Annotated in this window: 69 protein-coding genes, 1 pseudogene and 1 riboswitch (1 of these 71 running past the window's edge); of the genes and pseudogenes, 28 read left to right on the top strand and 42 right to left on the bottom strand. The window is 42.1% G+C overall.

What is annotated here, in order from left to right; genetic code table 11:
* Positions 1-233: 233 nt before the first annotated feature.
* Complete coding sequence (locus TV75_RS17820; RefSeq protein WP_044340164.1) at positions 234-1076, bottom strand: lipoate--protein ligase family protein; 843 nt, start codon at positions 1074-1076, stop codon at positions 234-236.
* A gap of 198 nt (positions 1077-1274) precedes the next feature.
* Positions 1275-2246, bottom strand: coding sequence for a phosphate acetyltransferase (gene pta / locus TV75_RS17825; protein WP_044340165.1), 972 nt, complete (start codon positions 2244-2246; stop codon positions 1275-1277).
* A 308-nt stretch (positions 2247-2554) separates the two neighbouring features.
* On the opposite strand from pta, the gene hemQ reads away from it, so the two are divergent.
* The 3 genes from hemQ (at position 2555) to gerQ (ending at position 4387) form a co-directional block, all read left to right on the top strand.
* On the top strand, positions 2555-3301 hold the full coding sequence (hemQ, locus tag TV75_RS17830; RefSeq protein ID WP_044340166.1) for a hydrogen peroxide-dependent heme synthase: 747 nt from the start codon (positions 2555-2557) through the stop codon (positions 3299-3301).
* A gap of 162 nt (positions 3302-3463) precedes the next feature.
* Entirely contained in the window at positions 3464-3886 is a 423-nt protein-coding gene (locus TV75_RS17835; protein WP_044340167.1) for a cell wall hydrolase, read from the top strand.
* A gap of 51 nt (positions 3887-3937) precedes the next feature.
* Positions 3938-4387 carry a spore coat protein GerQ gene (gene gerQ / locus TV75_RS17840; protein ID WP_044340284.1) on the top strand — a complete coding sequence of 150 codons (450 nt, stop codon included), beginning with the start codon at positions 3938-3940 and terminating at the stop codon, positions 4385-4387.
* Between the two features lie 47 nt (positions 4388-4434).
* On the opposite strand, the gene TV75_RS17845 is transcribed toward gerQ, so the two are convergent.
* The 4 genes from TV75_RS17845 to TV75_RS17865 all read right to left on the bottom strand — a co-directional run bounded on the left by TV75_RS17845 (position 4435) and on the right by TV75_RS17865 (position 6961).
* The gene (locus tag TV75_RS17845) at positions 4435-4806 is read right to left on the bottom strand and encodes a DUF423 domain-containing protein (protein WP_044340168.1); all 372 of its coding nucleotides are present in this window, start codon (positions 4804-4806) and stop codon (positions 4435-4437) included.
* Positions 4807-4839: 33 nt separating this feature from the next.
* Entirely contained in the window at positions 4840-5133 is a 294-nt protein-coding gene (locus tag TV75_RS17850; protein ID WP_044340169.1) for a YwdI family protein, read from the bottom strand.
* 373 nt (positions 5134-5506) lie between these two features.
* On the bottom strand, positions 5507-6178 hold the full coding sequence (locus tag TV75_RS17860) for a uracil-DNA glycosylase (protein ID WP_044340171.1): 672 nt from the start codon (positions 6176-6178) through the stop codon (positions 5507-5509).
* 15 nt (positions 6179-6193) lie between these two features.
* Positions 6194-6961 carry a DUF4230 domain-containing protein gene (locus TV75_RS17865; protein ID WP_052504610.1) on the bottom strand — a complete coding sequence of 256 codons (768 nt, stop codon included), beginning with the start codon at positions 6959-6961 and terminating at the stop codon, positions 6194-6196.
* A 147-nt stretch (positions 6962-7108) separates the two neighbouring features.
* Here TV75_RS17865 and TV75_RS17870 point away from each other — a divergent pair, with 147 nt between their 5' ends.
* The 15 genes and pseudogenes from TV75_RS17870 (at position 7109) to TV75_RS22410 (ending at position 16543) form a co-directional block, all read left to right on the top strand.
* On the top strand, positions 7109-7459 hold the full coding sequence (locus tag TV75_RS17870; RefSeq protein WP_044340173.1) for a general stress protein: 351 nt from the start codon (positions 7109-7111) through the stop codon (positions 7457-7459).
* 163 nt (positions 7460-7622) lie between these two features.
* Positions 7623-8432: a pyridoxine/pyridoxal/pyridoxamine kinase gene (pdxK, locus tag TV75_RS17875; protein WP_044340174.1), complete on the top strand. Its 810-nt coding sequence runs from the start codon at positions 7623-7625 to the stop codon at positions 8430-8432.
* 180 nt (positions 8433-8612) lie between these two features.
* Positions 8613-8960 (top strand): YojF family protein, encoded by a 348-nt coding sequence (locus TV75_RS17880; protein WP_044340175.1) that lies wholly within the window; start codon positions 8613-8615, stop codon positions 8958-8960.
* A gap of 34 nt (positions 8961-8994) precedes the next feature.
* Positions 8995-9678 carry a bacillithiol biosynthesis deacetylase BshB2 gene (gene bshB2, locus TV75_RS17885; RefSeq protein ID WP_044340176.1) on the top strand — a complete coding sequence of 228 codons (684 nt, stop codon included), beginning with the start codon at positions 8995-8997 and terminating at the stop codon, positions 9676-9678.
* Positions 9679-9861: 183 nt separating this feature from the next.
* Positions 9862-10590, top strand: a complete 729-nt coding sequence (locus TV75_RS17890) for an ABC transporter ATP-binding protein (protein WP_044340177.1) — start codon at positions 9862-9864, stop codon at positions 10588-10590.
* Entirely contained in the window at positions 10580-11596 is a 1017-nt protein-coding gene (locus tag TV75_RS17895) for an ABC transporter permease (RefSeq protein ID WP_044340178.1), read from the top strand. The genes TV75_RS17890 and TV75_RS17895 overlap by 11 nt, the downstream gene beginning before the upstream one ends.
* Positions 11597-11626: 30 nt before the next feature.
* Positions 11627-12274: a TetR/AcrR family transcriptional regulator gene (locus tag TV75_RS17900; protein WP_044340179.1), complete on the top strand. Its 648-nt coding sequence runs from the start codon at positions 11627-11629 to the stop codon at positions 12272-12274.
* Positions 12275-12575: 301 nt separating this feature from the next.
* Positions 12576-13370: an SDR family NAD(P)-dependent oxidoreductase gene (locus tag TV75_RS17905; RefSeq protein ID WP_044340180.1), complete on the top strand. Its 795-nt coding sequence runs from the start codon at positions 12576-12578 to the stop codon at positions 13368-13370.
* A 260-nt stretch (positions 13371-13630) separates the two neighbouring features.
* On the top strand, positions 13631-14206 hold the full coding sequence (locus TV75_RS17910; RefSeq protein WP_044340181.1) for a sigma-70 family RNA polymerase sigma factor: 576 nt from the start codon (positions 13631-13633) through the stop codon (positions 14204-14206).
* A 3-nt stretch (positions 14207-14209) separates the two neighbouring features.
* A complete protein-coding gene (locus TV75_RS17915) occupies positions 14210-14431 on the top strand; it encodes a hypothetical protein (protein WP_044340182.1) in 222 nt (73 codons plus the stop codon).
* Positions 14432-14717: 286 nt separating this feature from the next.
* Positions 14718-15350 carry a D-Ala-D-Ala carboxypeptidase family metallohydrolase gene (locus TV75_RS17920; RefSeq protein WP_052504611.1) on the top strand — a complete coding sequence of 211 codons (633 nt, stop codon included), beginning with the start codon at positions 14718-14720 and terminating at the stop codon, positions 15348-15350.
* Between the two features lie 19 nt (positions 15351-15369).
* Positions 15370-15918, top strand: coding sequence for an N-acetylmuramoyl-L-alanine amidase family protein (locus TV75_RS17925; RefSeq protein ID WP_044340183.1), 549 nt, complete (start codon positions 15370-15372; stop codon positions 15916-15918).
* An 84-nt stretch (positions 15919-16002) separates the two neighbouring features.
* A pseudogene (locus TV75_RS21630) lies at positions 16003-16119 on the top strand (YvrJ family protein); the annotation flags it as partial.
* Between the two features lie 22 nt (positions 16120-16141).
* The gene (locus tag TV75_RS21955) at positions 16142-16294 is read left to right on the top strand and encodes a hypothetical protein (RefSeq protein WP_156142515.1); all 153 of its coding nucleotides are present in this window, start codon (positions 16142-16144) and stop codon (positions 16292-16294) included.
* 150 nt (positions 16295-16444) lie between these two features.
* A complete protein-coding gene (locus TV75_RS22410) occupies positions 16445-16543 on the top strand; it encodes a putative holin-like toxin (RefSeq protein ID WP_220154059.1) in 99 nt (32 codons plus the stop codon).
* A gap of 76 nt (positions 16544-16619) precedes the next feature.
* Here the strand turns inward: TV75_RS22410 and TV75_RS17930 are convergent, their stop codons facing one another.
* Positions 16620-17717, bottom strand: a complete 1098-nt coding sequence (locus tag TV75_RS17930) for a PQQ-dependent sugar dehydrogenase (RefSeq protein WP_253275561.1) — start codon at positions 17715-17717, stop codon at positions 16620-16622.
* A 56-nt stretch (positions 17718-17773) separates the two neighbouring features.
* On the bottom strand, positions 17774-18643 hold the full coding sequence (locus TV75_RS17935; protein ID WP_044340184.1) for a Cof-type HAD-IIB family hydrolase: 870 nt from the start codon (positions 18641-18643) through the stop codon (positions 17774-17776).
* 203 nt (positions 18644-18846) lie between these two features.
* Between TV75_RS17935 and TV75_RS17940 the strand changes: the two genes are divergently transcribed.
* Positions 18847-20160, top strand: coding sequence for a short-chain fatty acid transporter (locus TV75_RS17940; protein WP_044340185.1), 1314 nt, complete (start codon positions 18847-18849; stop codon positions 20158-20160).
* Positions 20161-20305: 145 nt separating this feature from the next.
* On the opposite strand, the gene sda is transcribed toward TV75_RS17940, so the two are convergent.
* Positions 20306-20437 (bottom strand): sporulation histidine kinase inhibitor Sda, encoded by a 132-nt coding sequence (sda, locus tag TV75_RS21635; RefSeq protein ID WP_082051344.1) that lies wholly within the window; start codon positions 20435-20437, stop codon positions 20306-20308.
* A 397-nt stretch (positions 20438-20834) separates the two neighbouring features.
* Here sda and TV75_RS17945 point away from each other — a divergent pair, with 397 nt between their 5' ends.
* Positions 20835-22196 (top strand): YjiH family protein, encoded by a 1362-nt coding sequence (locus TV75_RS17945; RefSeq protein ID WP_044340186.1) that lies wholly within the window; start codon positions 20835-20837, stop codon positions 22194-22196.
* A gap of 387 nt (positions 22197-22583) precedes the next feature.
* Here the strand turns inward: TV75_RS17945 and TV75_RS17950 are convergent, their stop codons facing one another.
* The 5 genes from TV75_RS17950 to TV75_RS17970 form a co-directional block, all read right to left on the bottom strand.
* Positions 22584-23921 (bottom strand): cytochrome P450, encoded by a 1338-nt coding sequence (locus TV75_RS17950; RefSeq protein WP_044340187.1) that lies wholly within the window; start codon positions 23919-23921, stop codon positions 22584-22586.
* A 253-nt stretch (positions 23922-24174) separates the two neighbouring features.
* Complete coding sequence (locus TV75_RS17955) at positions 24175-25440, bottom strand: ATP-binding protein (protein WP_253275562.1); 1266 nt, start codon at positions 25438-25440, stop codon at positions 24175-24177.
* Between the two features lie 32 nt (positions 25441-25472).
* Positions 25473-27023 carry a hypothetical protein gene (locus TV75_RS17960; protein ID WP_044340188.1) on the bottom strand — a complete coding sequence of 517 codons (1551 nt, stop codon included), beginning with the start codon at positions 27021-27023 and terminating at the stop codon, positions 25473-25475.
* A gap of 298 nt (positions 27024-27321) precedes the next feature.
* Positions 27322-28263 carry an L-threonine 3-dehydrogenase gene (locus tag TV75_RS17965; RefSeq protein ID WP_044340189.1) on the bottom strand — a complete coding sequence of 314 codons (942 nt, stop codon included), beginning with the start codon at positions 28261-28263 and terminating at the stop codon, positions 27322-27324.
* Between the two features lie 102 nt (positions 28264-28365).
* Positions 28366-29556 carry a glycine C-acetyltransferase gene (locus TV75_RS17970; RefSeq protein ID WP_044340190.1) on the bottom strand — a complete coding sequence of 397 codons (1191 nt, stop codon included), beginning with the start codon at positions 29554-29556 and terminating at the stop codon, positions 28366-28368.
* Positions 29557-30126: 570 nt separating this feature from the next.
* Here TV75_RS17970 and TV75_RS17975 point away from each other — a divergent pair.
* Complete coding sequence (locus TV75_RS17975) at positions 30127-31776, top strand: L-lactate permease (RefSeq protein ID WP_052504612.1); 1650 nt, start codon at positions 30127-30129, stop codon at positions 31774-31776.
* Between the two features lie 45 nt (positions 31777-31821).
* On the opposite strand, the gene TV75_RS17980 is transcribed toward TV75_RS17975, so the two are convergent.
* From TV75_RS17980 to TV75_RS18005, 7 genes are all read right to left on the bottom strand, one after another.
* Positions 31822-33000 (bottom strand): MalY/PatB family protein, encoded by a 1179-nt coding sequence (locus TV75_RS17980; protein WP_044340191.1) that lies wholly within the window; start codon positions 32998-33000, stop codon positions 31822-31824.
* 135 nt (positions 33001-33135) lie between these two features.
* Entirely contained in the window at positions 33136-33891 is a 756-nt protein-coding gene (locus tag TV75_RS17985) for a DNA alkylation repair protein (RefSeq protein ID WP_253275563.1), read from the bottom strand.
* 252 nt (positions 33892-34143) lie between these two features.
* Positions 34144-34788: a YczE/YyaS/YitT family protein gene (locus TV75_RS17990; RefSeq protein ID WP_044340193.1), complete on the bottom strand. Its 645-nt coding sequence runs from the start codon at positions 34786-34788 to the stop codon at positions 34144-34146.
* A 157-nt stretch (positions 34789-34945) separates the two neighbouring features.
* Entirely contained in the window at positions 34946-35098 is a 153-nt protein-coding gene (locus TV75_RS21960) for a hypothetical protein (protein ID WP_156142517.1), read from the bottom strand.
* Between the two features lie 86 nt (positions 35099-35184).
* Positions 35185-35541: a VOC family protein gene (locus TV75_RS17995; RefSeq protein WP_044340194.1), complete on the bottom strand. Its 357-nt coding sequence runs from the start codon at positions 35539-35541 to the stop codon at positions 35185-35187.
* 11 nt (positions 35542-35552) lie between these two features.
* Entirely contained in the window at positions 35553-36572 is a 1020-nt protein-coding gene (locus TV75_RS18000) for an S-adenosylmethionine:tRNA ribosyltransferase-isomerase (protein ID WP_044340195.1), read from the bottom strand.
* Positions 36569-37300, bottom strand: a complete 732-nt coding sequence (locus TV75_RS18005; protein WP_044340196.1) for an SDR family NAD(P)-dependent oxidoreductase — start codon at positions 37298-37300, stop codon at positions 36569-36571. Before TV75_RS18005 ends, TV75_RS18000 begins: the two co-directional genes overlap by 4 nt.
* 196 nt (positions 37301-37496) lie before the next feature.
* Positions 37497-37593, top strand: a riboswitch (ZMP/ZTP riboswitch).
* A gap of 46 nt (positions 37594-37639) precedes the next feature.
* On the opposite strand from TV75_RS18005, the gene TV75_RS18010 reads away from it, so the two are divergent.
* The 4 genes from TV75_RS18010 to TV75_RS18020 all read left to right on the top strand — a co-directional run bounded on the left by TV75_RS18010 (position 37640) and on the right by TV75_RS18020 (position 41133).
* Positions 37640-38494: a bifunctional 5,10-methylenetetrahydrofolate dehydrogenase/5,10-methenyltetrahydrofolate cyclohydrolase gene (locus TV75_RS18010; RefSeq protein WP_437176721.1), complete on the top strand. Its 855-nt coding sequence runs from the start codon at positions 37640-37642 to the stop codon at positions 38492-38494.
* A gap of 122 nt (positions 38495-38616) precedes the next feature.
* Complete coding sequence (locus TV75_RS18015; protein WP_044340198.1) at positions 38617-40158, top strand: FAD-dependent oxidoreductase; 1542 nt, start codon at positions 38617-38619, stop codon at positions 40156-40158.
* A gap of 168 nt (positions 40159-40326) precedes the next feature.
* Entirely contained in the window at positions 40327-40458 is a 132-nt protein-coding gene (locus TV75_RS22575) for a hypothetical protein (RefSeq protein ID WP_301280444.1), read from the top strand.
* A 153-nt stretch (positions 40459-40611) separates the two neighbouring features.
* Positions 40612-41133 (top strand): DinB family protein, encoded by a 522-nt coding sequence (locus tag TV75_RS18020; RefSeq protein WP_044340199.1) that lies wholly within the window; start codon positions 40612-40614, stop codon positions 41131-41133.
* A 34-nt stretch (positions 41134-41167) separates the two neighbouring features.
* On the opposite strand, the gene msrB is transcribed toward TV75_RS18020, so the two are convergent.
* The 3 genes from msrB to TV75_RS18035 form a co-directional block, all read right to left on the bottom strand.
* A complete protein-coding gene (msrB, locus tag TV75_RS18025; protein WP_044340200.1) occupies positions 41168-42112 on the bottom strand; it encodes a peptide-methionine (R)-S-oxide reductase MsrB in 945 nt (314 codons plus the stop codon).
* 59 nt (positions 42113-42171) lie between these two features.
* Complete coding sequence (locus TV75_RS18030) at positions 42172-42501, bottom strand: CHY zinc finger protein (protein ID WP_044340201.1); 330 nt, start codon at positions 42499-42501, stop codon at positions 42172-42174.
* Between the two features lie 258 nt (positions 42502-42759).
* Positions 42760-43431, bottom strand: coding sequence for a haloacid dehalogenase type II (locus tag TV75_RS18035; RefSeq protein WP_044340202.1), 672 nt, complete (start codon positions 43429-43431; stop codon positions 42760-42762).
* Positions 43432-43587: 156 nt separating this feature from the next.
* Between TV75_RS18035 and TV75_RS18040 the strand changes: the two genes are divergently transcribed.
* From TV75_RS18040 to TV75_RS18050, 3 genes are all read left to right on the top strand, one after another.
* Entirely contained in the window at positions 43588-44928 is a 1341-nt protein-coding gene (locus tag TV75_RS18040; protein ID WP_253275564.1) for an MFS transporter, read from the top strand.
* Between the two features lie 146 nt (positions 44929-45074).
* On the top strand, positions 45075-46544 hold the full coding sequence (locus TV75_RS18045) for a phospholipase D family protein (RefSeq protein WP_052504613.1): 1470 nt from the start codon (positions 45075-45077) through the stop codon (positions 46542-46544).
* A gap of 76 nt (positions 46545-46620) precedes the next feature.
* Positions 46621-46878 (top strand): GlsB/YeaQ/YmgE family stress response membrane protein, encoded by a 258-nt coding sequence (locus tag TV75_RS18050; RefSeq protein WP_034764945.1) that lies wholly within the window; start codon positions 46621-46623, stop codon positions 46876-46878.
* A 549-nt stretch (positions 46879-47427) separates the two neighbouring features.
* Here TV75_RS18050 and gvpU read toward each other — a convergent pair.
* The 18 genes from gvpU to TV75_RS18140 all read right to left on the bottom strand — a co-directional run.
* Positions 47428-47829, bottom strand: a complete 402-nt coding sequence (gene gvpU / locus TV75_RS18055) for a gas vesicle accessory protein GvpU (RefSeq protein ID WP_044340204.1) — start codon at positions 47827-47829, stop codon at positions 47428-47430.
* Positions 47830-47848: 19 nt separating this feature from the next.
* Positions 47849-48580: a GvpT/GvpP family gas vesicle accessory protein gene (gene gvpT / locus TV75_RS22160; protein WP_044340205.1), complete on the bottom strand. Its 732-nt coding sequence runs from the start codon at positions 48578-48580 to the stop codon at positions 47849-47851.
* A gap of 15 nt (positions 48581-48595) precedes the next feature.
* Entirely contained in the window at positions 48596-48925 is a 330-nt protein-coding gene (gvpJ, locus tag TV75_RS18065) for a gas vesicle protein (protein ID WP_044340206.1), read from the bottom strand.
* 22 nt (positions 48926-48947) lie between these two features.
* A complete protein-coding gene (locus TV75_RS18070) occupies positions 48948-49232 on the bottom strand; it encodes a gas vesicle protein K (RefSeq protein ID WP_044340207.1) in 285 nt (94 codons plus the stop codon).
* Complete coding sequence (locus TV75_RS18075) at positions 49198-49473, bottom strand: gas vesicle protein (RefSeq protein ID WP_044340208.1); 276 nt, start codon at positions 49471-49473, stop codon at positions 49198-49200. Before TV75_RS18075 ends, TV75_RS18070 begins: the two co-directional genes overlap by 35 nt.
* Before the next feature lie 23 nt (positions 49474-49496).
* Positions 49497-50303, bottom strand: a complete 807-nt coding sequence (locus tag TV75_RS18080) for a GvpL/GvpF family gas vesicle protein (RefSeq protein ID WP_044340209.1) — start codon at positions 50301-50303, stop codon at positions 49497-49499.
* Between the two features lie 10 nt (positions 50304-50313).
* Positions 50314-50568 (bottom strand): gas vesicle protein GvpG, encoded by a 255-nt coding sequence (locus tag TV75_RS18085; RefSeq protein ID WP_044340210.1) that lies wholly within the window; start codon positions 50566-50568, stop codon positions 50314-50316.
* On the bottom strand, positions 50568-51332 hold the full coding sequence (locus TV75_RS18090) for a GvpL/GvpF family gas vesicle protein (RefSeq protein ID WP_044340211.1): 765 nt from the start codon (positions 51330-51332) through the stop codon (positions 50568-50570). The genes TV75_RS18085 and TV75_RS18090 overlap by 1 nt, the downstream gene beginning before the upstream one ends.
* Positions 51333-51345: 13 nt before the next feature.
* Entirely contained in the window at positions 51346-52269 is a 924-nt protein-coding gene (gene gvpN, locus TV75_RS18095) for a gas vesicle protein GvpN (protein ID WP_044340212.1), read from the bottom strand.
* A gap of 28 nt (positions 52270-52297) precedes the next feature.
* Positions 52298-52564, bottom strand: coding sequence for a gas vesicle protein GvpO (gene gvpO, locus TV75_RS18100; RefSeq protein WP_044340213.1), 267 nt, complete (start codon positions 52562-52564; stop codon positions 52298-52300).
* 86 nt (positions 52565-52650) lie between these two features.
* Positions 52651-52911 carry a gas vesicle protein GvpJ gene (gvpJ, locus tag TV75_RS18105; protein WP_044340214.1) on the bottom strand — a complete coding sequence of 87 codons (261 nt, stop codon included), beginning with the start codon at positions 52909-52911 and terminating at the stop codon, positions 52651-52653.
* Positions 52912-52931: 20 nt separating this feature from the next.
* A complete protein-coding gene (gvpQ, locus tag TV75_RS18110; protein ID WP_044340215.1) occupies positions 52932-53387 on the bottom strand; it encodes a gas vesicle protein GvpQ in 456 nt (151 codons plus the stop codon).
* A gap of 24 nt (positions 53388-53411) precedes the next feature.
* Positions 53412-53903: a GvpT/GvpP family gas vesicle accessory protein gene (gene gvpT, locus TV75_RS18115; protein WP_044340216.1), complete on the bottom strand. Its 492-nt coding sequence runs from the start codon at positions 53901-53903 to the stop codon at positions 53412-53414.
* A gap of 50 nt (positions 53904-53953) precedes the next feature.
* Positions 53954-54214, bottom strand: coding sequence for a gas vesicle structural protein GvpA (gvpA, locus tag TV75_RS18120; protein ID WP_044340217.1), 261 nt, complete (start codon positions 54212-54214; stop codon positions 53954-53956).
* Between the two features lie 389 nt (positions 54215-54603).
* On the bottom strand, positions 54604-55194 hold the full coding sequence (locus TV75_RS18125; protein WP_044340218.1) for a hypothetical protein: 591 nt from the start codon (positions 55192-55194) through the stop codon (positions 54604-54606).
* Positions 55195-55203: 9 nt separating this feature from the next.
* Positions 55204-56379, bottom strand: coding sequence for a ParM/StbA family protein (locus TV75_RS18130; protein ID WP_044340219.1), 1176 nt, complete (start codon positions 56377-56379; stop codon positions 55204-55206).
* A 452-nt stretch (positions 56380-56831) separates the two neighbouring features.
* A complete protein-coding gene (locus TV75_RS18135) occupies positions 56832-57533 on the bottom strand; it encodes a hypothetical protein (protein WP_044340220.1) in 702 nt (233 codons plus the stop codon).
* A gap of 12 nt (positions 57534-57545) precedes the next feature.
* Positions 57546-57671, bottom strand: the 3' portion of a protein-coding gene (locus TV75_RS18140) for a mandelate racemase/muconate lactonizing enzyme family protein (protein WP_044340221.1). 984 nt of this gene lie beyond the right edge of the window; 126 of the gene's 1110 nt are visible here — the last part of the coding sequence; its start codon lies beyond the right edge, outside the window — the gene reads right to left on this strand; it ends in the stop codon at positions 57546-57548.

The raw sequence follows: 57671 nt of genomic DNA on the forward strand, positions 1-57671 counted from the left end.
TACACAATTATATGGACTTAATCTAGAGTAGCAGCCCGATTGCGTCGTTTGTGGATTAATTGCGTCAAAATCATTGATGATTGCGTCGTTTTTCAGGTTTTTGCGTCAAAAAGGACCTTAATTGCGTCGCTTTCGGATTTATTGCGTCTTTCACCAATAAAATCCAGCTAACCAGATCTAATTCACACATCCAATCTAAAAAGCTGGGCCCCATACGGAGTCCAGCCTATCTTTTATCCCAAAAACTTCTCATTCCGATCAACGACCCTCTGATAATACATTTCATACATTCCATACTCTTCCCCTTGAAGGGCACTGCTGTAAAATTCGCCGCTGAACCCTTTCAACGACTGCAGGAACCTGAGCATCACATCTTGAATCGATAACTCGACGCCAAGCAGCTCCGATAAAGAAGCCATCACTTCAGGATCAATAACAGGAAATGTGAACTTCGTCTTTCCATTCTTCAACCCGGTTTCATAAAAACGCTGGATCAGCCTCGCCCGTTCAGAACCGCTTCCATTGACGCAGAGGTACACCTGTACGGCTACTCCATTCCTGATTCTGCGCTGGGAAATACCCGCAAACTTCTGATCATTGATACTTAAATCATAGCTGCCGGGACAGTACGATTGGGTGATCTCCTTCGCTTCGATTTCTACGTCAAAGTCCTTGAACATATCCTCAACCAGTAACCACATTGCATCGTAGCCACGATTAATATCAATCCCTTTTTCAGAATCGGGGAAAACCAATGATAGATTCAATACTCCTTCATCCAATACAACCGCAAGGCCTCCGGAATTTCTTACAATATATTGATAGCCTTCTTCTTCCAAGACCTTCAAGGCATCTGAAAGAAACGGCAGCTTTGTATCCTGAATGCCCAGTACGACCGTTTGATGGTGAACCCATGAGCGTGCCGTTGGGTCGGACTGTCCCGCTCCAATCACCGTGCACAACGTATCATCCATGGCAAACGACTGCAGGGCTCCAAACAACGGTCCTAAACTTGATTGATCAATCACTCTCCATCTATCTTGACGAAGCAGTGCATATGCTTTTTCCTTATCCATAACGCTTCTCCTTCACTCACAACATGCGAGCTCATTATATCATATAATGAGGGGGTTGCTGAAAAGGGGTTGGACAATCCAAGGGGCTATTCATTTCTTACTCTACTGGTGCCTGGCACCGATTGAAGGCACCCCTGAACCACAGACCCACAAAAAAACCGAACCCCCTTAAGGATCCGGCTCAAATCATCTATATCATTACAGCGCCTGAGCAGCAGTAATCAAAGCCAATTTATATACGTCTTCCTCGTTACACCCACGGGATAAGTCGTTCACGGGTGCGTTCAGTCCTTGAAGGATCGGTCCGACTGCTTCGAAGTTTCCTAGGCGTTGGGCGATTTTGTACCCGATGTTTCCTGCTTCGAGGCTTGGGAATACAAATACGTTGGCATTACCCTGGATATCTGCACCAGGTGCTTTTTTCTCTGCTACAGATGGGACAAAGGCAGCGTCGAATTGGAATTCACCATCGACCGTCAGTTCCGGTGCTTTTTCTTTTGCTACAGAAACGGCTTCAACCACTTTTTCTGTTTCCGGTGATTTAGCCGAACCTTTTGTAGAGAAGCTTAGCATTGCTACGCGTGGGTCGATGTCAAACATTTCAGCTGTTTTCGCACTTTCAATCGCGATTTCAGCAAGATCCTGGCTGTCAGGAGAAATGTTGATCGCACAGTCAGCGAATACATATTTCTCCTCTTCACGAACCATGATGAACACACCGGAAGTTTTGCGGACGCCTTCTTTTGTTTTGATGATCTGAAGAGCAGGGCGAACCGTATCAGCTGTTGAATGAGCTGCTCCACTTACTAGGCCGTGCGCCTGGCCTGTGTAAACAAGCATCGTTCCGAAATAGTTTCCGTCTAATAGGATTTTCTTCGCATCTTCTTCTGATGCCTTTCCTTTACGACGCTCTACGAATGCCTTCACAAGCTCGTCCATTCCAGGGAATGATGCCGGGTCGACAACGTCACAACCGTCAAGCTTCACACCCAGTTGATCCGCTTTGGCATTTACTTCATCCACGTTTCCGACTACGATAGGTGTTAAAATGCCGTCAGCCGCTAAACGGGACGCTGCTGCCAGAATGCGTTCATCTGTACCTTCAGGGAAAACGATTTTTAACTCTTTGCCTTTTACTTTATCTGTTAGTGTTGTAAATAAGTTGCTCAATAGAGGAACCTCCTTGATTTATACATATCCAATCTTAGAATACTCTTCTCATATAGGAATTCAAGGAAAAGGAGAAATGATATCGGTTTCACCATAAAAGTCTTTGTTTTCTAACAATTCCCGTTCTCCTTTACCCATTCCTCATCAACGTTAAGCCTATGTAACAATCTACGAAGATAGTGTGTTCCAGAAATCCCTCGCCTATCCAACATTTGTGCCATTTTATCGACATTGGGTTTTGTATTCTTACTCTAAGGTCAAACTATGATATAGTAAAGTTGGAAAAAGTACTTTAAGGAGTGATTACGTTGGCAGAACCGGCACAAACATTAGATGGTTGGTATTCCCTGCATGATTTTCGCGCGATGGATTGGACTACCTGGAAGATGCTTCCGAGTGAAGAAAGAGCCTCGGCGATTGCAGAATTCCACCGTTTCTTAGATAAGTTAAACAGCACTCAAGACGCGAAAGAAGGAAGTCATGCTCTTTACACCATCGTTGGTCAAAAAGCAGACTTCATGTTCATGATCCTTCGTCCTACTATGGAAGAATTAAATGAGCTGGAAAATGAATTCAACAAGCTGAAAATCGCTGAATTCACGATCCCGACATTCTCTTATGTTTCTGTTGTGGAACTTGGTAACTACATGCCTTCTGAAGGCGACCCTTATGAGAACCCATATGTACAGGAACGTATCTATCCGATCCTCCCGAAAGCGAACCATATCTGCTTCTACCCGATGGACAAGCGTCGCCAAGGGAACGATAACTGGTATATGCTGCCTATGGAGGAGCGTCGTGACATGATGAGAAGTCATGGAATGATCGGTCGTCAATACGCAGGAAAAGTAAAACAGATCATTACGGGTTCTGTTGGTTTTGATGATTATGAGTGGGGTGTTACCTTATTTGCTGATGACGTGCTTCAATTCAAAAAGCTTGTATACGAAATGCGTTTTGATGAAGTAAGCGCACGCTACGGCGAATTCGGTACCTTCTACGTAGGAAATCTATTAAAAGAAGAAGCGATTTCAAAATTCCTTCACGTGAACTAAATACACTCTAAACGACAAGCTCCTGAGGCTTGTCGTTTTTTTATAACATTATGTCCCCTCATATCCCTATCCACTTTCCAAAAACAAACGAATATATTTTTCTCCCCCCACATAGACATGAAATAGTGAGACATATAGCATCTCCTAAAGTGAGGTGGGAATATGGGAGTTATTCCTTATAACGAAAAGGAAGTGAAACTTCTGGCTCGATTGATGAGGGCTGAAGCAGAAGGAGAAGGACAGCTAGGCATGTTGATGGTAGGGAATGTCGGGGTGAACCGGGTACGATCCGATTGCCTTGACTTCAAGAAATTAGCTTCTCTTCAAGACATGGTGTTTCAGAGTCCCGGTGGATTCGAGGCCACCCAAAAAGGTTACTTCTATCAACGGGCACGACAAAAGGAAATCGATTTAGCAAGAAAGACCATTAAAGGAAGCAGATATCACCCTGCCCAATTCTCTCTATGGTTCTTCAAACCGGGAGGCGACTGTCCTCCTCAATGGTATAACCAGGCAAACTCAGGGCGATTCAAGTCCCACTGCTTCTATCAACCCACTAAAGGTGATTGTCCAAAAGTATTTTAACTTTATTTTAAGGAGGTATTCGGTTTGGCGAATCAACAATCAAACCCGTATATGCAAGGGTATAATCAATCAGCATATAATCCATATGGTCAGTATTACGGTGGAGGGCAAGGGCAAGGGCAGGGTCAATATTATCCCCAGCAGCAAGGTGGCGGCGGTCTACAGGTACCTCAACCGATGAATACACAGGCTCCCTCTCAAAATGTTCAAGGGATGCTTCCGATAGAAGAATCGTATATCGAGAATATTCTCAGGTTGAATAAAGGAAAAGTAGCGACTGTGTATACTACATTCGAAAACAATACGGAATGGAATGCAAAGATTTTCAAAGGAATCATTGAAGCAGCTGGCCGGGATCATCTTATCCTGAGTGATCCACAAACCGGGACCCGGTACCTCATTCCAATGATTTATTTAGACTATATTACATTTGATGAAGAAATTGAATATGAATATCCGTTTGGGGCAGGAGGCTCTATGCAAGGCTATTCACAACGATAAAAAAATACCCTGTAAGGAAATCACTTTCCTTACAGGGTATTTCCATTTTATAATGTTTTCGCTGCAAACATGATCAGAAGCACCCATGCAACCAAGAAGCTTACGCCACCAAGAGGCGTGATCGCTCCAAGTACCTTAATTCCGGAAAGGCTAAGTACATACAGGCTTCCTGAGAATAAAATCGTTCCGATCAGCATCAACCATCCAGACCAGGACAGTAACGATGTTGGTGTCACATTCCCCATCAGGACCCCGACGATGATGATTCCGATGGCGTGGAACATTTGATACAGGACTCCGGTATTCCATGTGTCGATATACTTCTGGGAGATCTTCCCTTCCAATGCATGGGCACCGAATGCTCCTAAAGCGACAGATAAAAAGGCGTTGATTGCTCCAATGATAATGAATGTTTTCATAATGGCCCTCCTGCTCCTTCTTTTACTTAATGATTAAAAATCGAATAAAGAATTCCCATTCGCTCCGTCATCCGTTTCCAAAGGCTCTTCTTTCTGAATGGAAACAGGCTTCTGACTCGGCTGGGATTCTTGAAAATAAGGCATCGTTTGCTGGGTCTGAAACGGAGTTGGTGCAGAAACCGCCCCATGGTTTTCCTCCAATAATACCTCGCATAAAGCCTTTATTGAATACACATGTTCACGAATTTGCTGTGACTTTTCCGCTGATTTCGCCTTTCCGAGTTCATGTTCTATTTTCTTTATTAATGATTGATGTGGGATATTCACGATTGATGACTCCTTTCACAAGTCTTCCCGTATATATTATCTCTTTGCATACAGTATGTACTCCCTCTTTAGAACCTACATCATTATCCTAATTCTAAATGAAGGATTTCGCAAATGTCTTCATCCCTGTTTAGGCTTGAATTTCATACAGGGACTCCCCGAGGATTGAAAGACCACCATGGAAGGCATGGCTTTCGTTTTGAACCCGTAGCCTCTGCAACCCCGGGGATGTGCCTGCTCCCAGGTTGTATAGAAATAATGACATTGAAAACAGTTGATCCGCTTCTCATTTTTCACTTGGCGTCCCCTCCCTCTATAAAATAAACCCCTCCATTTACGAGGGGCTGTCCATTGTTTCACGTGAAACATCCGGTTACTCGATACACCAGTCAATCTCTTTTATCCCTTGTTCCCGCAGGAACCCGTTTGTTTTTGAATATGGTTTACTTCCAAAGAAACCCCGGTGTGCAGATAATGGACTCGGATGAGGAGCCGTCACAATATGGTGCTTAGAAGAATCAATGAATGACTGCTTCGCTTGGGCGGGTTTCCCCCATAAAATAAACACCATCGGCTTCTCCCTTTCATTCAGGATCGAGATGACGTGATCCGTGAATCGTTCCCATCCTTTCCCGCGGTGGGAGTGCGCCTTCCCATCCTGTACGGTTAAGACGGTATTTAATAAGAGGACGCCTTGCTCTGCCCATTTCACCAGGGATCCGTGGGCAGGAATCGGACATCCGATATCATCCTGAAGCTCTTTATACATATTTCGTAATGACGGAGGAATCTTGACTCCTTTTTTGACAGAAAAACTTAAACCTTCTGCCTGATTGGGCCCATGATATGGATCTTGCCCAAGCAATACCACCTTTACATCTTCGTAAGGTGTGTAGTGAAAAGCATTGAAGATATCATGCATAGAAGGATATGTCGTGTTCGCCTCATATTCCCCTTTCAGCCATCCTCTCAAGGTCTGATAGTATTCCATCTGAAGCTCATCTTCCAGAATGTCTGCCCAATCGTTGTGAAAAATCGTCTTCATTGTTAGACATCCTTTCTAGTCTTGATACTGAATCGTAATGTCATAGCCCAATTGTTCAAAGAAACCCTTCAGTGATTTCTCAGCGTTTTTCTCTGCGGCTTGAAGCAATCCCTGCTCAACCGCTTCCTGACTGATTTGATCCTTTGCCACTTCCGCCAGGGCAAACCCTTCATTCCAGTCCACATCATTCCTGAAAATCCCTTCTACCGAAAAGGTCTTGATGTTCTCGGAATCAATAGACGGATCTTGCAGAATCTCAGCCCGGGGCAGGGTTAACTGTATTTCCTTCTTCTCTTCATCGACTACTATATCGTCTTTATCGATTCCCTGTAAATCAACACCTGCCAGCACGGTTCCAGGAACAACCATCAGAAGCTTTCGTTTTGTCCCCGGAAGATCTGTATTGATGTCTTTCCCGAATAATTGATTATCCTCCTGCTCGATCACTGCCTTTACAAACCCTTGAGCCGTCGCCAATGAACTCATCTCTTGGATCCGCTCTACAAACGACCCCTTCTCTTCTGTAAAGGTGGAGCCGGATAACCACGAATAGACCCCAATGGATACACCTCCTACTAGTAGGATGAAAAGAAGGAGAATCAACAACACTCTATTCTTCCAAAAGGACAGAACGGATGTTGTTAATTTCAAAGCCGGCATATGTCTACTGCTTCTATTTTCAATCGCCAATGAGGCACTGGATTCTCTCTCATTCGCTTTCAAATCTGCTAAAATCGCTTCAATTTCTTGTATCTTCTTATATTTATTTGTCAAATGCTTCACCTTCCTCTCTTCTATTATAGGAAATAATGTAGAATCTTGGAAACAATTATTCTCTCAAAATCATTTCTATATTATGGAAAGTTTGATTTTGCCACAACCGGGAAAAGAAGGAACAAGACATTAAATTAATACACGGAGGTATCGATCATGTATAAAGTTCAAACTGCTGAAAATGTTGTAGAAGCGAAAAGAGAAATTGAAATGTTTACAAGTGAAGGTTACTCTAAAGATGAAATCTATGTGTTCGCACATGACAAGCATCGTTCTGAACACATTACCGAGGCGACCCATACGGAATCCACCGGTATTAAAGAACAAGGAATCATTGAGTCCATGGGTAATCTATTCAATAGCCGCGGAGATGAATTACGTTCGAAAATGAAGTCCGTGGGGATGAACCAGGCAGAAGCAGATGCCTATGAAGAAGAACTGGATAAAGGAAAACTTGTCATCGTCGCTTCCAAAGAAGCAACAAATAATAATGCGAAACCATTCTAAGTTTTAACCATCCACTCAATTCCAAAAGACGCCAGGGGAAATCATTCCCGGCGTCTTTTTTTGTAATAGCCAAAAGGATTTGTATTTAGCTGCAGGTTATTATATTCTTTAGTCAGACTTTTACATTTATAGCGAAGTTACATTTCATAGGAGGAATGCAACCATGACATTGAAAAAAACCCTTACGATCGCCGGATCCGATACAAGCGGTGGAGCCGGGATCCAAGCAGATCTTAAAACATTCCAGGAGCATGGCGTGTATGGCATGACAGCCCTTACAACGGTTGTGACGATGGATCCGAACAACCATTGGCACCACCAAGTTCACCCATTATCCATCGATACACTGGAAGCACAATTGGAAACCGTCCTTTCTGTCGGAATTGATGCAATGAAAACAGGAATGCTCGGTACTGTCGAAATCATCGAGCTTGCAGCGAAGAAAATGGATGCATTCGGTTTAGATAAAGTCGTCATCGATCCTGTAATGGTATGTAAGGGGGAAGATGAAGTATTAAACCCTGAAACAACAGATGCCATGAGAGAGCATTTGCTCAAGCGTGCCACTGTGGTAACCCCAAACCTATTCGAAGCAGGTCAGCTTGCCGGGTCAGGGCCGATCAAAACCATTGATGAAATGAAGGAAGCAGCCAAGAAAATTCACGACCTTGGAGCGAAAAATGTTGTCATCAAGGGTGGAAAACAATTACAACACGACAAAGCTCTTGATCTATTCTATGACGGGAACGAATTCACTCTGCTAGAAGAAGAAAAAGTAGAAACGACGTATAACCACGGAGCAGGCTGTACATTCGCAGCAGCCATCACATCAAACCTTGCAAATGGACAAGACGTGAAAGAAGCAGTACAAAACGCGAAAACCTTCGTTACAGCAGCCATCAAACACGGATTCAAACTCAATGAATACGTAGGTCCAGTCATGCATGGGGCTTACAATCGATTTGAAAAATAATATGTATCGGTGCCAGGCACGAAAGAAAGATTTCGTGCCTGGCATTTTTTTAGAGGGACGGACCTCTACTGTTAATTCCCCTCTCTCCTCCTCAATCATACTTTTCGCAATCACTCATGAATTTTAGTAAGATAGTACATAATGGTTAAGAGTCTTTTCTGTATCTAAGGAGGAAAAAGAATGGAACCGATCAGGATTGCCGATGTCCAGGGGATCATTACTCAACTTGCCCGTCAGGACGTTTATATACATTTAGAAACCACCAACGGAGCTTATGCTTCTCACTTTAATGAGGGCTTCTTTTCCGCTGGAGCCTATATCCGCAACGCGAAAGTCAACTATGAACACGGGAAAATCATTGGGGACGGACCTTACCGTGTCGGTTTAAAAATCGAAATCGGCTGGATCTATGCTGAAGGACTGACTCATTATGAGTTGGATGAACAAGGTCGCCTGTTACTTGCAGGACACGGTGCCGACGGGAAACTGGCCGTTGCCCTTGAAATCAGCCCGACACCTTTCAAATAAACGATATGAACCAAATTTAAAAGGAGAGGTCAAAATGGAAAAAGAAAGACAAGTACTTGTCATCTTTCCACATCCCGATGATGAAGCATTTGGCGTATCAGGTACCATTTCCACCCATGTGAAAAACGAAACGCCCGTTACTTATGCCTGCCTTACGTTAGGGGAAATGGGAAGAAACTTAGGAAACCCACCTTTCGCAACAAGAGAATCGCTTCCAGAGATTCGCAAAAAAGAGTTACAAAAAGCGGCCGATGTGATGGGGATTCAGGATTTACGCATGATGGGATACCGGGATAAAACCCTGGAATTTGAAAATGATGAGAAACTTTCAAACATGGTGACAGAGTTAATTGAAGAATTAAATCCATCTCTTATCATCACGTTCTATCCGGACTATTCTGTTCATCCCGATCATGAAGCAACAGCAAGAGCGGTGGTCCGTGCCGTTCGACGCTTGCCAAAAGAATCAAGACCTAAGCTTCACTGCCTTGCTTTCTCAAAGGATTGTGAACAAGAATTAGGGAAGCCTGATATCCTTGTAGATATCACACCTGTTAAAGATCAAAAAATCGGTGCCATGAAGGCTCATATCTCTCAAACAGCGTGGATGCTGAAGGATTTGGAGAAGGGCATTCAACAAAATGACCCTGAAGCCTTAAAATGGGTGACAGTGGAACGATTCTGGAGTTACCAATGGGAAAATGACACAGTAAAATAATGATGATGAAAAGAGTTTGGGCTTTGCTCAAGCTCTTTTTTTGTTGTTCTCTTCTATGGAGTAATTTTTACGAATAGAATAGTTATAACTAATTAGTGAGTGATTACTCACTTTACATTTCCTCCAACATACTTTATATTAAGAGTGAGTAATCACTCATTATTTCTGAAAGGTGTGATTCAATTGAATTCCATCATCCAATTGAACGGGCTGTCTAAATCATTCGGCTCCCAAGAAGTATTAAAAAACGTATCTCTCAACATCCAAAGTGGGGATATCTATGGTTTGTTAGGACCCTCTGGTTCAGGGAAAACAACTTTGATCAAACTTATGATCGGTCTCGAAACACCGTCAACCGGGAGTGTAACCTTCAAAGGGAACAAGCTGAAAGCAAAAGAGCTGTACCCAACCATCGGATATATGGCCCAATCAGATGCCCTCTATGATGAGCTGACAGCGAAGGAAAATTTATCTTTCATGGCATCTCTTTATGGATTAAAAAAAGCGAAACGGAACGAGCAAATTGAAAAAGTGATGACTACCGTCGATCTGCTGGCTCACCTTCATAAGCCTGTACACCAGTATTCTGGAGGCATGAAAAGAAGGTTGTCCCTTGCCATTGCCCTCTTACATGATCCCGAGGTTTTATTTTTGGATGAGCCGACCGTCGGGATTGATCCCGTTTTAAGAAAGGAAATATGGGATAGCTTTCACCGTCTTAAGGAAGAAGGCAGAACCCTTATCATTACAACACATGTGATGGATGAAGCAGAACGATGTGACCGATTGGGCCTCCTGCAGCATGGAGAAATCATTTCAAGTGATACGCCTGATGCCATTAAAGAAACGTATGGGGTGTCTTCGATTGAAGATGTATTCTTGAAAAACGGAGGTGTTTCCATTGAGAATTAGAGGTTTTGTCATTCGGATTCTTCAACAACTACTAAGGGATAAACGAACATTGGCCTTGATGTTTCTAGCTCCTCTGTTGATTCTGAGTATGTTGTCCCTCGTATTTAACTCTGATGATTACGATGCCAAGGTGGCGATACTGGATCTGCCGCAGCAGCTTGAAGCAAAGGTCGATACGAGTGATTTTGAAACCTATTCAGGTACGGATAAAGCGTTAAGCGATATTAAAAATGGCAAGTTGGACGGCTATATTTCATTCGATGATCCATCCAGTCCTTCCATTGTCATTGAAGGAAGTGACCCCACTGTCAACGGGGCTGTGATGAAGAAGGTTCAAACGTTGTTTCCCTCCGACTCTCAAAAACTATCAGATCAGATAGAGTTTGTGTACGGAAGCAAGGACATGGAGATGTTTGACTCCTTTGGACCTGTTCTACTTGGATTTTTCGTTTTCTTCTTTGTGTTTTTGATCAGCGGGGTATCTTTCTTGAGAGAAAGAACCACTGGTACACTCGAAAGGTTGCTTGCTTCACCGATCAAGATTTGGGAGATGGTCGCAAGCTACGTGATTGGATTTGGCATCGTCACCCTTTTACAGGCATCCTTGATTTCCTGGTATTCGATTTACGTATTGGACATGATGATGAAAGGGAGCTTTTTCAATCTGTTAATCATCATTGTCTCCCTATCGTTTACCGCTCTTACATTAGGAATATTGCTATCTGCTTTTGCCAAGAATGAATTACAGATGATGCAGTTCATTCCCATAGTTGTCGTACCGCAAATCTTCTTCTCAGGACTGTTTAACCTGGATACGATTTCTGAATGGCTAAGCTGGATTGGACCGATCACCCCTCTTTATTACGCAGCGGACGCATTGAGAGATGTGATGATACGGGGCTTTGGCTTCGAAGACCTGCTCCTTAACCTATCCGTGCTTATTGGATTTTCTTTACTCTTTATTGTTCTTAATGTTGCAGCCCTCAGAAAATACCGTAAAATATAGGGTGAGAAACGACAAGTTAGGGGTTTAAGCATGTTAGAAGATAATAATCTATTCAAGCATCTATTTGACCAAGAGGAAACACTGACGGAGAAACAGCAGAAAATAGTAGAAGCAGCCATTGAAATGTTTGCTGAAAAAGGCTATGCCTCCACCTCTACCAGCCAAATTGCCAAAAAAGCCGGCGTCGCAGAAGGAACCATCTTCAGGCACTATAAAACGAAGAAGGACCTGCTTCTTTCCATCGTATCTCCCACGATGGCGAAACTGATTGCTCCTTTTGTGATCCGGGATATTAATAAAGTGTTAGATGCGAAGTATGATCGGTACGAGGATTTCCTTAAAGCCATGATCCTTAACCGACAGGAATTTTTAAAAGAGAACATGACGGCATTCAAGATTTTAATACAGGAAATCCCTTTTCATCCGGAATTAAAAGAACAATTCAAAGAGCATATCGCTGATAAAGTGTTCGGGAAATTTGTCCGGCTCGTCGATCATTATAAGGAAAAAGGACAAATAATAGACTTGCCTTCTCCGGCTGTCGTTCGCTTTTCAGCCACCAGTATCTTCGGATTGCTCCTGGTCCGCTACCTCTTCCTTCCCGAAGAAGATTGGGATGATGAGAAGGAAATCGAGATGACGGTGCAGATGATTGTGAATGGGATCGGGAAGGGATAAATGTGTGGTAAGAGCTCCGAATAATCGATTTGGAGCTCTTTTTTTGGTTAGAAAACGGGAATCAGGACTGAAGTAGCCATTTGAGAGCTTGACTTAACCTCTCTGATACTTATCTGGAGGAGTTTATTTTCAAATCCAAGGCATTTATTTTCAAATTTCCGATTTTATTTTCAATTTTCAATGATTTATTTTCAAATCCAGGATTTTATTTTCAAAACTCCCTGAATAACTTACCTATCCATTCGTTTCCCCCCTGCCCCAAACGGGTAAAACCTACTATACATCACAAGGAGGTAGAACCATGAGTTTTCTTTTCCACGAAAATACTTTGAAAGAACAACATATTCTCATCACTGGTGCAACGGGCGGCATTGGATACGAGACGGCGAAAGTGGCAGTGCAGGCAGGAGCCAAAGTGACGATCACAGGCAGAAATGAAGAAAAGCTGGAGCAACTAAAGAATGACTGTCAGGACCCAAAACGGGTGTTTATGTACAAGGCGGATCTTACGGGCGCACAGGACCTGGAGCAGCTGCTATCATCCGCAATCGAAGAACATGGTCCCATCACAGGGCTCGTCAACTCTGCCGGAATAGGCGGTGGTGATATGGTAGAGAAGCTATCAGAAGAAGATGCCAGAAAGATCATGGAGTTAAACTATTTCTCATTGGTACGACTCTCACAGGCCGTTTATAATCAAATGAAGGATAAGATGAAAGGCTCCATCGTCAACATCTCCTCCCTTTCAGGATTGAGAGGAACTCACGGTAACAGTGCGTATAGTGCATCAAAGTTTGCGGTTACCGGTTTTACACAGGCATTTGCCACTGAAGCGATCGAAAACAATATTCGAGTGAATGCCATTTGCCCGGGTTATGTAGATACGGAAATGGGACGAAACGCCATCAAATCAAAAGGCGAACGAGAAGGCAGGAGCTACGAGGAGCAATTAGAGATCGCGAAAGACAGTATCCCTTCTGGACGATTGACCTCACCGAACGAGGTGGCGAATACGATTGTGTATCTATTGAGTGATGCCGCCGTGAACATTGTTGGAGAGTCGGTGAAGATTTCAGGAGGCAGCGTGATGCGTTGATAAACCTTTACAGAACACCGTTCAAACACGAACGGTGTTCCCTCATTAAGTTAATAAGTGGTTAAAAAGTAAAATTTAGTGCATTCATCACTTACACCATTCAGTAAAATGTGGTTTAATAAATAGTACTATGGAACGATAATTTAGAAGAAGGTTGTGGAATCGACCCCTTCCGCTTCTTTATAAAGTAAAAGCAGAGAGATCTTTCTCCTCTTTTTTTTACTTCAAAATCGAACATACGTTCTATTGGTGGTGAAAAAATGGATTCGTTAATTAGTGAATTTTATCGTCATTATCCTCATCTCAAACATAATAAAGCTGTTGATTCCTTTATCAGTCAATCGGAAAATCAGAAATTAATAGAAGATTTTTTACGTCAGCCCAGTGCGCGTAAGGAAGAACATTTAAACGAAGCCTTTAAGGCACATTACTTTGATATCCGGTTCACCTCATACGTCAGTTCGTCCCTCTATTTTCACAGTGTGAACTTTGACAAGCATGTTAGGAAATATAGTGAACGCCACCCTTTGACCCTTGATAACAAAGTCGATCAAGACGAAGGCGGATCTTTTATTGATCTTGTGCCCGACCCTGCAGAAATGCCCCCTTTCGCAAACTACTCGACTTTAACAGACTGCCTGGAGAATGAAGAATTGCTACAGGCTTATGAAGCGTTAACGGACAAACAAAAGCATATCCTCGACTTAGCTTACGTTCAGGAATTAAATGATACTGAAATATCAAGAATTCTTGGCATATCACAACAGGCTGTTTCGAAAACCCATCGAAAAGCGTTAAGCACTTTAAAATCAATCTTGGATAAAGGAGAATCATAAAGCATGGGAATATTATATGACCTTGTAAAAGAAGCCCAATGCAACACAGAATATGAAACGAACGTCATCCAGACCTTCGAACCGAAGATAAAGAAATCATTGTATTTAACCAGGGTAGAAAATAGAGATGATCTTGAACAAGAATTAAAGATTAAGGTGATACGATTTGTCAGGGACTATTCATTAGAGAATGTACCGGGATTATTTGATTTAAATAAACAATAAAAAAGGACAAGCACCCACAAAACCTGTGGGTACTTGTCCTTTTTCAATGCTTGATCTATTTCTATTCTCTCTAAAGCAAACACTCTCGCTGTAATCAACCGTACTCGCTTTTTAAAACATTCACGAAAAAAGCTTTTTATAAAACTTCCTGCTCCAGGTTGTCATTTCTCCCTCCACTTCTTCTTTATAGAGTGTAAGGCAAACAAAACAGAGTGAGAGAGATTGGGATGGTCTTTCTCACTCTTCATCCCTTATTGCCACAAACATACAAAGGGAGCGATGATCAATGAATTGGACAAGAACATTACGACAAGGTGATTCAGGCAGCGATGTAAAGGAACTTCAGATCCGGGTGGCAGGATGGGCAGCAAGTTCTCCTTCCAAAACATATGTGTCGGTGGATGGCGCATTCGGACCGGGAACGGAAGCGGCCGTCAAACGATTCCAAAGTGCGTACGGTCTTTCAGCTGACGGAATCGCAGGACCGCAAACACATAGCAAATTGAATGCCCTTGAAGCAAGCGACGGCTCGACGATCAACTTTGCTTTCAGTGAATTCTATTCGAAGGACGGAAGCGGCTTCTCGGGAGGAAATGTCGGCTCTACTCAAGTTAGGGAAAATGTACGACGATTAATGTACAAGCTTGAAGCTCTACGTAAAAAATTGGGGAACCCGCCTGTTGTGATCAATTCCGGATTCAGAAGCATCACTCATAACCGGAATGTCGGCGGTGCCTCTAATAGTATGCACACTTACGGAATCGCAGCTGATGTTGATCCGTCAGGGAAAACGCCTACTCAAGTGGCTGAAATCGCCAAAACATGCGGCTTTAGCGGGATTATTAAATATACAACATTCGTTCATGTGGATAGCCGTATCGAGTATCCTTATGGTTCTCAATCATTTTACTGGGCTTAAGGAAGGGGGAAATAAGATTATGCCAATCATTGTACTTGATCCAGGTCACGGGGGAACAGACCCAGGCGCTATTGGAAACGGACTGCAGGAGAAGGATCTCACGCTGGATATCGGTTTAAAGGTTCAGAAGGTTTTGGAAGACAACTTTATAGTGGCCGTTCGTTTAACAAGAGAAACGGATGTATATGCAGGATTATCAGAGCGAGCGGATTATGCGAATGGACTAGGCGCCGCTTACTTTGTATCTCTTCACCATAATGCAGGTGGCGGTACAGGGTTTGAAAGTTTTATTTACCCAGGTTCAGCAGCTTCTGAAACGGGAAGACGACAAGATGTCCTCCATGGGGAGATGATGAATTTTTACTCAACATATGGATTAAGAGACCGTGGACAAAAGGAAGCGAACTTCTCTGTCTTAAGAGAAACGGCCATGCCTGCTATTTTGCTGGAGAATCTCTTTATCGACAGCGTGAATGATACGAATCTTTTAAAAGACCCAATCTTTCTTACTGGATTAGCCAATGCCATTGCAGCTGGAATAGCAAAAGCACTTAACCTCGAATCGTAACAAAACGCAGGCTGGCTCAGGCCGGCTTGCACCTAAGGAGGAGTTTCAATGGATTAATCCGTATTTGTTCAATTACTAGGAAACTTCGGATTTCCCATTGCCGTCACACTCTTTTTATTAGTGAAACTGGAAAAGAAGTTGGAGCAACTCGAATTGGCCATCCACTCCCTATCTAAAGCGTATAGTAAAAACGAGAAATAGTTGAAGCTGGAGGATACGTAATTTGATCAAATTAGTATGGGGATTCATCGCTATATTGCTAAGCTGCTCGGGAATGACTCTCCTGTTAGTGAATAACAACTATTGGGTTGCATTGGTTCTACTTTCCCTGGGCATCATCTTACTTAACATGAGAGACACACATGTAAAAGGTTGAGCCTTGATGCTCAACCTTTTTTCTATACCGCTGAAGCTGGATATCAGTCACTTCCGTAAATCAAAAGAAGGTTTCATTTTTTTTATTTTCCCAAAGCGTATAGGACAATCCTGAGTCCGGGAAGCCTTAAAGTAAGGAGGCGATGTATATATGAATACATTTGAAGTTTTATCTCTGATGCTCAGCTTTGGGATGTTTGTGATCGCTATTCTAAAATATAAAGACAATGATGAGAATAAGAATTCATAAACACGCTGAAGAGCGTGTTATTTTTTTGCAAAGAAAAAACCTTCCTTTGCTCAACGCAAAAGAAGGTTTCATATCTCTATTCTTCAATCTTAAGCGAATTCACATCCACTTCATACAATTTATCATCATTTTCACGGGGAATTCCACGGCCATCTGTGTTATTTGAGACAAAGTAAAGGGTATCCCCATCCACAAATACATCGCGAATCCTGCCGAAACCTGTAAGCAAGTCAGATACCTTCCTGGTTTCGATGTCGAATCTCTTCACACTTTGACCAGCGAGAGATGCAAACACTAAGTCCTCATTCCAAAAATCCGCTCCTGACGGGGCCCATGAAGGTTCGCCGGAGTGAACGAGGGGCGATACCAAGGAATCCCCTTTCTCATCCCCTGTAATCTTTGGCCAGCCATAATTGTTGCCGGCTTCAATACGATTCACTTCATCATATCCATTTGGTCCATGTTCCGTTGCATATAGCTCCCCGGCTTCGTTCCATGCGAGTCCCTGAGGATTGCGATGGCCGTAACTGTAAACGTATGAATCCTTAAATGGATTGTCGTCCGGTATTCCCCCATCCTGATTCATCCGAAGAATTTTTCCGCCAAGAAAGGAGAGATCCTGTGCCTTGTCCTGTTGAGTGGCGTCCCCTGCCGTAATGTAGAGCTTGTGATCCGGCCCGATTTCAAGTCTTCCCCCGTGGTGGTATTGACCGCTTGGGATTCGGTCGAGCAGGACTTTTTCCTCGCTCCACCCGTTTTCCTTTCGTTGTAATACCACTACCCGGTTATAAGCGTCTCCTGATTCATCATACGTATAGTAGGCATAAGCCTGCTGATTCGCCTTGAAGTCCGGGTGAAGCACAAATCCCAGTAGTCCCGCTTCAGGACGCTTCGACAACGGTTTTGAAAGGTTGGTTTTCACAACGGATTTTTTTCCATCCCTTATTTCAACAATATCGCCAGTTCTTTGGGTGAGGTAGAAATCATCTCCGAGTTTATTTATCGACCAGGGAATGGAGAGGTCCTGGGCGATCACGTTGCTTTCGACACTCGGTTTGCTGACGGATTCACTTTCTTCCTGCTGTACATCCGGCTGTCCCATTGAGCAGGCACTGAGTAACAAGCTAAGACCAATGACAAATAAGAACCAACTGCGATTTTTTCGGTTTCTCAATTTCTCAGCTCCCATATTCTCTTTTTTACCAGTATGGACAAGGGGAGATGTTCTCATTACTTTGCTGTCTGTTGAAGAGCCTCCTGAATCGCTTTTGCGACACCGTCCTCACGGTTGGTTGCGGTTGAGTAAGGACAGAATTCTTTAACTTGATCCAGGGCATTGCCCATGGCAACCGGTCTCCCAACTACTTTCATCATGGATAGGTCATTGAGGTTATCACCCATGGCCATTGCATGTTTGACTGAAAGCCCTTTGTCATTCAGGAGTTTTTCCAAAGCGACACCTTTTTGAGCTTCGAGACTATTCACTTCAATATTTTCTTTACCAGATGAGCTGATCGCGATGCCAGCTATTTCATGTAATTTTTCGTTCGCTTCTGTTAATTGCTTTTCATCAAAAGAGAAAACAAGAAATTTGTAAACAAGTTGAGAAGAATCCTCGAAAAGGATCCCATAATCGTCTACCAATTTAATATGACCTTTTTCAAAACGTTCTTTTGCTGCCTGCCTCACTTGCTGTTCCGACACATTTGGATTGGCTGTTGTAAAAATGTCGACGATCAGCTCGATGCCCATTTCATAGTTTTCGGTGTACGTTCCTTGATCTGTGTATATTTCAAAGTAAATACCTGTCTGGTTTAGTGCAGCGGCAATTTCTTTCGCCCGTACTGATTCAATACCGGCCTGATAAACGATTTCACCATTCTGATTTCGAACCTCGGCACCGTTGGCACAAATAATATCACATGAGATGCCGGCTTCCTTTATGACATATCTGGCTTCTTCATACGATCTTCCTGTGGCAACAATCACTTCTACTCCTCTTTGCTGAGCGTCCAGTATGGCTTGTTTGTTGGCCTCACTGATCTCTTGATTTTCGTTTAAAAGGGTTCCATCCATATCTGTTGCAATACATGTAATCATAAGTAGACACCTTTCTACGTTTAAGTATTCTTAATTTAGCCATTGTATCATGAAATATTTATCCTCTTGTACTGATGTACCTTACTCTTAACAAAATTAATACATGCGGAGTAATTTTCTGTTAATTCACTTAATTGAAAGGGTTTTCACGTACAATTATAGAAGAATAGAAAGGGTGTGTATTAAATAAGGGGGATTATGAATTGAAAGCACTTATATCATTATCGAACAAGATTATGCAACGCTATCTGCCTGATCCATTTTTATTTGTTGTCATTTTAACGTTGGTTGTGTTCGGGTTTGGGCTTATTTTCACTGAAAGTTCGAGTCTTGAGATGGTTCAGTATTGGGGCAACGGCTTCTGGAGCCTGCTTGCCTTTTCCATGCAGATGGTTCTCGTGCTTGTTACAGGGTATGTACTGGCAAGCAGTCCACTGTTTAAGCGGTTCCTTGGCTTCCTGGCATCATTTGCGAAGTCACCCGGTTCCGCGATTGTCATCGTTACCATCGTTTCCATGATTGCAAGCTGGATCAACTGGGGCTTTGGGCTGGTCATTGGGGCATTATTTGCGAAAGAGCTTGCCAAACGGGTGAAAGGTGTCGATTATCGATTGCTGATTGCCAGTGCCTATTCTGGATTCGTTGTCTGGCATGCAGGTTTCTCAGGTTCCATTCCGTTATCCATCGCGACTGCAGATCATCCTTTCCAGGATATGATCGGTGTCATCTCCACGAGTGAAACCATATTCGCTACGTTCAATGTATTGATTGTCTTAGCACTATTTATTGTTCTCCCCATCATAAACAGAATGCTGATGCCTTCTAAAGAAGAGACGGTAACTGTGGATCCGGAGCTCTTTAATGAGACAGCTGCCACTCTTGAAAAAGGGGCGTTAACACCTGCTGAGCGTCTGGAAAACAGTATGGTTTTATCGATTATTGCTGCCGTTCTCGGGATTGCGTTCTTATTTTCATACTTTATTCAAAATGGTTTCGCCCTGAATTTAGATATCGTCAATTTTTTATTCTTATTCCTGGGCATTCTCTTTCACGGGACCCCTAAACGCTTCCTTGCGGCTGTTCAAGAAGCGATCAAGGGAGCGAGCGGGATTGTCATTCAATTCCCTTTCTATGCTGGAATCATGGGGATGATGACGGCATCGGGTCTGGCTGTCGTCATGTCTGAAGCCTTTGTATCGATTTCAAATGATGTGACCTTTTACTTCTTCGCTTTCCTCAGCGCCGGGATTGTGAATTTCTTTGTCCCTTCAGGAGGAGGACAATGGGCCGTCCAAGCTCCTATTATGCTTGATGCGGCTCAAACCCTTGATGCTTCTGTAGCAAAGACTGCCATGGCCGTGGCGTGGGGCGACGCCTGGACAAACCTGATCCAGCCGTTCTGGGCATTGCCTGCTCTGGCAATTGCGGGATTAAAGGCAAAGGATATTATGGGATACTGTGTAATCATCCTTGTCGTTAGTGGAGTCGTCATTTCATTGGGATTATTATTCTTATAATATAACAGTCACATGCGCCTTGAACCGTTCCTCCTATGGTGAGACAGTTCTAGGCGCTTTTTTTATGATGAAAATAAAAAGCTGACCTCCTGTGAGACCAGCCGTTATGTATGACAGTTCATTATGTTCTATATTCGCTTACATTCTATCGAACATTTTCTCTTCTTTCCAGCTCCCCTTCTAACATCTCAATAAATTCTTCTTCCAACCCTTCTTCTTGTGCTAATTGGTAGACATTAGCCAATTGTTCTTCCGTAAGTTTCGTTAAAGATGTCATCAATTACAACTCCTGACTAACAAAGGTATGAATTCCTAATACCCTTTTAATCAATACATAAACCTAATTATCATAATATTTAATTATTTTTTAACTATAATATCCCAGATTTAACTCTATGAAAATAAATAAATGAAATGTTTTTCAGCTTATAATTGAAATTTTTAAAAATTTTAGTAAAATAGAGAGGTACTAAAAGATAGCGCTTTCTTTTTTGTATACATTATTTACAAGATCGATCATTCGGCATTTCATGTTTCACATTCACACCTTTTGGGAAAAACAGCTAGGTAATGCATAATCTCCCTACTTGGAACTTCCTATGGACAAATTTATATGTATGCATTAAAATGAATAATGTTTCATTTTCCGTTATAACTACATCTGAGGTGAATTTATGAATCGACAACATCGCTTTACATTAACAAGTCATTTACGATTTATCATTCCTTCCCTATTGGGAATTTTTCTTTTTATGGTGCCGATTCCACAGGAGGACGGAATCACGATACCGATTGCGGTTCTTTCAGGGCTATTACAGGACTGGATCGGGAGTTATATACCTGCGATCATGACGGGACTAATCATCCTTACTGTATTGGGAACATTGATCACAAAGCTCTTACATCCAGCCTTCATTGAAAAATCACCGTTTTTCACAAGTCTATTCGATGTAAGGCCTGTATGGGTTTTTGTCAGAGTCCTTGGTGCTGTGTTTGCAATCATGACGCTATTCAAATTAGGACCTGAATGGGTATGGTCTGACGCAACGGGTGGACTCCTATTAAACCCGGATGGACTTCTCACCATTCTTTTCTCTGTATTTTTATTTGCCGGACTTTTTCTACCTTTATTATTGAATTTCGGTCTACTTGAATTATTCGGTGCTCTCTTAACAAAAGTGATGCGTCCTGTATTCGGTCTGCCAGGGCGATCCTCCATCGATTGTTTAGCTTCCTGGTTGGGAGACGGGACGATCGGGGTACTGCTGACAAGCAAACAATATGAGGAAGGCTATTACACCAAGAAGGAAGCAGCCATCATCGGTACAACCTTCTCCGTTGTATCCATTACCTTTAGTTTAGTCGTCATTTCAGAGGTTGGTCTTGGAGACTATTTCATTCCTTTCTATCTTACAGTGGCTCTTTCAGGGATTATTGCCGCAATTGTATTGCCACGAATCCCGCCTCTATCCCGTAAGCCTGACACTTACTATAATGGACAAGAAGGCAAGAACACGATGGAGGTCATTCCTGAAGGCTACAGCCGCGTTGGGTATGGATATGAGCAAGCCCTTGTTCAAGCGAAAAACAACAATAGTACTTCTAAATTTTTCACTGATGGCATGAAGAATGTGTTGGATATGTGGATGGGTGTAGCACCAATTGTTATGGCGATCGGTACAACGGCACTTATCGTAGCGGAAAACACGAAGTTCTTTGAATATATCGGTATGCCGCTTATTCCATTACTGGAGCTTTTACAAATTCCAGAAGCAGCAGAAGCGTCTCAATCAATCCTTGTCGGTTTTGCAGACATGTTCCTTCCAGCCATCTTCGGATCTGGAATTGAAAGTGATTTAACGAGGTTCGTCATTGCTTGTTTATCTGTGACACAATTAATCTACATGTCAGAAGTGGGTGGGTTATTACTAGGTTCAAAGATTCCTGTTGATTTCAAGGACTTAGTGATCATCTTCTTACAGCGTACATTCTTGACTTTACTTTTCATTGTGGCGATTGCTCATATGATTTTTTAATGGATGAATGAAACCCAGGTTCAGATTTGAACCTGGGTTTTTTATTTCCTTTGTTACTATTAAACTTTTCAGTCACTCGCTTACCGCTGTTTTCACCCATTTGCTTTGCATAAAATGAGTGTAAGTGTTAAAAAATCGTGGACCGTTCCTTTCCGCTCCAGGCAATTGCTTTCCGCGGGGAGGAAGTCGAGCCTCCTCGGGCTTTGCCCTGTGGGGTCTCGACTTTTCCTCTATTTCCCGCAGGAGTCAATTGCCTTCCGCTACAATCCACTCTGTGCTTCTACCTTCATACTGCTCATATAAATGATTAGATGATAAACAAACTATCAAACAAACCCTTTTGTTTAACCTCTATTAAACATTAATCTTTTACAAAACAGTCTTTATTTACATGCAGTTATCCCTTTTTTCAATCTTCATAGTTAATCCACCTTTAGGTCTTAACGAAATGAGGGGGTGACATTCCACCTTCTGACTATCAGGCATTTTGAACGTGAAGCGCTGTACGAATAAAGCAGCAATGATCAATGCTTCTTGTATGGCAAAGTGATTGCCAATACAGACTCTGGGTCCTCCTCCAAATGGAAAATAGGCATAGGGCGGAGTCTTTTTGGCATGTGCTTCTAGAAATCTCTCAGGATCAAATGTTAAAGGATCAGGGAAATACTTCTCATTTCTATGCATCAGGTATGGTGACACAAGGACGTTCTCACCTTCTTTGATAAGGTGAGGACCAATCATGACATCTTTAACAGCGATTCTTCCAAACATCCAAACGGGAGGATACAAGCGTAGTGTTTCCTGAAGAGCTTGCCGCGTATAATGGAGGTGCGAGAGATGCCCACTACTTAATTCATCGGTTCCTACTACTCTATCGACTTCTTCATAAACTTGTTCTTTCACCTTCTTATCGCACTCAAGCGCATAGAAGAACCAGGAAAGGAGATTCGCTGTCGTTTCATGGCCAGCCACAAAGACGGTCATTACTTCGTCCATGAGCTGGTTTCTGGACATACTATTGCCTTCCTCATCCCTGGCATGAAGTAAGGCGTGAAGTAAATCCTCTTTCCCATCCCGATGATACTCTTTTTGATGGATGATCTCCTCCACCACACGCTTTAATTCTTGAATGGATGTCTTATATTGCTTCACCTCAGCAGTCGGCCAAGATAGCGGTGGCTTAAGGAAGGAGCGTATTCGTTTTGTTGCAGTCTCCATAATGGTTTCAAGGCGCACACCAACTTTCTGATGGCCATCTCTAACATCCATATTAAACATGGTTTTCGTAATGACCGCCAGGGTAACCTCCATCATATCCTTGGAGATGTCCCTGGAACAGTTCATCTCCCAGCTCTCCATCATAGAAGAAGCAGACTCGATCATTTCAGTCGTATACTGCTGAATATGACGCGGGGTAAAATAAGGTTGAATCGTTTTTCTCTGTTTTGTATGTAGCGGCGACTCGCTCGTCACAAGTCCTTCTCCAATCAATAGGGACAGTTCCCTGAATTGCTTTGATTTATGAAAGGAATCTGACTGGGTGACGAGTACCTCTTTCACCAATGCTGGGCACATGAGTAAATGAACGGTTCGATTGGCAAAACGAAACTGAACTTTTTCTTCGTCTTTCTCTCCCATCTCTTCTAAAAACAGGAGGGGATCCTTCCGGAATTGTTCTAACTGGCCCAATGGATGAAAGGAATGGAGGACGGTTGGTTTTGTCATGATTCACATCTCCTTTATTTTTTGAATGCCAGCAAATGACTATGTCCAGTCGAGCAAGCCTGTATGGACGTTCCTTTCATCCTATTCGTGTACTTTTCCATTCATTAATCCTTTTTCATCCGCTCCCTAACTGCTCCGACTATGGACATTTCCGAGCATGAAGTCCTTCTTCAATGCCTGCACAGCCTTCTTCCGTCCCCTAGAACATGTTTGCATAGTAAAAGGCTGCATCAAGTTGAGGCAGCCTTTACTTTTACTTATTTTTCACCGGCAGTGTTACTTCCACCCTTGTTCCTTTTTTCACTTCTGATTCAATGAGTATAGACCCTTTATGGTCTTCAATGATCTTTTGACTAATGGTCAGCCCGAGCCCCATTCCTTTTTCTTTCAAGGTGAAGAACGGCTCTCCCAGTCTCTTTAGACGATCAGAGGGAATCCCAACCCCTTGATCTTGTATTGCAATAACGATCGTATCGTTCAATACCTTCCAATCGACATGGATTTCTCCTTCATCCATTGATTCAATCGCATTTTTAATAATATTAATAAAGACCTGCACGCATTGATTCTTATCTCCAAATACCCAAATCGGAGAGGATGGCACTTCAACATTTAAGGTGATTCCTTTAAGGATCGCTTCATGTCCCATTACCTTGATCACATAATTAAGGACTTCACTCATATCAAAGTGTCGGTATTCCCTCATTTGAGGTTTAGATAAAATGAGCAGCTCTCCGACGATTTGATTGATACGATCCATCTCGGAGGACATGACGGTAAGATAGTGGTCGGGTACATGCTCATTCTCTTCCAGCAGTTGAATGAAGCCCTTGATGCTTGTAAGGGGATTCCGGATTTCATGGGCGATTCCTGCCGCAAGCTCTCCGACCACAGACAGCTTCTCTTTTCTTAATAGCATCTCTTCTGCTATTTTCTGCTGTGAAATATCCCTGCCAATGATGACTAACCCCTTTCTTGTGTGATTCGAGTGAAATAATGGGACTTTAATGACATCAAAGGTCTTGTATTCACCGTTCGGAAGGTAGAATCCCTCTTCACATCTCGTTACCTTTTCCGCTTTCCACGATTGTTCATCGGAGTCAATACAATAGTCGAAGGCGTCCTTAAAGAATGGAACGAGTTCACCCAGATCACGGTCTGTCTTTCCTTCATAATCGATTCCCTCAAGATTATACAGCTTACGACCAAATTGATTGACCTTTAACCAACGGCCTTCTCCATCCTTAAAGCATACAAAATCCGGCAGGGAATGAAGAAGAGTTGAAAGCTGGTTTTCTTCTTCCAATAATTTTTGATGCTCTGAAAGAAACGATTTCCCTTCTTTTATTGAGAGTGCGAGAACGGCTCCTCCCACAATGGTTGATAGAAGGGATGCAATCACATTCCATGGCTTATCCAGAATGAGTACAGCGATGAGCTGAAAGACAAATAGAGCCATGACAATCATTATTTTGTTGTAGAATGTGTGTTTCATTATGCTATTCTTTGTCTCTCTCATCCCGTCACCCGTCTCACTCATACTTTTGTTCGTTAAAATAAGTTAAATATATATGGACCGATTGAAGTAATATAAAATAAAATATAGATTCCCATAAAGTAAAAGGCACCTGCAAAAGATCCCCAATCAGGATCACGACCTATTTTCCAGATTACCCAGGTGATTGCACTAATCAACAATAATAGTGCGTAGCCGCTTCCGGGAAACACAAAGTATTCCGGAGCCACCTGATAAAAATAAGCGTTCATCGCATTGCTTGTATAGCTGATCGGCATCAGCATAAAAATGATGATCGATGCATACTCTGCCCAGCTGATCCCGTCTTTTTCAAACACATTGGGTCTGAATATATACAATAATATTAATAAAAAGAGTGATGGAAGCACCCAGTAAAAGGATGTCAATATCGTCACCAGACTGCTGAACATCATGAGAACGCCGTTGTTCAATGCTTCTTTCACTGATCTTTTTGACCAGTTCGTACTTTCTGAAACAACTTGATCGTTCTGAGATGCCCCGTATAGTTCATATGTACCACCATCATAATTAAACCAAACCAGTGCCTTGTCCGTTAATTGCACAGGAGAAAATGTGACATGTTTTGTCGTGCTGATAGGAGAGCCCTCTAGGATTTCTTGATTTTGAAAAGGGGCCGAATAGATGCTCATTGCACTATTATCACCAATCCGCTGTCCTTCTGAAGTGAACACCACGAATTCTTCTCCCTCAACGCTTACAAACTGTACCCCGCCGGGACTCGTCAGCTTTTCCCCAGTATCTTTATTTTCAAATTCAATCTTACTTCCGGTTAAGATCGATGACCCCATTTCCTCTAATGGAACCTGAACCTTGTATACATTGTAGGAAAGTGTCCCTTGAGTGCGTGATTTCTCATTGTATAGCATAGTGAGCTGATCGTCTGCTACTTTAAATGTTAAACCATCCACCTTTTTGTTCGGCGCCGTATTTACCAGGAGAAAAGGCTTCTCACTTACTTCCCGGTTTTCATTCATATAGTAGACGAAGTCATGAGTATCATCTTGTTTTACCTGAATGATGGCACTTCCGTTATCTCCTATATGAATATCTGAAATTTCAGACTGAAAGGTATAGATTTCATTAGAAGAACCTTCTGCCACGTTATACTCATAAAGTTGATTGCCATTCCAATAATATACATTATTGGAGGCGGCTCCTAATCCTGTAATATCTCCTGAGAGAATTTGATCCTCATTGTTATGAGTCAGGACCAGATTTCTATTTTTATAATAAATCACGTCATTCCCATTGGACCAAAATGGATAACCTCTTGTAATCTTAGTATTCATCACTTTTTCATCAGATACCTGCATGTCCTCATTGATTGAAAATGCGTGGACCGTTCCTTCGCTCGACAAGTAAAGCTTATCATCATTTTGAAAGATCTGTGGTTTCTCTTTGGATGTGAAATCGAGTGGAAGAGAACGGCTCCAGTTGGGCTGAGGTAACTCTTTCACTAAGAGCAGCTGGTGAAAGAACAAGGCAGATATGAATAGGAGCATGATTCCTATAGGTATACCGAATACTTTTAATTTTTCTCTCATCTGAACCCCCCTATGTAAAATCCTTCGACTTCTGAATCTTAGCATAATTCAGATAGGTTTTCACCATTTTTTTCCACGACAAGAGAGGGACAACAGCGTTTGTTTGCTTCCTTTTCAGTATAACATTTCCGTTCCAGTTTACTATTAATAATTGTCATATTTTGTCGTATTTTAGAATTTTAAAGAATAAAACCAATTAATTTAAAAACAATCTCTTTTAAGTTGGGTAAAGATTGAATTCTTTTTGTGGAATCAAAAAGATCCCTAAGAAACTATCGCTTCTCAGGGATCATTCTGTTTACTTCGTTTTTAATTTTTCTAACATATCAGCTGTCATTTTGGCTAAGTCGTAATCTGCTTTGAAGCCCCACTCATTCATGGCTGCGCTGGAATCGATGGCGTTCGGCCAGCTTTCAGCAATGCCTTGGCGAACGGGATCCACATTATAATCCAATGTAAAGTCCGGTTGGTGGACGCGGATCGCTTTTGCAATATCCTCAGGTGCTACGCTCATAGATGACACATTAAAGGAATTACGGTGCTCAAGCTTTGAGCCATCCGCTTCCATAAGGTCGATGATCGCATTAAGGGCATCGGGCATATACATCATATCCATGTAGGTTCCTTCCCCGATGTATGAGGTATACTGGTTGTTCTTGATTGCTTCATAATAGATCTCTACCGCATAATCAGTGGTTCCACCACCAGGCAGTGTTTCATACGAAATCAGTCCAGGGAAACGCAGGCCTCTTGTATCCACCCCGAATTTCGTGAAGTAATAATCAGATAGAAGTTCTCCAGACACTTTGTTTACTCCGTACATTGTAGTAGGGCGCATGATGGTGTCTTGTGGAGTTGAATCTTTTGGCGTTGATGGACCGAATGCCCCAATCGAACTTGGTGTGAAGAATTGGCATTCTAATTCTCTGGCTGCTTCAAGAGCATTTACAAGTCCACCCATGTTTAAATTCCAAGCAAGGAGAGGTTTTGCTTCTGCTGTTGCCGATAATAGCGCAGCCAAGTGAATAATGGTATCTACCTTATTTGATTTAGCAATATCAAACATTTTCCCGGCATCCGTGACATCCAGTTGTTCAAAAGGCCCGTTCTTCACAACCGGACTATCCGTCTCACGAATATCCGTTGCGATCACGTTATCTGAACCATATACTTCCCGTAGTCTATTGGTAAGTTCAGAACCAATTTGTCCTAATGCACCCGTTAATAGAATCTTTTTCATCGTATTTCCTCCTGCATTTCCCTTTGGTGATATCGTTTCATCATTCATACAGATAGGGCTGACTCTTAAAGCCAGACCCTATCACGTTATTTAAAAGTGGGATTAGATAATTCCCATTTCTTTACCGACTTTTTCATATGCCTTAATCGCTTGATCGAGCATGTCTTTCGTATGTGCTGCTGAAGGCATGTTTCTAACGCGACCTGTTCCTCTTGGTACTGTTGGGAACACGATAGATTTGGCATATACGCCTTCTTCATATAAACGTTTACTGAAGTCCTGGGTTGCCTGCTCTTCGCCGATGATAACGGGAGTGATTGGCGTCTCACTGTTCCCGATGTCAAAGCCAAGCTTCGTCAACTCTTCTTTCAGGTAACGGCTGTTTTCCCACATACTATCTTGAAGCTCTGTGGAGTTCATGATCAGGTCAAGTGCTTCTGTACAAGCCGTAACGTCTGCCGGCGTCAGGGATGTAGAGAATAGGAATGGACGTGAGCGGACCTTCAACCAGTCGATCAGGTTCTGAGTTCCTGCCACATATCCACCAACTACACCGATTGCTTTCGATAACGTACCCATTTGGAAGTCTACTTTGTCTGCCAGGCCAAAGTGCTTGACCGTTCCCGCACCTTTTCCAAGGACCCCGGAACCGTGAGCGTCATCTACATACGTCATGATATCAAATTCCTCAGCAATTTCAACGATTTCAGGAAGTTTACAAACATCTCCATCCATAGAGAATACTCCGTCAGTGATAATCATGATTTTCTTGTATTGACCAGATTCCTTCGCTTCTTTAGCTTTCGCACGAAGATCCTCCATGTCTGAGTGACCAAAACGGATAATCTTTGCCTTCGAAAGACGGCAGCCGTCAATGATGGAAGCATGGTTCAGTTCATCAGAAAGGATTGCGTCATTCTTATCCATAACCGCTGAAATGGCAGCCATATTACAGTTGAATCCTGATTGATAAGCGATCGCTGCTTCTGTTCCTTTAAACTTCGCGAGCTTCTCTTCCAGTCTCACATGAAGATCAAGGGTACCATTGATTGTACGAACAGCTCCAGCCCCTACACCGTATTCTTTCACCGCTTCAATCGCTACCTTCTTAAGGCGTTCATCAGTAGCGAGTCCCAGATAGTTATTAGAAGAAAGGTTCACAAGCTTCTTATCATTAATCGTAATCATCGGACCGTTTGCACCTTGCAATGGATCGATCTCATTATATAATCCTCGTGATTTTAAATCCTCAAGATTTTCTTGTAAAAAATGATCTAATGTTTTACTTGTCATGTCCTTATCCTCCTGTTATGTAAGCGTTTTAAAAACAAATGTCCACTCCAAAAACACACTATTTATCAGTTGATTCTTTATAATTGCTAATGATTATTCTAATTCTTAGTTTAACATGTTTTTTGGTGATGGACAAAATATATCTTATCAATTTAGTTTGTGTTTGTATGAGCGACTTCATGCAATTACTCGAGTAAAACATTTCTACTTTCGGATGGGGTTAGAGCGAAAAGATGGACCGTTTCTTTCCGCTACAGGCACAACATTCCCCTGGGAGGAAGTCGAGCCTCCTCGTGCTTGCCCTGCGTGGTCTCGACTTTTCCTCTAGTGCCCGCAGGAGTCAAGTGCCTTGCCTTCCGCTACAATCCACTCTGTGCTCCTACATTTTGATGCTAAAATGACTTTTGGACAAAGACAAAATTACTATTAGGAACTCTATCATGGATTTCAATTTTTAATAACAATATCTACTATTTTTTCTTCATCTGTCATAAACTATCCACAAATTATGTGAAATATTTCACAAACTTATAATACAATAAATATATACTCTTAAAGCAGGTGATGGAAATGTCTGTTCTTGAACTCATAACTTCATTAACCCCGGTATTAGCCGTTCTCATTTTCCTTGTGATTTTGCGGTTGCCGGCTTCTGTTGCAATGCCTGTCAGCTTCTTCCTGACTGTCATATTAAGTCTTGTATTCTGGAAGGTACCTCTTATACAGGTCGGTGCTGCCACGGTTGAGGGAATCATTATTGCTTTCACTATTCTTTGGATTGTCTTTGGAGCGATCCTGCTTTTGAATGCGCTGCAGAACAGCGGTGCCATGGAGACCATCCGCAATGGATTTTCTATGATCTCCCCGGACCGCCGTGTGCAGGTCATCATCATTGCTTGGTTATTCGGCTCTTTTATTGAAGGTGCAGCTGGATTTGGAACGCCTGCTGCCTTGGCAGCGCCACTGCTTGTTGCATTAGGGTTTCCTCCCCTCGCAGCCGTGTCACTGGCTCTTATTGCAGATAGCAGTGCCGTATCGTTCGGTGCGGTGGGTACTCCGATTATGGTAGGGATCGATCAAGGATTGAGACAGGGAGGAAACCTTGCGGGACAGGTGGAACAAACCGTGGGAACTCAACCTATGTTGGATTATTTAAGCGGTGTAGCCAGTCAGGCTGTGAGTATCGATTTATTCATAGGGAGCTTCATTCCCCTCTTGCTTGTCGTGATGCTGACCCGTTTCTTCGGTCCGAACCGCTCCTTTAAAGAAGGGCTTGCCCTGTGGAAGTTCTCTCTTTTTTCAGGTCTATCGTTTACATTACCGGCTTTACTTGTAGCCACTTTCTTAGGTCCAGAGTTCCCTTCCATTATCGGTGGACTAGTCGGACTGCTGATCGTCGTTCCTGCTGCGAAGCGAGGTTTCTTATTACCGGATGAGGCTTGGGATTTTGAAACACTGCCTGAAAAAAATCCTGATCCAGAATTAATCCCTGCCAAGAAAATGCCGATTTGGTTAGCGTGGATCCCTTACTTACTTGTAGCTGTTCTCTTGGTATTAACCAGATTGAATCTTTTACCCGTAAAGGAATGGCTCAGAAGTGTCAAAGTAGGCTGGAGCAATATTTTAGGAACAGATATTTCAACTCAATTTGAACCGCTTTATCTGCCCGGTACGATCTTTTTGGTAGTGATGCTCCTGACATTTATCGTTCATAAAATGAGTATCCTTCAAATAAAAGAGACGTTCCGACAATCTTTATTCACGATTAAAGGAAGTATCATCTCATTAATGGCTGCCGTTCCCATGGTAAGGATTTTCATTAATTCCGGTGTGAACGAAAGTGATTTGGTGAGCATGCCAATGGAGCTTGCCACTTTGGTGTCAGGTTTAGTGGGTGAAGGATGGCCCTTTGCCGCTCCCCTCATCGGAGCACTCGGCTCTTTCATCTCTGGGAGCGCCACGTTTAGTAACATGATGTTTTCTCTCTTTCAATTTAGTGTTGCCGATCAAATCGGAGCAGATCCCCAAACCGTTTTATCCCTGCAGGTACTTGGGGCCAACGCTGGAAATATGGTATGTGTCCTGAATGTAGTGGCGGCTGCATCTGTTGTTCAGCTTAGCGGAAAAGAAGGTCAGATCATCCGGATAACCGTTGTTCCGATGTTACTATATGTTCTGTTATCAGGAAGTATCGGTGCCTTCGTGCTCTATTTCTTTTAAAGAAAAAAGGATGAACAAATGACATCCCATTTGTTCATCCTCTGCTTATTTAATGACGTTACGGTTGACCCTATACTCCAGAATCGCCTCGTGCATCCTCCTTAACGCCAAGTCGATCCGCTCTTTCGGACAGGCGATATTCATTCTGACAAAGGTGTGTCCACTCTGACCAAACTTGAAGCCCTCATCAAACTTCACTCTGGCCTTTTCCAGGAAAAACGTACACAGCTCTTCACCTGTCATGCCTAAATCTGTGCAATCCATCCAGATGAGGTGAGTAGCCTGTGGGGTGATGCCTTTCAGCTCTGGAATATGCTGCTCTAAATAATTCAGTACATACTGTTTATTTTCTTCAAGCACCATTAATAGCTCATTAAGCCAGGGTTCCCCCTCCTCATAAGCCGCAATCGTCCCTTCAATCCCAAATACATTCGGCCTCATCAGGCCATAGCCGGTCAGCTTCTCATTATATTTTTCTCTTAGCTCTTTATCTGGTATAAGAAGGATGGACGTTTGCAGTCCGGCAATATTAAAGGTCTTACTTGGAGCTGCACAAAGGATACTGCGCTCTTTTAAGCTCTCATCCCCCTTGAACAGTGGAACGTGCTCATATCCTTTGTATACCAGGTCCCCATGCATTTCATCTGAAATGATCCATAGGTCATGCTTTTTAGCGATTGAACCAATCTTCCTTAATTCCTCTTTCGTCCATACCCGTCCAACAGGATTATGAGGACTGCAAAGAATAAGGAGTTTCGTCCTCGGATGGGATGCCTTCTCCTCTAAGTCATCAAAATCAATTGAGTATTCTCCATCATTATAGAAAAGCGTATTTTTTATAACCGAGCATCCATGGTTCTCAATCGTACTGTAAAAAGGATAATAAACGGGATCTTGAATGATTACACCGTCTCCAGGTTCCGTCAATACGGACAACAATACATTGATACCCGGGATGATTCCCGGACTAAAGCTGATCCACTCTTTTTCTATATCCATATGGAAGCGTCTCTTCCACCAGGAAATAACAGACTCGAAGTATCGATCGCTGAATGTCGTATAGCCGTATATGCCATGCTGAGCCTTTCGATTCATCGCTTCGACAATGGCAGGCGACACTTGAAAGTCCATGTCTGCGATGCACATAGGAATTACATCCTCGGCAGGAAACGACCATTTAACGGAGTGTGTATTCGTTCTCTCGATGCAATCATTCCAATTCATAACCTCATGCCCCTCTCACATATATCTGTCCTTACTTTATACCAGATTGAGGACAGGGTGAATACCTAATTTTAAAAGAGGAATCCCCCTTACTTAAAGTAGATGAGTTTCATGTTCAGATGCTTACTACACTCACTACTTTTCAACGGTTTTCCCTTCCTTGGCCCTTCTTTGGATATGTTTCATTCCTTCCCGCTTACTTAACGGTGCCAGCTTTTCTGATTCGATGAATTGCTGAACCGCTTCCGGATCCGTTTTGGAATACTCCCGGAGCGCCCAACCGATGGCCTTCTGAATGAAAAATTCCTTTGATCCATTATGCAATGATATGTATCTGAACAAACGATCCCGATCTGTTTTTTCTTTATATTTCAATTGATATAAAATGGATATCCGGTTCAACCACATATTATCGGAATGGATCCATTTCTCCAAGTATGCGTCATCTTCTTCGGTTTGATAAATCTTCCCTACGTGATTGGGAGCAATATGATCGATTGTATCCCACCAGGATTTTTCTGTAATGATTTCTTCCAAAAGGGGCAGGTGTTTTTTTGTTAAATATCTGGATTGTTTATCTAATAGGGAAAGAGCCATATATTGACATTCCCTTTGAGGTTCAGACCAAAGGGAACGAACGATTTCAGGCAATTCTTCGACTGGTGGTTTACCGTTTTCCTTCAGAAAATCCCGTAGTAAAGCTGTGCGCTCCGGCGTCCTGATTCCATAGAACTGAAATTGATTCCTCATATAAGCTTCCATGGCTTCCCGGTTTTCACTATTTTGATGCTTTTTTAATAGAGTGATGATTTTATCAGAATACTCATGTCCCATCTTTTTTCTCCACCTTTTGATTTTGTTCTTCGCATTCAAAACAACTGCTTTTTCCATTCTCCTTTTGCACACCGTTAAAAAAACCATCTAAACAATAAAGTGGCTTCCGACAGATATAACAGTAGTCTACCAGCTCTTTCATTCTTTTACTGTTTCCTTCTCATGTAATGAAGGTAGTAGCTTGTTCGTTGCACATATATGATAGTCTAGCTTGATTTCCATTTAATCCTCTCCTGTCTGCACTAACTCTATTCTTACTTCTTTCTAATGTGGGAGAATACCTCTTTTAAACAAAAAAGAAACAATCCCTTAGCTTGCTAAAGGATTGTTTCTTTTTGTCATTTGTCTCATAAGGAGAAAGTGAAGAAGCTTTTTACTTTGTGGTAATGAGAATCCGACGATGGAACCGAGCCCCAGTGCGATAATGACCGTCCCGATCCCGACAGGACCACCGAGTAACCAGCCGAAGAAAAATACAATGATCTCCATTCCATTCCGTACCCACTGAACTTTCCAGCCCGTCTTTTCAACTACGAGCAGCATCAGGCTGTCACGGGGTCCTGCACCCAAGTCAGCTGACACATATAATCCGATACCGTACCCGATCACAACAATCCCTATCGCAAACACAATGGACTGTGCCAATAACGATTGAGGATTAGGAAGAACATAATTAAATAAATCTATGAAAATACCGATTAACAGCATATTAATAAAAGCACCGACTTTAGGGAATGACTTCGTTCCAATTCCCGTTACGAACAAGATAACAAAGCCCGCAATAATGGACCATGTACCAATCGTCAGTCCGAGCTGCTTAAATAGTCCATAATGAAACACATCCCAAGGTCCGATTCCAAGGTCTTTCCCTTTGATCGTCAAGCTTATGCCAAATGCAAGTACAAGGAGGCCTGTAAAGAAGAACGACCAACGTAAAACTAATTCTCTATTCATGAAAATCCCTTCCTACACCATAGTCATTTCAATGATTACCCGGATAAATGTATCACAGAATAAGAAACAAAAAAATTTCATAAAACCTATGGGGTTGGTGGGGATAATTCACTGGTGAAAATTTCGTATAGGGCTCCTCCTCTTTTTACATTTTTTGTTAATCGGCCGGATTATTTGTGATTTCAGCCGGATTTTCACGAAAAACGGCTGGATTATCGGCTATTCCCGCTGGATTTTCATGAAAAACGGCTGGATTATCAGTCATTTCCGCTGGATTCATTAAATTGCGACTCTCAAAAAAGCAGATCACACTTTGAATCCCCTGGATCTACTGAGTCTCCAAGCTAAAAAAGTATATTTCTCCAAGGTATCAGCTCAACTAATTAAAAAAATTCTCTACCCTTCAACCAACTCAATGATTTCCCCGTCAGGTCCGAAGAAAAAAACCACTTTCCAGCCATTTTCAAGAACAACAGGGCCCTCAACAGGTACTAACCCGCTATCCTTTAATAGACCAATCTCCGTTTCCAGATCGGTGACTGCCAAGGCAAGATGAAGAAATTTCCGCTTTGAGCCGTTATCCTCCCCGGGCTCTTCAATGAGCTCCAATCGACAATCATTCTTTTTCATAAATAGTATTTTCTCACTGCCCCATTCGAAGTACGTTTCCTCTTCAAACCCAAAATAAGATTGATAGAATTCTTTCGACCGGACTAAACTCTTTACATTCATTCCAATATGATGAAGTCTCATATCCATTCTCCTTACAAAATTACATTCATATCACCAAACTCATGCCATTTATAGTTTTTTAACAGCGCAGTTTGATAGGCGTTCAATAATTTCTTCTCTGAAATAAAAGCCTTCAAGAGATCCAGATGACTTGCTTCCGGTTCATGCAGCCCCGTGATGAGACCATCTACGAGTCGGAGGGGCGTATCCCCCGATATATATAAGTTTGTTACCCCTTCAGAAGGCTTTAGCTGTCCATATTGAGTCATGACGGTCTCAAGGGCACGAACAACTGTAGTGCCCACTGCAATGACCCGTTTTCCACTATTCTTTGCCTTAATGATTTTATCCACTGTCCCTGAACCTACATGGTATTCTTCGGGATGGTTTTTTGGTGTCGGCCAGCGATCATCTCCGTAATAGCTCAAACCTGCGTGAAGCTGTATGAACACGATCTCAATTCCTTTCTGCTTCAAGGATTGTATCAACTTCCACGAAAAGGCCCTGCCGGCAGAGGTCATTTCCACAGATCCGGGGACTGAACCATATACGGTTTGGTAGCAATCAAGCGGCCATGGAGAATCGATATATTCATATCGGATCGGCTCTCCGTTTCTGTAAATAAAATCAAAAAGCTCAACACCACTTCTGTTAAATTTCAATTGCACCAGCGGTACTTCACTACCTTCATCCACCATGTTGGCCCGAACTCCATCTGAGAAACAAATCGGTTCCCCCGCTTGATAGAAGTCTCCTATGATAAGCGCATCCCAACAGTCATCATCTATTTTTCTGGATAAACGAACTTCGAAACATCTGTTTCCTTGCTTCCCCTTTAGAGAGGCAGGAATGGTCCGGCTGTTGTTTAAAACAAGTACATCCCCCTTATTTAAAAAATCGGGTAACTGCTTGAATCGGGTATGATCACATTTACCGGTCTCACGGTTCAACACCATCAACTTTACTTCGTCTCTTTCAAATCCTTGAATCTCTATGGGAGTAGATGCGTTTAAATGGGAAGGGATATCAAATGTCTTAGCCGTTTCATTCATTCTCCCCGCCCCGATTCCATCCGGAATTCCTGCGCTTCAAATCGATTCCCATTCTCGTTTTCTGAAGCGTCGGATGCAAGATATAAAAAGACGTCAAGGTGATCATGAGGGTTCGCAAGTGGATAATCACATTCCGGGACAGCCTTCTCGTGCATGTCCGTATCCATTTCCCCTGGATCGACCATATTCACCCGCACCCCTGTATCACTCAGCTCATCGGCCCACGTTTGGGTTAAACCCTCGACGGCAAATTTTGAAATTCCGTAAGCTCCCCACTCAGCAAAGCCTGTTTTACCCGCTTCTGACGTTAAGTTAATAATTGAACCATTCCCCCTGCTGATCATTCCAGGAAGGACTCTTTTCGTTACTAAAAATGGGTTCAATGCATTGATTTTCAGCACCTCAAGAAATTCTTCTTCAGGATAATCGGCCAACAAACGCGGACCAGGGCCAAAAACGGATGCGTTGTTAAAAAGAACATCGACTCCCCCCAGTACTTCCTCCGTGACAGAAACAAAACGGTCGACATCCCGGGAATCAGAAACATCGGCTTTTAATGCAACCACCTCTGCCCCTAACGCCTTCAATTCTTTCTCAACCTCCAATAGGGGTCCACTCGTCCGGGCACAGATCGCAAGCTTTGCCCCTTCCTTGGCAAATTGTAAGGCGAGGGCCCTTCCCAACCCTTTGGAAGCTCCGGTTATCATGACTACTTTATTTTTCAACATGTTTACTTCCCCTTTCCTAACTTTTATTACTCATAGTTTATGAAAAGTCCCCTTTCAACAAATCGTCTAAAGGGGGTCATGGGTAATGGAAAATTTGATGTAGCAGACTATCAGCCTTTTGATGTAGTTTTGTAAAAAACACGAACATTAATACTGGAAATATGATTTATATTCGTGTTATAATCGAATTGAAAATAAATAAAGCAGTGACTGGCGAAAATGTGGAATCAACCACAAGGGAGCTGCGCATCTTATAAATCATGAGCCATTAGCCGTTCGCCTGGGCAGGAGGCAAGGGGATACCCTTGTCTTCTTTTACTATAATCAGGAGGGATTGCAGTGGAACCACTAGTATTAGACGGGAAACTTGTTGCATCTGAGGTAAAGGAAAGCCTAAAGTCGAGAGTCGCTGTTTTAAAGGAAAATGGTACTACCCCATGTCTTGCGACTGTACTTGTTGGAGATGATCCATCTTCTGCTACGTATGTGAAGATGAAGGGTAATGCCTGCGCGAAGATCGGGATGGAATCAAGAAAAATCCATCTCCCTAAGGAAACGACAACGGATGAACTGTTGGATGTGATCCAGGAACTTAATCAAGATCCTTCTGTTCATGGGATTCTCTTGCAACATCCTGTTCCACATCATATTGACGAACGTGCTGCTTTTGAAGCAATCTCCATTGAAAAAGATGTTGATGGCGTCACGAGCCTCGGGTTCGGTCAAAATTCACTGGGGTTTGGTGAGTTTCCATCCTGCACGCCTGCTGCAATCATGAGCATCATCGATTACTACGGTGTGTCTCTTGAAGGAAAACACGCTGTCGTTGTAGGAAGGAGTCCGATTTTAGGAAAGCCTGTTTCCATGATGCTGTTGAATCGAAACGCTACGGTGACGACATGTCATTCATATACAGAGAACCTGCCTGACATCCTCGCTACTGCAGATATTGTGGTGGCAGCAGTAGGTAAACCTAACTTCATTCAGGGGGACTGGATAAAAGAAGGTGCTGTCGTTCTTGATGCCGGCTATAACAAAGGGAACGTCGGAGACATCGATTATGACGCATGTTATGAAAAAGCAAGCGCGATTACTCCTGTGCCAGGTGGAGTGGGCCCTGTGACCATCTCAATGCTATTAAAACAGACCGTTGATTCTGCTGAGAAATACGGTTCTGTACTACAAAATTCATAAACAAAAATTGGTAAGAGGCTGACTCGTCAAAGGAGTCAGCCTCTTTTTTTCCTATTTTTCACTTATTTTTTCTACATTTCAGGAAAGAATGGTAAGGAATAGAAAGATAAAGGAGCGTTCATATGGACACACAACACCAAAATGCTTTTTCCAAAACACCGGAGCCCTATTGGAGGGAAACGGCTAAACTCCCCTTGTTTAAAAAGCTTGATAAAAACATAAAAGTGGACGTGACCGTTGTTGGAGGCGGGATAGCAGGCATCACCACTGCCTATCTGTTAGCTAAAGGTGGAAAAAAGGTGGCGCTGATTGAGGCTGACCACTTATTGAACGGAACAACGGGGCATACAACGGCTAAGATTTCCGCCCAGCACGGATTGATTTATGATGAGCTCATCCAACATTTTGGAGAAGAGTTTGCAAAGAAATATTATCTGTCACAGACGAAGGCTCTTCAGTTTATTAAAGACACGATTTCCAGTGAAAATATCGATTGTCATTTTACAGAAGAGGACTCGTATGTTTACGCGACTACTGATCAATACGCTACAAAAATCCAGAAGGAATACGAGGCGTATCAGAAGTTAGAAATTATGGGAGAGCTCACCGAAAAACTCCCAATCGATTTAGCCATTAAAAACGCTGTCGTGATGAAAGCCCAGGCGCAGTTTCACCCTTTAAAGTATCTTAAAGCCTTGGTTGATTCTTATACGGGACTTGGCGGTCAAATATTTGAAGGAACGGCGGCTAAAACCATTAATGAAGGTGACTCCACTCAAGTTGTGACTGCAGACGGATATCACCTGGATAGTGAGCATGTTGTCATCTGCTCTCACTTTCCTTTTTATGATGGTATGGGTTTTTATTTCACTAAAATGTATGCGGAACGCTCGTATGTCCTTGGAGTGAAAGCTAAAAAGGACTATCCGGGCGGAATGTACTTAAGTGCAGAAGATCCTACACGTTCCCTCCGTTTTGAAGACGATGAAAATGGGGAAAGACTCATTTTAATCGGTGGGGATAAACATAAAACCGGGCAAGGTAAAGATACTATGGATCACTATGAGGCTTTAAAGGATTTCGGGGAAGAAGTCGTCGGCATTGAAGAAATCCGTTATAGATGGTCTGCCCAGGACCTGATTACATTAGATAAGGTACCCTACATCGGGAAATTAACGGAAAAACATCCTGCTATTTTTGTAGCTACCGGTTTTAATAAATGGGGAATGACGTCAGGTACTCTGGCGGGGCAAATTCTATCTGAACAAATTTTAGGAAATCACCATATTTATGCTGACGTATATACTCCTTCCCGTTTTGTCGCAGATCCAAGCATCAAGCATTTCTTCAAAGAGAATGTAAATGTAGCGGGACAACTCATTAAAGGAAAGCTTCAAATTCCAACTAAGAAGGTACAGGAGCTACAAAAAGGCGAGGGCGACGTTGTGAACTTGAACGGGCGACGCTGTGGTGGATACCGGGATGAAACAGGAAAACTGCACGTCGTAGACACCACGTGCACCCATCTCGGCTGTGAAACCGAATGGAACCACGGAGACCACACATGGGACTGTCCTTGTCACGGATCACGCTTCTCCATTGATGGGGAAGTGATTGAAGGGCCTGCGAAGAAACCTCTCACCAGGTTTGAAGTGAACGATTAAGGGACGGAACTCTGGAAAAGAACTCCCGATTATTGTCGAATATAGCCTGGGAAATAAACAGGATCAATAAGTATTTGACATATTTTGTCGCATCTCGCAGAAGAATATTTCCTCGATTATGTCTCAAACTATAAAGGCTTGAGTTACTATTTTGGGAGGGATTTCTGAATGGGACGTACTAAAAAAGGTAACCGTAATGCTCAAAGTAATACGAATGCTAAAGAAAATCGAACAAGTTCTGAATTAGTGGAGTTTACAACCGGGCAAGCGAATACGAAGAAAAACCGAACTCAAGACTAGTAATGACTAGCTGTTTGACTGAAGAATAACCGGCAGGAACGCTGCGTCAGGTTATTCTTTTCTTATTTCTCCTGATCCGTTCATCTTTTCGTAGAGGAATCTCAATGCCGACCTCGAATACGTTAAAGAGAAATTGAATAGGAGGATTATATAATGCAAGAACAAATGTTGTTTCAACAAATGGAATTCATACGACTCCGCACACTGGCTGCTCTCGATGCGACAACAGAAAAACAGGCGGATGAAATGCCTCCTGGCTTCAGAAATTCAATCCGATGGAATTTAGGACATATCCTGCTTTCTCAGGAAAACCTGTTATTCTCCTTTGCAGGGGAAAACGACCGTAAAACACTTCCACCTGAATATGGGGAGCTATTTGGTTTCAATACAAGCCCAGACACCTGGAATACACTCACACCTCCCACACTGAAGGAACTTCGTGAGAAATTGGAAGCACAACCGCAAAGAATGAAAGAAGCATTCTCCGGTCGCTTGGATGAAAAAGGAGAAAAGCCATTTGTTCTTGGTGAACATACTATGTTAACCACTTTAGCTGAAGTTCTTTCCTTTGCTAATTGGCATGAGGGTTTACACCAGGGCGCCATTACATCGATTAAACGTGTACAAGGGATCGAAAATCTTTGGGAAAAGGTTGAAGAGAAGGTAGAAAGATAAAAAGACATGGCGGCTCCTGTGCTGCCATGTCTTTTTATCTGCCTTTAAACAAAATTAAAAAATCTTCGTATCCTTCCTCTTCTAACTTATCCTTGGGAATAAATCGTAAAGAAGCAGAATTGATACAATACCGAAGACCTTTAGGACCGGGTCCATCTGTGAACACATGCCCGAGATGAGAATCAGCTTCCCTGCTTCTTACTTCTACTCTTGTAGAACGATGAGAGAGATCATATTGTTCTTTGACGCTCGCATCCATGACGGGCTTTGTAAAGCTGGGCCAGCCGCACCCACTATCATACTGATCTTTGGAAGTAAACAAAGGTTCACCCGAAACGATATCAACGTATAAACCTTCTTCCGTGTTATCCCAATACTCATTTTCGTACGGTGGTTCCGTTCCATTTTCCTGAGTAACGAAGTACTGCATTTCAGTTAACTTTCCCTTTAAATAGGATCGATCCTTTGGCCAATACTTCTTCAAAAAGTCTTCTCGCCCAGATCCACGTTTATATAGGGCATATCGGAAGGCATTTTCCTTATAGAAATTTTGATGGTATCCTTCGGCTGGATAAAACTCTTTTGCAGGGAGGATCTTGGTAACGACAGGTTTCGTAAATACACCACTCTGCTCCAACTTCCGTTTTGAATCTTCTGCAAGCTTCCTTTGAATGTCATCATGATAAAAAATGGCTGTACGGTAGGAGTCACCCCTATCCTTAAACTGTCCTCCTGCATCAGTCGGATCAATTTGCTTCCAGTAAAGATCCAACAGTTTCTCGTACGTGAACAGGTCGGGATCAAAAGTGATTTGCACAGCTTCATAATGCCCTGTGTTCCCTGATGTCACTTCTTTATATGTCGGGTTTGCCGTTTCCCCTCCTGTATAACCGGAGACAATACGCTCAATTCCTTCCTTCTCATCAAAAGGTTCCACCATACACCAGAAACAGCCCCCGGCAAACGTCGCTTGCTCCATTTCTTCACCTCTTTCGTTTCACGTGAAACATTAAATGATTATAGAGCTTCCATCCTTTTTCATCCCTCAAAGTAGAGATGATAATGATTCTGACATCCAGGGTTAAAGGATGCCTGACAATGAAGGCATACTGATTGACAATTCATATATTGTAAGATGGTCAACTCATTTTTACATTCTCCACAAAGAACCGCTTTCTTATTCCACTCGTTCTTTGACCAAATAATTGGATCATGGCCTGCGATATCGTCATGACATTTATGACAAGGATAATAGGTGTTACAGCACTTAAATTTAATTGCGATGATATCTTTTTGGGTTCGGTAATGCTTACATTTCGTCTTAGAGTCTACTTCTACGCCACGTATCTCGATCAACTTTTCAGTCATGTTCATCCCCCTCATGCAGTAGATTTCGATAAATATAGTCGATTTTCCTACAGGAATCTTAAACTAGTTATCTATTACCTATACATTCTAATCTATTGATCTATCTGTACTATACAATGAATAGTATGGGATAGGGAGGGGAAGATTCTTGAAATTGATCGTAGAACACTCTAAGACAAGGTCTGAATCCGGTGTATTTGATCCAGCCAAATAAAAAGGGACTGATCTTCTAATCGTAAGAAGAACAGTCCCTTTTCATTAACCAAAATGCTCTAGGATCCCATTTAAATCCTTGTATTCGTAATGTGGTCTTACCCCTAATTCATCCATTACCTTATCCTGACGATTGATCCAAGCCGTATAGAAACCAAAGTTGGTCGCCCCTGCAATATCCCATGGGTTAGAAGACATAAACAATACTTCTTCTCTCCTGACACCAAGCTTTTCAAGTACCAGCTGGTAAGACATCGGTGTCGGCTTGAACTGCTTGACCTCATCGACTGTTAAAACATCGTCTACTAAATGTCCAAAAGAAGATTGCTCCACTAATGGTGATAACATATCCAAGGAACCGTTGGAAAAAATCGCTTTTTGGGAAGGCTTCAGTTTTTCCAGCACACCTTTTACTTCTTCATAATGATTCAATTTTAAATAGGCACTTAGTAGTTCTTTCTCTTTTTTCTCAGAGAGACCGACTCCTACTTGTTTGCAAGCATAATGGAGGGCATCCTTCGTAATAGAGAAGAATGTCGTGTACGTTCCCATGAGTTGTCTTAAAAAGCTGTATTCTAGTTGTTTTTGGCGCCATACCTGGCTGATTTCCTCCCCTTTATCCGGAAAGAGTTCATTACACTTTTCTATGACCGAGTGAACATCAAATAATGTCCCGTATGCATCGAACACAAATGCTTTAATATTGAGCTTTGACATAGGTATCCCCCTCACAGATTCTCCTTATATAATAGACTGATTTAAAAAATTTAAACTTTTACTGGCCGATTGTAAAGCAGGCGAATTCATTTCATATCACCTCCATTTATGGTATATTACTTCGAGTATCTAAATATCTATCGGAGGTGGTCATAAGTGACTGAAGAACAACACATACAGGCATCACCTTCCTATACAAAGACGATCTTATTCCTGAGCCTGACTATATGGCTCGTTGTCATGAATACGACTATGTTCAATGTGGCTTTGCCCAATGTCCTGAAGGATTTCTCGTTGGCACCTTCTGAAGGAGCCTGGATTGTATCGGGCTATTCCATTGTACTTGCAATCTGCACCATTACGTACACCCGCCTGGCAGACTACATCCCGATCAGGCGATTGCTCATTATAGGCATCACCATTTTTGGAATCGCATCATTCACAGGCTTTTTTGCCCATACCTTTACTTGGCTATTGCTGTCTCGATTATTTCAAGCGGCAGGGGCAGCAGCGATCCCTGGGTTATCCATGGTGTTTGCCGGGCGTTTTGTCCCTATGGCAAGGCGTGGACGGGCATTGGCGATGATCGCTTCTGCCTCTTCCCTCGGATTTGGATTGGGTCCCGTTGTCGGTGGGGTGATCACGGATTATTTGAATTGGAATTATTTATTTCTGATCACGTTATGCGTCCTTGGAATGATTCCTATCTTGTATCGTTATTTGCCTGATGAAAAGACCAAAAAAGGGTATTTTGACATATGGGGAGGGCTCTTGACCGGTATAGGGATCACTTTTTTCCTCCTTTTCATCTCAACCTTTCACTGGTACTATTTCGCAGGTTCCGTCATCTTCTTGGGTGGACTGTGGATTCGCATCCATAAGATTGACTTACCTTTTATCCAGCCCAGTCTGGTTCGTGATAAGGGATACCGTCAGATTCTCTATATGAGTTTTCTTGGTTTTGTCACTCATTTTGCCATTTTAATCGTCATGCCCTTAATGCTTCAGCACGTATTTGGTAAAAACCCTACAACTGTCGGATTTATTATTTTTCCTGGTGCCATGGTTTCAGCAGTGGCTGCCATCTATGTAGGGAGACTAATCGATCGATACGGAAATATGAGAGTGATGTTTCTTGCTCATATCCTTCTCATTATTTCCACTTTGATTTTCTATTTCTTATCTCCTGGCAGTGAATACATGATTATGCTGGCTTACATGTTTACTAGCTTCGGTTTCTCAAGTCTTTCTTCAAGCTCGACGAACGAGGTATCACGGGTCTTAAGTAAAGAATTAACCGCTTCGGGGATCGGGATGAAACAACTGATACATTATGTCGGCAGTGCTTCTGGTTCTGTCCTTGGTGGAATCATAGTGGAAATGGGCGGAGCTGACTTCCCGGTAAGCTCCTTTCAGAATACATTTTTGGTTCTCATTGGATTGATGACCATATCCCTTTTGCTCTTATTTTTATACCAACGGAAAATCAACAACTAATACTGATAGGTCCAGGCAGTTATCACTGCTTGGACCTATCTTTTTGTTCAGGGTAAAAAATTGTTTCCTCATCCCGGTTAAAACGGATTCTACGCCTACCATTAAGGGTATAGTAAGAAAAAAAACAGTAGAACAGGGGAATTCAATTGAAAACAAAGAAAAAGTGGTATAAGAAGAAAAGCTGGTGGATCGGGGGTGTCATCATATTGATCCTTACAGTCGTAATGGCATACCACCGCGTTAAGCCGTTACCTCCGGGAATATCCTATGCCGGCAATACCTATACCATACCTGAAGAAAATGTAGAGTTCCTATACGACCTTACGTACCAGAAGGATGGAAAAGAACTCTATGATCATTCGATCTTTGATGAAGTATACCAAACCATTGAAGAAGCAGAAGATTTTCTTATCTTGGACTTATTTTTAGTAAATGGATATACAAAGGGTGATCGTGATTACCCGAAAATCAGTGAAAAATTATCGAAAACGATTCAGGAACAGATGAAAAAGAAACCTGATCTAAAGGTCGTCTTCATCAGTGATATCGTCAACACCACCTATGGATCCCATACCGCTAAACAATTAGAGCCTTTAGAAGATCTTGGGGCTGAAGTCATTTACACCGATTTAAACCGTCTCAGAGATCCTAACATCCTATATTCAGGCGTGTGGAGGGCTGCACTGGGCTGGTTTGGTCAGGATGGCTATGGATGGCTCCCTAACCCCATGGCCCCTTCAGCACCTAAGGTAACCATGAGATCTTACTTGAAACTGTTGAATATTAAAGCGAATCACAGAAAGGTCGTCATCACGGAAGATGCCGGGTTAATCTTATCCGCTAATCCCCACGATGCAAGTGGGTTTCACTCTAACATTGGATTCAAGGTCAAGGGGGAAATCCTCAAGGACATGGTAAAAGCTGAAAAGGCAGTGGCAGCTTTTTCAGGGGGGGACGTAGAGGCATTTCCTACAGAGGAAGACTTAGATCAGTCTATTAAAAAGCTTGCTTCTAAAGAGACCTCGGTTAAAGCACAAATCCTTACTGAAAAGAAAGTTCAAACAAGTGTCGTAAACGCTATGAATAAGGCAAATAAAGGAGATGAAGTCTGGATCGGGATGTTCTATCTTGCGGATCGGGACATTATCGATGCCATAGAGGATGCTGCAGGCCGAGAAGTAGAGGTACGATTAGTGCTGGACCCTAACCAGAATGCTTTCGGACAAGAAAAGATAGGGTTACCCAACCTGCCAATCGCATCAGAGTTGCACAACCTGGACAATGACCATATTACGATTCGCTGGTATAACACCAATAAGGAACAATACCATACGAAATTCATTTATATAAAAGGGGAAAAAGAGAGTACCGTCATCGGAGGATCCAGTAATTACACATCGAGAAACTTAGATGATTATAACTTAGAAGAAAACATAAAGATCGTGGCCCCGACTGATAGCAAAACCATGTCAAATATTGATCAATATTTCCACCGGATCTGGAACAACGAAAATGGAACCTATACCGTTAAGTATGAGAAATATCAGGATAAACTGCCTGCCTTTAAATATGTCATGTATATCCTGCAAAAAATTTTCCAAGTGACGACCTATTAGGTTTTAATTCCACAATAAAAGGGAAATAAATCAGTAACAACACATCACAAAAAAAACATAAATGGAGGTTAGAAAAATGGGTATTATCTTGTACTTAATCGTAGGTGGAATCATCGGTTGGTTAGCTGGTCTTATATTAGGTAAAAACGTTCCTGGTGGAATCATCGGAAACATCATCGCAGGTATTATCGGTGCATGGATCGGAGGAGAACTTCTAGGAAGCTTCGGACCATCACTTGCAGGAATTGCTATCATTCCAGCTCTACTCGGAGCAATCATCTTTGTATTCCTGTTAAGCTTACTGCTTAGAGGAATGAGAAGAACTTCTCATTAATATCAGTAAACCCCTTGAATGGATTTCCATACAAGGGGTTTTTAATTTATCAAGGAGTCCTGGCAAGAAAAAAGCAGCCATTTGCAGGCTGCTTTTTCTTAGTACGTCATTGACTTTTTATGCCTTCTCTTATTGCGATACTTCTTATAAATCGGGTAAATAACAGGTCCCCATTTGATCAGTCTTCCAATTAAACGTTTCATGTAGGTAACCTCCTTTGTTAGTAATGTTTACCCGTTTATTAAAAGGAGAAAACCTACATTGTAGAGCATGAATATTTATCCAACCTCTTCTCCCCGGGAAATAATCGGGAGAACATTTTCTCCACTTTATGAGCCGCTTTCGTTTCTTTTGAGACGCTTTTATTAAAATCACATAAGCTACTTTTCCCGCAGGAGTCTCCGTCTTGCACTCCAATCAACCGCTGGAGACTGCTAAAGTCAAATGGACCAAAAAAAAATAATAAACCCGAACCAATCTGCCTCTAAGAAGCGGATTGGTTCGGGTTTCACTTAGACTAAAACACTTTTGTCCCAGCCTCTTCACCTATTATTTACTGCTCTTTGATTCCGAAATCTTTCCCAAGAAAAATCCGTCGATCTCACTTAATTTCCCACGCCACATGATCTTCCCTTTTGATGGAGTCGGCTTGCTGTCGCCACAATACACCTTTGTGTTCTTCAAGTGAATAAAGTGGGCTTCAGCACTTTGGTTTTCTTCTACAGACTCCCCGGCTCTGGCAAGCTCCTCACTCAGCTTCTGAGCCACTTCGCTGCCATCCTCAAAGGTTTCACTCAATGAATCGAAGTATTCCTTTGCGGAAACTAGGGTACCCGTTATGACGGCACCCTTGACGTTTAACGTGATGTCTAATGAAAAGTCATGCTTGTTTGATGCCTGTACAAAAAATTCTAAGATGCTATCCTTTCCTGTACCTGGTTCTACACTCATATTCACGTCTCCTTTCTAGTTAAGCTACTGTGTCGTCCTCGGTAGAGAGTGTTGTATCTTCTTCTTGATCTTCGTCTTTATCATCATCTTTTTTTGCAGATTTTTTACTTTTAGCTGAAGACTTGCGGGTAGAACGCTTCTTTCCTTTTGTACCTGATTTACCATTTGTTTTTTTCTTGCTCGAAGCTTCTTCCTCATCATCGCTATCATCTTCATCTTCTTCATCATCTTCACTAGTGTCTTCGTCTTCTTCTTCGTCTTCCTCTTCATCACTTCCATCTTCACGCGTCGCGGCAATTTGATTCATTTTCTCTTCTAACTGCTGTAAACGGTTCTGAAGCTCTTCATTTTCCTGTTTAAGAGCTTCATAGTCCTGATTCGACTCTTCTTCTTGGCTATTCGTTTCTGTTGAATTTACGGCCGTTTCCGTGTCTTCTGAGGCTTCTTCCTCTTTATCGCGCTTAAATAGATTAGCTGTTGATGATTTTAGTGTCACAGCTGCTTTTCGGGATCTCTCCTTTGCTGCTTTCCCGAAATCCAGGCTTTTGCTTTTTATTTTCTCTTGATCAATACGATCTAATAGTTTTTTTCCATTTTCAGGTGTTGCCAGATATCCTACAGTTGCTCCCAACAGACTTCCAGCTACGGTTCTCTTGATAGGGCCGCTTCTTCTCGTTTTATTCTCGGTTGTTGAATTCTTTTCTTGTCCTTGATTCTCAACTGTTGTGCTTTGCGTATTTTTTTCTGCCATCGGTAAAACCTCCAATTAGTTTGTTTCCGCCGAATTAAGACGGTTTGTATCCAGTTTTTTTTCAAGTGATTCCAAACGTTCCTGCAATTTCTTATTTTCCGCTTCAAGTGCTTTCGTGTTGTTATCGGCGGCTTTGGAACTTAGATAGGGATCATTTTCCCACCAGTCCATGCCAATTTCTTTCGCTTTATCTACGGAAGCAACGATTAAGCGGATTTTTATCGTGAGGAGCTCGACATCGGCGATTCCCACCGTAATATCTCCTGCCACGACAACTCCTTTATCTAAAATCTTTTCTAATACATCCACAATTGTGTTGGATTGTACCGGATGCTCCATTCCCATCATGTAACCTCCTTAATCGGCATTACATTAAGCTCCCTAAAGGACCAAGATCTATATTCAAGTCTTCTGCATCAAGACCAAATACCTCTTTTAACTCTTCCATTTTCTCTTCTAAATTCATAAGGGCAATGCCCAGATTCTCCACTTGTTCATCCGTTAAAGTACCGCCTTCGACACGCCGCATCGCATGTCTCTCGACGATTTGCCTTAATAGTTCTACAACGGTCAATACAAGCTGTGCCAGTCCTTGTTCTGCTTTTTCCGGGTCGAAATTAATTCGCCCATTTGTCCCGTTGGCCTGTTGCATGAATCAATCCCTCCCTTTCTTTATCGAATTGATCGGACGTTACCGTTTTACGTGTTCCCTGCTTATGTTGAACCAATGTCTCTACCGAGGAAATCAGCACTCGCAAATCCAGATACACGAGGTCGACACCTGCAATGGATATAATCAAATCTCCCTTTATCGCCACACCTTTGTCGAGAATGACATCTAAAATATCTATAAGGGCTATATCTTTGTTCTCAATCGATTCTCTGACTGTCATATTTCTCATTCCTTATTTTGTGATTAAGAAAAACTAGAAAAATGATAAGGTGGCCAAGGGCCGGATGCTTCAATTTTCCAACCAGCGTGTCCCAGTTCTTCTTCATATTGCTTAATTTCCTCAACAAAATCATCAACATGGGATACTGGAAGAAGGAACACACTATTCCAAGCCATATGTTCTTGTCGGCCAGTTACATCCTTACTCCAATTCTTTTTGATATTTCCACGGAGGGAATGCTCTTTCAGTTTTTCATGAACCTCTTCACAAAGACGATTTTTTTCGTTTTCTAGTTCCCGGTCAATCAGCTGATCGATTTTTTTCTTTTCAAAGAACTGCCTGCCCTTTGGTAATTCGCTGATTTCTTTTCTTTTGGCTTCGATAGACGGGTTGCTTTTGCTTACCTGCTTCTTCAGCAGCTTATCGTCACAGTAGATTTTGACGTTCCATTCTTCGTTCCCATCCAGCTGTTTGAATGTTTTCTCAAGCTTATTTCGATTCCCTTCAATCGTGGACTTAAGGCTATCCTCGTTCTTGTACAATGTACAGAACTTCAGAGGGATGATGGTATACAACTTTGAAACCATCAATACCGTTTCATGATGATGAAACGCCTTTTCCTGCAGCCAATCCATGTCGTTATCGACTTTGTCTTTGATGGTCTCTTCTGAGTATTCATTCGGTGGCAGATCACAAACAATGGCTGTCACTTCACCGATTTCAATCGTATATAGTTCACCTTCTCCATCGAAGCCTTTCATGGAGGGAAGGGATTTTTCATTTGCTTCTTTAGTTGGGATTAAGCCATATAAATAAAGTAAATCGCTCATCTGATCACCCTTATTTCTTTTTCGTTAATTCTTCCCATTGTTCCATTTCCATCTGTTTTGCAATTTCATACCTTGTTAATAGTTCATCTTCTTTTTCCTGGAATGCTTCTTCAGGAATTTCACCTAATTCGTACATCATTTGAAGCTGAATCAATTTTTGTTGAATGGTAGGAAGGTCGTACAACTCTTTGTCTGCTTCTTCTTTGATCTTTTCGCCGACTTTTATGACTAAATTAATTGGTGCGCTCACCAATTTATGAATCATCAGCCTTCCTCAACCTTCAAACGTATATTGACAAAATTGTACGCCGGCCAAGGGCCGCTATAATTAAATTCGACCTTATCCTTCCATTTTTCATGGGCTTCATTGACCTTTTGGTCAAATAATTCTTCCTGGTCCCGATCAATTAAGAAAGAGGCATTGAGGAGCATTTTCTCACTTGAAGGTTCGTTTGCCTTCGCCGACACTGCTGATTCCTCAAGGGGTGCATAAACTTCTTCCTTAATCTCACTTTGCAGGGAAGTAAATAGCTTCTGAGCCATTCCGCCAAGCTGAATGCGGTCATAATAAGCGGCCGATTCTGATTTCCCTTTAACGGCTGAGGCCATTTTTTCTACCTGCGGGTTATCTTTCACCATGGCTTCAAGCCATTCCTTTTTACCGATTACCTTTAAGCCCAGCTCGATTTTCCCTTTAATTGCCGGGAAAAGAGTTTCAAACTGCGGATAAAGGTTTTCAAGCAGGGCCTCTACATCGTCTCTTGATTTAAAGACATTCCCGAAGCTGATCGGGATGACCGTATCCTTTTGATCCATCACACGTGATACGGCACCTTGGTGCATGAGCAAATTCTGTTTCTTAGGATGATAGATTTTCATCGGTACTTCCGCTGCTACCATAGCGGCGTCCTTAAATCTGATCGTGAACGTCTCCCGTTCCTCGCCTTCTATTTCAATGGAACCAAATTGATCGTCTTCTTCTGTTTGAATGGCACAGAATATATAAATCCCCATTTCTTCATTACCCATTTGAAACTCTCCTTTATTCCTCAGATACCTTCATGCGTTTGCATGCATCTATAATCAATTGTTCTGCTTTTTCTTGTGGGTTTTCTCCGTCGATACATCGACTTATACTGTGTGCTGCTATATCAATACATAGACGTTGAAAATCTGGATCCTTACCGTCTATGGGAATGTCTGATTCAATGGCGAGCCTTGCGATCATTAAGGAAGCGCGCAAGCTCGGTCCGTTCATTTCGTTTGTACATTGATCGCGTAATGTAGAGACAAGGGTTGTAATCGCTCTTGCTTCACTCATAACCAAATTTGCTTTTTCAGATACAATCTTTGCCTCTTGTTCTGCTCCCTTGTAATCAATGTTGATGGTGATCAACCGATCCAGGAGGGCATCCTGTGTTTGATAAACCCCTGCATATTCAGCAGGATTACTAGTAAATATGATTGCAAATTCAGGGTGTACCCGAATGAAAGGTTCCGTTAGCTTTGATCCATATAAAGGGATGATCCCTTCTTCCAAAATGGAAAGGAAGATATTATTCGTCGTCGGCTGTGATCGTGTGAATTCATCGTATACAAGGGTATAGCCCTTCTTTACTGCCTCCAGTAAGCGACCATCTCTCCATGTCTCGGTGACACTTTCATCCTTTTTGTAAACGGATCGAACATATTGATCGATCACTTTTTTACTTGTATAGCCTGTGAAATCACCGATTAAATCTTTATTATTCAGTTCATGATTACCATGCATGAGCATAACCGGTCTTTTTCTCTTCTTGGCAAGTGCCAGAGCAAGAGACGTTTTTCCGGCTCCGGAAGGACCTGTAAAATGTACAGGATATCCAGCTTTAAGGTATTGCAATGAGCGCGAAAGCAATTCTTTCGTTTCATCGTCTTGTATTAATGCCCTGCTATCCTTTTTGATCCGTTTTGTTAAGACCGTCACGTACAATTCCCTCCTACTCGCTCATCCACTACATTTCCTGTCCTATGGCACTTCTGTAACGAATATCCCGTCGTTTGAATGATGTGACTTCCTTTTCTTTATTTAGAAGGACATCATATGTTCCAAGCATTTCGTCTTTAGCATATTTCTTCATATATTCTTTTTCTTCAATTACCTCGACTTGCAGCTTCCAGCCCTCATCTTCTACCAATTCCACCGACGTAATCTTATGGACTGGAGCTACATGTTCATTGAAGAAGTCGGTAACATTATTCATAATCTCTTTGATAACCATAGCCGCCTCCTACTCCTACTGTTATGAAAGGGGAGGGGTACCAAAATTGGCACCCTTCTCACTTCTTTTTCTGCACTGCCACTCTCTTAAATACTAAACTGGGAGCTTCTTTCGTTCTGCTGAGTAGCAAGACCATTTTCTTCGACATCATCCCGAAGCAGGCCTACAGCTTCTGCATAACGCAACCATGTATCTACGCTGGCAATGACGACCCTTGCTTCAACCGTTAAGATTTCAATCCCAACGACAGATACCCTTGCAAAGGCATCAATGACGATCCCTTTGTCGAGAATCCGGTCAATTACTTCTGCTAGACTTGAACTATCATTACTTTTTTGAATAGCCAATTGTATTCTCCTTCCGGTGTTTAAGAACAGATGGTCTTAATATCTTTCGACGATTTAATTTCTGTAGAACTTTTTATGTTCAAGGAGCTCTTAATGTCACTTGCTCCTTTAATATTTTCTACGCCTTTAATTCTGGTCTTTTTATCATTCGATGAAGAGACTTTCTTTTGGAATTCTTCTCCTGCTTCTTTTGCATTTCCTAGCTTTTCCCGTACGGAAAGCAGGACATCCTGTACTTTATCCTTTGCTTCTTCGGCTTTGTCATGAACATTAGCAGCATTTTTCTCTTTTGCCTTTTCCAACTTCTCAGATGCTTCATTTGCTTTTGATTGAATACCGCCTTCAACACTGTTTACAAATGTTTCTTTTGCCTTCTCTTTTATCGTATCTTTCACTTTTTCTTTCACGGGCTCCGGGGCGTGATCGTATGCTTTTTTAGCCATCTTGCCAACTGCTTTTTTCACTGGCTTACTCATGTAATGCCCCCTTCAGGGATGCGATTATTTCTTAGACTCCACTAAGCTGTTCAGCATTTCTTCGATACGTTCTAAACGCTCGTTCAAATTTTTGTTTTCTTCTTTGATTTCTTCCAATTCTTCTGATTGATTTGAAGAATTTTCACTGTTATCAGCCTTGGATTCAGTGTTTTCCGGTACCTCTTCTTTTTTCTTCTTAGGTGCAAGCAAACCGCCTTCCAGTCTGCTCATATATCCGGTAGCCGATTGTCTTAAGGTGATAATGGCCTGCTCTGTCAGGAATTCCTGTGCCGACCTTCGCAATTCTTTACTAGCTGCTTTCATCACTTCTGACTTCCCTAGACTGTCCACTACTTTCTTTCCTGTACCCGGGTTTGAGAGTAACCCGATACCCGCTCCGACTACTCCACCGATAATCGCATAATTCATGGATTGCCTGTTTTCAGCTGTTTGTTCTTCGTTTTCTTGAGTATTTTTCGTTTCTTCTACTTGTTGACTGCTTTTTGTTTCTGCCATATTCATCCTCTTTTCTTCTAAAATAGTAAAACTATACTTTATTTACTTGTTTAAACGCTAAACGCAGCTCCTCTTTCATTCTCCTGTTTGGCTAAACCTTCTTCTTGAACTTCGTCTCTTAACAGCCCAACTGCCTCTGCATATCGTAACCATGTATCCACACTTGCAATGACGACTCGTGCTTCTATAGTAAGAATTTCAATTCCTACCAAGGAAACTCTGGCAAATGCATCAATGACTATTCCTTTATCCAGGATTCTATCAATTACTTCTGCGAGACTTGAGCTATCGTTACTTTTTTGAATACTCATCGAATCTCTCCTCATTAATTGGTGTAGCCAATGACTGTGTGCAAATTTTATATTCGGTTTAATCGGTGTTTACCTCGTTTTGCACCTACCGTAAACTAGGTCCTGGGAATCATTTGAATTAAACTGCCATTTTTTATATATGTTTCATGATGTTTTTCCCATTCTGTAATATTTCTTTCTTACAGTTATATGGATTGTAAGGTTTTTTGCAGAGAAATTAATTCAAATAAGACAAATTGATTACAGTTTCTAAAGGAAAAACCGGGTTGAAATTAGGGGAGAAGAGTGATTTTACATCGTAGGGAGGGGAGTAAATGATTCTCATGAATAACCTACAAAAAAAGAACCAGAAGCATTTATGCCTTTCAGCTTCGCTTCTGGTTCTTTTCTTATTTATTCATTTGGGACAGAAAGTCGCCTAAGAGATCTTCCATCGTTTCTTCTTTAGGTTCTTCAACGGTTTCCTGGGGCTTCATGGCATTGTCCCAGTCAAAGTTGTCCAATTCTTCGTCAGTAGAGTATGAGCGCTCATCTTCTACTTCTTCTGGAGCTTCATCCATCACTTGATCAAGGGACCACTCTCTTGAAGAATCGTGACTTGCGGCAGATTCTTCCTGAAGATAGAGGGCTTCATCAATATCCAACGAATTACTGCTTAAGGAAGCCAGAAGGGAGGCTGTACGAACCGGGTTTGATAACAGTTGGTACACGATGCTGCCTAACAGCGCTTCTGAATGTTCATGCTTCAGCCAATCACGCTGGGATTTATCCAAACCCTTTGGAAGGGGTATCGTAATGGCTTCCCGCTGCTTGGAAATCGTATCATTTACTCCATTCAATACAAGTTCTGCAATTTTACTGGAGAAATTTCGCTTTTCCGTTTCCTTAAGCTTTTGTAAATGCTTTAATACATGGTCAGGTGTATCAGAAGGGATCCGAAACGTAATCGGCTGTCCCCTCGACATCCCTTTTTGATTCATACCATCACCCTATTTGGTTTTCGCTAATTTTTGATCTTCTTTTTGGGATTGTTTTTGATTCTTTCTTGAGAAATCTGCAATAAGCTTATAATAAGCATTGGCCATCATCCAAATGCTTTCTTTCTCATCTTCAAAGAAGTCGATATTGTAACCGTCAAGATTGTTATTGAGCGTTTTGATATATTCTTTAAGGACACTTGATCCTCCGCCGATGAAGTAGCAGATTTCAGTTTGAGAATTTTTTTGCCACATATTGCGCAGGTGACGATATTGCTTCTTGGCAAGTTCAAGCATGATACGGTCAACGATGTCATGTACGCTTGTACGGCTTCCTTTAACCATAATATGATTGCGGTCATTTTTCTTCGTGATGATTTCTACCACATCACGACGACTGTCGAGCTCAATCCCATGTTTTGAACGGATTTCCTCACGGATCAATTCAAGTGATTCAGATACACCCAGGTTAAACCCTTGAGCTTTATCGTCGTCTACTTTACGATCTTTGATAACCGCGATATCTGTGGATAATCCACCTATATCCTGAATCAGGATGCGCTTATCAATCAAATCTTTGTTGATGATATTTGAATTATTATCCATCACTAGGTTAATGAAAGCAGCGAATCCTTCTGGATAAACCTTCACTTCATCAAATTTAATATTTACTTTGATACCTTGATAGCGTGGAGTGACAAGGAACTCGACCTGGTGAACCGAACCTAATAATCTTGAACGGTATCCAACATCTTTTCCTTCCTTTACTTCACGTAGGGGAAGACCTGTTCCCAGCGTGTAGTTTGCTTCGATTACATTATTATTCTTTTTAAAATCTGATCCATTACGAGCTGCATCCAGAGCGATAGAAGCAAACAGCATGACCAATGTTTGATCTTCTTCTGATTTACTGCTGCCCGGATCCAGTTCAGTAGAGTTATTGCTCTTTGTCGCAAGATTACCGACACGATAAATTGCATTATTGTCTTTCAGGGCAGGGGAGTGGACACGGATATGTATGCCGTCTAGTGGGTCTTGTGTATCCAGCTCCTCGATACCGATGATAGGACGGTCTTCAACATCCCTAGCGATGACGTTTGGAATATTCACCTCGGCGTCCATCTTTCCAAAAATACCTTTAAGAGAATCATTACCAACATCAATGGCTGCAATTCGTGAATTTGTCATTAAAATCATCCTTTCAATCATGAGTAAGAATTTGTCAAAAAATTTCAACTCTTACTCTCAGAGTATACAATTTCCCGTCTCCGGTCAATCCTACTTTTCTATCGAATATTCCCGACGGCATCAGGGCCAGAATGTATACAATTTGTATCGTTGTATACATATTTTGTACACATTCATTCATACCAACATGTGTACTTGATTGTATACTTGTATACATTTTTGTGTACAGTTGTGTACTTATTCGTGTACATGTATACATTTTTGTTTACAACCATATTTTAGTAGAAGATTTGTAACTATCAACCCACTACTCTAGTAATCTATTAAATTATTTAGGTGGTTTTAAAATTTGATACTGTCACCTTTAACACTAGGCAGCATAAAAAAGAGCAGCCTCTTAATATGAGACTGCTCCTATGAATGAAAAATTTCTGCATTTGATAAAGTTCATTTCATTGATATTTTACGAACACGATATGGTCGTTATCTTGAAGCCTCTTCATTCCGATTCCCCGCCACCCTGTTAGAAGGAGTGATTGCTGCGTGTGAAAATCGTCCATTGGAATAATCAACCGTTTCTGTTCCGTCGATGCAGATGGCTTGTTTACTTCTTTAACAAATATATAGCGCATTTGCTCTCCATATTTGTTTTTCAAAGCCGCTATTTCCATGCCTTGCGCAAATTTATCTTTCAAACTTGGAATATTAAAAGGGGCTACGGTACAGCTAATATAGGTGAAATCACCGGGAAGGCTGTTAAGTTCCTCCATAATGACTGTGCCTAACACTTGCTGCAATCGATTTCCCCGGTAAGAGGGATGGACTAGGGAGATTTCCTGGTAGATTACTTGATTTAACTCAGCTTCATTTAATCCTATATCCAATCCCAAATGTTCATCATCGATTTCCGGTATAAGAAGCGCTCTAAGTGCAATGAGCTCCTGCTCCAGAAAAGCACCAACCATCACGCCATTTCCCTTAAGGATATACTCATATTCATCTCGCGCAAGGGGTTGTAAACGTGTTTTATCCTCTAAATCAGTGACTACCAGATCTTGTAATAAAAGAATGTTTTCTATGTGTAACATAGATAATTTATGAACAGTATACAGCCTGTTCTCCTTGATTAACTTTCCTTCATGAAGTGCGTTCACACGCTGTCCTCCTTATCCTAACGAGTCTTGAAATTGCGTTAGTTCTTTCAATATCGATTTATTTATCTCAATCCCTAATCCGGGCTTTTCTGAAAGACGAATAAAAGGAACATCATAGACAAGGTTTCCCACATCTTT

The organism is Rossellomorea aquimaris, from assembly GCF_000935355.1.
GTDB classification, from domain to species: Bacteria; Bacillota; Bacilli; order Bacillales; family Bacillaceae_B; genus Rossellomorea; species Rossellomorea aquimaris_B.

Coding starts and splice junctions, on each gene's coding strand:
- TV75_RS18125 (WP_044340218.1), bottom strand. CDS start 55,194: ATGAATCAAAAAGGGATGTCGAGGGGACAGCCGATTACGTTTCGGATC.
- TV75_RS17880 (WP_044340175.1), top strand. CDS start 8,613: ATGGAACCGATCAGGATTGCCGATGTCCAGGGGATCATTACTCAACTT.
- gvpJ (WP_044340206.1), bottom strand. CDS start 48,925: ATGGGAATGGAGCATCCGGTACAATCCAACACAATTGTGGATGTATTA.
- TV75_RS18005 (WP_044340196.1), bottom strand. CDS start 37,300: ATGTTGAAAAATAAAGTAGTCATGATAACCGGAGCTTCCAAAGGGTTG.
- TV75_RS18070 (WP_044340207.1), bottom strand. CDS start 49,232: ATGCAACAGGCCAACGGGACAAATGGGCGAATTAATTTCGACCCGGAA.
- TV75_RS17860 (WP_044340171.1), bottom strand. CDS start 6,178: ATGAAGACGATTTTTCACAACGATTGGGCAGACATTCTGGAAGATGAG.
- TV75_RS17925 (WP_044340183.1), top strand. CDS start 15,370: ATGCCAATCATTGTACTTGATCCAGGTCACGGGGGAACAGACCCAGGC.
- TV75_RS17980 (WP_044340191.1), bottom strand. CDS start 33,000: ATGAATTGGAATGATTGCATCGAGAGAACGAATACACACTCCGTTAAA.
- TV75_RS17995 (WP_044340194.1), bottom strand. CDS start 35,541: ATGAGACTTCATCATATTGGAATGAATGTAAAGAGTTTAGTCCGGTCG.
- gvpO (WP_044340213.1), bottom strand. CDS start 52,564: ATGGTTATCAAAGAGATTATGAATAATGTTACCGACTTCTTCAATGAA.
- TV75_RS17965 (WP_044340189.1), bottom strand. CDS start 28,263: ATGAAAAAGATTCTATTAACGGGTGCATTAGGACAAATTGGTTCTGAA.
- TV75_RS22410 (WP_220154059.1), top strand. CDS start 16,445: ATGAATACATTTGAAGTTTTATCTCTGATGCTCAGCTTTGGGATGTTT.
- sda (WP_082051344.1), bottom strand. CDS start 20,437: ATGACATCTTTAACGAAACTTACGGAAGAACAATTGGCTAATGTCTAC.
- TV75_RS18085 (WP_044340210.1), bottom strand. CDS start 50,568: ATGATTCATAAATTGGTGAGCGCACCAATTAATTTAGTCATAAAAGTC.
- TV75_RS17970 (WP_044340190.1), bottom strand. CDS start 29,556: ATGACAAGTAAAACATTAGATCATTTTTTACAAGAAAATCTTGAGGAT.
- TV75_RS17950 (WP_044340187.1), bottom strand. CDS start 23,921: ATGACAAAACCAACCGTCCTCCATTCCTTTCATCCATTGGGCCAGTTA.
- TV75_RS18020 (WP_044340199.1), top strand. CDS start 40,612: ATGCAAGAACAAATGTTGTTTCAACAAATGGAATTCATACGACTCCGC.
- TV75_RS17870 (WP_044340173.1), top strand. CDS start 7,109: ATGTATAAAGTTCAAACTGCTGAAAATGTTGTAGAAGCGAAAAGAGAA.
- TV75_RS18000 (WP_044340195.1), bottom strand. CDS start 36,572: ATGAATGAAACGGCTAAGACATTTGATATCCCTTCCCATTTAAACGCA.
- TV75_RS17945 (WP_044340186.1), top strand. CDS start 20,835: ATGAATCGACAACATCGCTTTACATTAACAAGTCATTTACGATTTATC.
- gvpA (WP_044340217.1), bottom strand. CDS start 54,214: ATGAGTATTCAAAAAAGTAACGATAGCTCAAGTCTCGCAGAAGTAATT.
- TV75_RS17990 (WP_044340193.1), bottom strand. CDS start 34,788: ATGAATAGAGAATTAGTTTTACGTTGGTCGTTCTTCTTTACAGGCCTC.
- TV75_RS18050 (WP_034764945.1), top strand. CDS start 46,621: ATGGGTATTATCTTGTACTTAATCGTAGGTGGAATCATCGGTTGGTTA.
- msrB (WP_044340200.1), bottom strand. CDS start 42,112: ATGGAGCAAGCGACGTTTGCCGGGGGCTGTTTCTGGTGTATGGTGGAA.
- pdxK (WP_044340174.1), top strand. CDS start 7,623: ATGACATTGAAAAAAACCCTTACGATCGCCGGATCCGATACAAGCGGT.
- TV75_RS17915 (WP_044340182.1), top strand. CDS start 14,210: ATGGGAATATTATATGACCTTGTAAAAGAAGCCCAATGCAACACAGAA.
- TV75_RS17955 (WP_253275562.1), bottom strand. CDS start 25,440: ATGAGAGAGACAAAGAATAGCATAATGAAACACACATTCTACAACAAA.
- TV75_RS17820 (WP_044340164.1), bottom strand. CDS start 1,076: ATGGATAAGGAAAAAGCATATGCACTGCTTCGTCAAGATAGATGGAGA.
- TV75_RS22575 (WP_301280444.1), top strand. CDS start 40,327: ATGGGACGTACTAAAAAAGGTAACCGTAATGCTCAAAGTAATACGAAT.
- gerQ (WP_044340284.1), top strand. CDS start 3,938: ATGCAAGGGTATAATCAATCAGCATATAATCCATATGGTCAGTATTAC.
- TV75_RS18080 (WP_044340209.1), bottom strand. CDS start 50,303: ATGAGCGATTTACTTTATTTATATGGCTTAATCCCAACTAAAGAAGCA.
- TV75_RS17960 (WP_044340188.1), bottom strand. CDS start 27,023: ATGAGAGAAAAATTAAAAGTATTCGGTATACCTATAGGAATCATGCTC.
- TV75_RS17975 (WP_052504612.1), top strand. CDS start 30,127: ATGTCTGTTCTTGAACTCATAACTTCATTAACCCCGGTATTAGCCGTT.
- TV75_RS18030 (WP_044340201.1), bottom strand. CDS start 42,501: ATGACTGAAAAGTTGATCGAGATACGTGGCGTAGAAGTAGACTCTAAG.
- TV75_RS17935 (WP_044340184.1), bottom strand. CDS start 18,643: ATGATTACATGTATTGCAACAGATATGGATGGAACCCTTTTAAACGAA.
- TV75_RS17985 (WP_253275563.1), bottom strand. CDS start 33,891: ATGGAAAAAGCAGTTGTTTTGAATGCGAAGAACAAAATCAAAAGGTGG.
- TV75_RS18015 (WP_044340198.1), top strand. CDS start 38,617: ATGGACACACAACACCAAAATGCTTTTTCCAAAACACCGGAGCCCTAT.
- TV75_RS17835 (WP_044340167.1), top strand. CDS start 3,464: ATGGGAGTTATTCCTTATAACGAAAAGGAAGTGAAACTTCTGGCTCGA.
- TV75_RS17920 (WP_052504611.1), top strand. CDS start 14,718: ATGAATTGGACAAGAACATTACGACAAGGTGATTCAGGCAGCGATGTA.
- TV75_RS18075 (WP_044340208.1), bottom strand. CDS start 49,473: ATGACAGTCAGAGAATCGATTGAGAACAAAGATATAGCCCTTATAGAT.
- TV75_RS17845 (WP_044340168.1), bottom strand. CDS start 4,806: ATGAAAACATTCATTATCATTGGAGCAATCAACGCCTTTTTATCTGTC.
- TV75_RS17900 (WP_044340179.1), top strand. CDS start 11,627: ATGTTAGAAGATAATAATCTATTCAAGCATCTATTTGACCAAGAGGAA.
- bshB2 (WP_044340176.1), top strand. CDS start 8,995: ATGGAAAAAGAAAGACAAGTACTTGTCATCTTTCCACATCCCGATGAT.
- TV75_RS18090 (WP_044340211.1), bottom strand. CDS start 51,332: ATGGGTAATGAAGAAATGGGGATTTATATATTCTGTGCCATTCAAACA.
- gvpU (WP_044340204.1), bottom strand. CDS start 47,829: ATGAGTGTAGAACCAGGTACAGGAAAGGATAGCATCTTAGAATTTTTT.
- TV75_RS17905 (WP_044340180.1), top strand. CDS start 12,576: ATGAGTTTTCTTTTCCACGAAAATACTTTGAAAGAACAACATATTCTC.
- TV75_RS17910 (WP_044340181.1), top strand. CDS start 13,631: ATGGATTCGTTAATTAGTGAATTTTATCGTCATTATCCTCATCTCAAA.
- TV75_RS18130 (WP_044340219.1), bottom strand. CDS start 56,379: ATGACAAATTCACGAATTGCAGCCATTGATGTTGGTAATGATTCTCTT.
- gvpQ (WP_044340215.1), bottom strand. CDS start 53,387: ATGAGTAAGCCAGTGAAAAAAGCAGTTGGCAAGATGGCTAAAAAAGCA.
- gvpT (WP_044340216.1), bottom strand. CDS start 53,903: ATGGCAGAAACAAAAAGCAGTCAACAAGTAGAAGAAACGAAAAATACT.
- TV75_RS18035 (WP_044340202.1), bottom strand. CDS start 43,431: ATGTCAAAGCTCAATATTAAAGCATTTGTGTTCGATGCATACGGGACA.
- gvpT (WP_044340205.1), bottom strand. CDS start 48,580: ATGGCAGAAAAAAATACGCAAAGCACAACAGTTGAGAATCAAGGACAA.